We start from the raw sequence: 55,882 nt of genomic DNA, 5'->3' as shown, positions 1-55,882 counted from the left end.
AGCTCATCGCGGAGCCGGGTCAGGCGGGTACGACCCTCGGCGCTCAACCCGCGGCCGCTTCCCGAGATCCAGTCGCTCGGCGGAAGCTGGTCGACCGCCTCGACCAGGCTGCCCGCTTCCACTGTGTCGGGCAGGACCACCGTGTCGGGCAGGACCACCGTCTCGTTCGGCTCATTGACGGCCCCCGAGCCGGGCGCTGCCTCAGCGCCGGAACCCTGGCCGGTCGCCGATAAAAGTCTGCGTCTGGCCAGCTGCCTGGCCCAGTCCCCGAGGGCCATGATGTCTGCGGCACCGATCCGCCACCGCGCGCTGGAGAGCAACCGGAGCAGCGAGTCCGACCGGTCCGGATCGCCGAGTACCCTCAGGACAGCCAGCACCTCCACAATTTCGGGGGTGCGGAGCAGTCCGCCCAGCCCGATGATCTGGACGGGGATCCCGCGCTGAACAAGTTCGGCCCTGATGGGCTCAAACTGCCGACGCCCGCGACAGAGCACCGCCACGGTTGGTTTGAGCCGGCGGCCGTCCCCGCCGCGCTCGAACGTTCGACGCCGGTGCTGGACCACCTGGTCCGCAAGCATTGCTGCCTCACCGGGAAGCGGGCCACCCTGATGTGCCACTGTCGCTTCGCAGAGAAACCGGCCCAGATACACCTGGCCCACGCCTGCCCGAGGTTTGGGTTCGAGTGGGGGAACGAACAGCGTGGTGGATCGGAGCCAGCTGGGGGTCTGGTTGAGTTCCGCGGCGACGGTGTTCGCTGCAGCGAGGATACTGGTCCCGTTGCGCCAGGCGACCGAAAGATTGGCCACCGGTGACGGACGGAGTCCCTCACCGACACTCAGCGGGAACGTGTGGCGGAAGGTGCCGAGCTGGCCCGCCGACGCTCCCCGAAACCCGTAGATCGACTGGTGGGGGTCACCCACTGCGGTGACTGCCCGCCCGTCCCCGAAAAGCTTGGAGAACAACACCATCTGGGCAAACGAGGTGTCCTGGAACTCGTCCAACAGCACCACCTTGAACTTGCGGCGCTCCATCTCGACAGCCTCAGGAATGTCACTGACAATCCGGGCCGCAAGTGCCACCAGATCTCCAAAGTCGAGTTGCCTGCGGGAGTGCTTGGCGTCGGAGTAATGCTCGACCAGCTCCGTGACGGTAATCCGGGTCCGCAGCTTGTCCAACAGTTTCGATACCGCCTGGGCCGGGCGGCGGGACGTACCTGCCGCGTACTCCAGCTCGCCCACGGCCGCGATCTGTTCCCGAAGAATCCCCCGCACCTCCGCGGGGGTGACCAGGTGCTCAGCGCATTCCCCGGCCATCGACAGGACAGCCTTCACCAGGGTGGACTTCGCGGCGCTGAAGTGTTCCCACTCCCCTTCGTAGGCCTCCACCACAGCACTGGATAGTTGCCAGGCCTGTGCCGCCCCCAACAGCACCGAGTCCCGTTCCACACCGATCCGTAGCCCGTAGTCCTGCACGATGGCGTTCGCATAGGAGTGATAGGTGGAGACACTGGGATCCAGGCGGTCCTCGTCGGCGTTGTCGTAGCCGGCCGCGTGCAGCGCCGGGTAGAGGGCGGCGAGCTGCTGCCGAATCCGGGTGGACAGCTCCCCCGCCGCCTTCTTGGTGAAGGTCACCCCCAGGATCTGTTCGGGACGTACCTGAGCGTTCGCCACGAGCCAGACCACGCGGTCAGCCATTGTCTTCGTCTTGCCCGATCCGGCACCCGCGATCACGAGCAGCGGTTCGAGGGGTGCCTCAATGATCGTGACCTGGTCGGGCGTCGGGTACTGCACCGGGGAGTCCGGGTCCTGGTGCAGCAATTCGGCGAGCTCCCGGGCGGAGAACCGCGGCGTGGGGCGACTCTCCGGCGCTTTGTCGGCAGGGGTCGGGGTTGTGACACTCGTCGGGGCCACCGGGCTGGTCATTCGGTCACCTGCCGACCCTCTGGGCACAGCGGACAGATCTCGGGGAGCCTGCACCCCGATCCGCCGTGACCCGAGCGTTTCGGATCGTGGATCGTGTCGAACTGCGCTGCGGACATCAGACCCGCTGCCTCCTCAATCATTTCCCTCGCCCACCGGTCGTCGGTGGATAGTGCTGGCTGTTGTTGAACTCCCGCCTCCTTGCGGGTGGTGCCGAGCTGAACCAGTGCCGCACCGCCGGATCCGGCGGCCTGCCCACCCGCCAGCGCCCCCTCGTTCAAGGCCACCTGGTAGGCAGCAAGCTGGGGGTGCTGTTGAAGGTCCGTCTGGGACGGCGAGGATTTCCCCGTCTTGAGGTCCACAATGACCAGACGGCCCTCGGCATCTATTTCCAGGCGGTCGATCTGTCCCCGTAGCCGCGCGACACGCTGCTCGTCCCCGACAGCGACCTCAAGATCGACCTCGAAGTCCACCTCTGTCCCGACCAGCGACCGGCCCGACTTACGCATCATCAGGACGTAGCCGGCGAGCTTCCGGACCATCTGTTCGGCCCGTTCGAAATCGATCTTCCCTTCCCAATTCTCCTTCATTCCCAGGGATGGCCACCGCCGCTGCAGCTCCTCGACATACTGGTTTCCGGTCGCCTCGGGATAGTCCTGGGCGATCCCGTGGACCAGCGTCCCCAGCGATCGGGCGAAGTCCATCGTCGGTTCACCACCGGCGGCTGAGACGAACCAGTTCAGCGGTGACTTCAACACGGCGTCGACCTTGGAGGGAGACACCGGAATCGGTTGGTCCACCGGCGCGACGGGCAACGTGGTGGAGAGGTCCAACAGGCCCCACCACCCGTTCGGATGGGCACCGGGTACAGCAGGCGAATGATTGACCATGGATCCCAGATGGCGCGCCGCTTCGGCTGCAAGGTCGGGGTGGGTGGGAGCCTGCTGAGCATACTTTCTGAGTTCGGCCACCAGGGCCCGGAGCGTCAGGGGCCGCTGGACCTCGGTGCGGGAACGCTCCAGTTGCCCTGGCGGGAGCGGATCCACCAGGTCGAGGAACGGGGACGGCTGCGCGACATCTGAAGCGACAGCGCAACAGATGAGCTCCTCGGCGGCCCGTGACACGGCGACCGAGAAGCTTCGCAGTTCATCGAAGCGAATGTCCTGCATCAGGATCAACGGGTCGCGGTGCCGCCGGAAGTCGGCTCCATGGTCCATCAGCGCTGTGAGCTCCCCCGACCCCAGCAGCTCCCCCCGCAGCCGCAGGTTCGGCCAGATCCCCTCCTGGATACCCGCCACGATAACCACTGGCCACTGCCTGCCTGCAGCGCTGGCCGGAGTGAGTAAGGCGACCGACTCCTGCTTTTGGGCACGCGGCGCCAGCGTGTCCATGGGAAGCTCTTGGCTGGTCAGATATTCCAGGAATCGTGCCGGCGGAGCACCGGGGACCTGGTCGACGAACCGTTCAGCGGTCTGGAAAAGTGCGACGACGGCGTCGAGGTCACGGTCCGCCCGGACCGACGACGGCCCTTCCGCCACCGCAGCGTCGGCCCATTTGGTGGACCACCCGGAGGCCTCCCAGAGAGCCCACAACACCGTCTCGGGGTTGGCACCGGGTGCGTCGAGCGCAGCGGTTCCAGCGGCAATCATGCGACAGATCCGCCGCGCCGCCGTTCCGCCCTGCAGCCCGGTGCCGAGCAGCCGGGCATCGGTCAGGGCTTCCACGAGCAGTTCGTCGCTGGTACGTCCGCGGCCGGACGCCACTTCCTCCTGGCGGAGACTCTGGCGGAGCCGACGAAGTTCCAGGGTCCCTGCTCCCCCGATCCGCGAGCAGAGCAGTGAAACGGCCACCTCGGCGTCGAGGTGGAGCTGACCCAGCACCACGCCGAAAAGGTCCAGAAGCGGCTTCACCGCCGGCTCGTCACGGATGGCCCGCTCGGCGGCGGGGACATTCACGGGAATGCCCTGGCCCGTCAGGTAGCGCTGGAACTCGTTCACCTGTGCGCCGGTCCGCACGATCACGGCGATGTCGGCCAGGCTTCGCCCGCCGAACAGCTGTGCCTCAAGGATGCGTTGGGCAACGTACCGCAATTCGTGGAAGGAGGAATCGACCAGGTGCGCTGATACCTTTGCCGCTCCCGCGGCGAGGACAGATCCTGTGCCTGGGGTAGGAGGCTCGAGCGTCCGGTACACCGGGGCGCCGCCCACCACCGAGATACGGGAGGCGACGTTTTGCCAGGCACTGGCAAGTGAACCCGACAACCGGTGGGAGGCTGTGAGCGCAACGGTGTGGAGTTCGGTGGTGCCCGTCAGGTCTGCGGCAAGTCTCCCCGTCAGCTCCGGGCGGGCACCCCTGAATCCGTGGACCACCGTGTCCGGGCAGGACGCCACCAGCACGTCGCGGTCCCGGGCCAGCAGGGTCAGCAATGCGTGGACGGCTGCGTTGGACTCCTGGTAGTCATCCACCAGTATCAGCCGCAGGCGGGCACGCTCCTGATCGAGGAACTCCTCATCGAACTCCAGCAGGTGCCGGGCGGCGGTCAGCACTCCGGCCGGGTCGAAGGCCTCGGGCATCCGTAGGTCCACGACGTCGCGGTACTCGCGGTACAGCTGCGCGCCCGCCGTCCAGTCGGGCCGGTCGAACCGGCGTCCCAGATCGGCCAGCTCGGCCGGGTCCATTCCGTATTCGCTGATCCGGTCGAAGAGCTCCCTGACCTCTTGCCTGAAACCCCTGGTTCCCAGCGCCAGGGACAGCCCGTCCGGCCAGCCCAGCGCGGTGGCCCCGGGGCGATTGTGCCCGTCCAGAAGTTCCTTGATGATGAGGTCCTGCTCAGCGCCCGAGAGGAGCCGGGGGCTGCGGACCAGCTCCGGCATCCTGCCGGCGATCCGTGCCCTACGGATCAGATCAAAGGCGTAGGAAGTCCAGGTCCTCGCCGGCGCAGTGCTGAGACTCCGGTTCAGGCGGGCGGTCAATGCATCACGCAACCGGGCGGCGCCCAGGCGCGAGGGTGCCAGCACCAACACTGTCGACGGGTCGAGGCCCTCCTCGTTGATCCTGCGCACGGCCGACTCGATCAGGACAGTTGACTTGCCGGTTCCTGGACCGCCGAGGACCAGCACCGGGCCACTGCCAGCACCCAGCTCAACGACCCGGAGCTGCTCGGGGCTGAGTTGGGGTAGTGCTGATGCGGGCGCCGCGGCGTCCGGAGCCGTCACCAGCCGTGGTATCGAATTCATGGCACCAGCTCATCACGGGCCACTGACATTTTCGACGCCGTCTTCTCCGCTGCCATGACTTCCACTGACGTGACGTCCGCAGCCGGGTCAGAGTACGCCGCGAGGCGGTCGCGGATGCCGTCGAGGATGGCCCGCTCCTGGGCTGTCGGCTGCCAGCGCCCTGCCCGCATGTCGATCGAGTACCCGTCTGGGGACGGTGCCCGGTCCGACCCCCTGCTGCGCAGCGGGGTGCCTTCTGCTTCGTAGCAGGGCAGCGCCCGTGCGCTGAGGCCGCGGGGTGGTTGCCCGCCTGCGCGGATAACCCGCCACCATGGGGAGCCGTCCCCGGATCGGGACATCGCGGCCCCCACCTGGCGCGGGCCGGACATTTCCAGGAGTTCGGCAATGTCCCCGTAGGACAACACCAGGCCGGCGGGAATCAGCCCCGCCACCTCGTACACCGCCTCAGCAAAGTCCCCGCGCATGAATTCCAGCCTAGCCGGAGGAACCTCCCCGAAAATGTCATAGCCGACCGATAGCGTCTTGAGGTATGGACAGTTGGCACCACCACCCACGCGCAGCATTTGACCTCGAAACCACCGGACGCGATCCGCAGCAGGCACGGATCGTGACCGCCTCGATCCTGCTTGTCGACGGCGACGGGGCGGTGCTGGAACAGCACGAGTGGATGGCTGACCCCGGCGTCGAGATTCCCGCCGAAGCCGCAGCCATCCACGGGGTCAGTACCGAACGAGCCCGCCGGGACGGTCACCCGATACAGCAGGTTGTTGGCCAGATCTCGGCAGTCCTCGGGCGGCTGTTCGCGGCGGGCATCCCGGTGCTCGCCTTCAACGCCCGCTATGATTTCACTGTGCTGGCCCGCGAAGGCTCACGTCACGGCGTGGAAGTGCCCCTTCCGTTCCCCGTGCTGGATCCCTACATCATGGACAAACAGGCGGATCGCTTCCGTCGCGGCAAACGGACCCTGACGGCCATGTGCGAGCACTATGGGGTGCCGTTTCAGAACGCCCACACCTCGGCCGCCGATGTGCTGGCCACGCTGCAGGTGGCAGCGGTCCTGGCTGTTCGTTTCCCCCACCTGCAACACCCGGCTGATGCGCTGCACGCATCGCAGGTGGTGTGGGCGGCGCGACAGGCTGAAAGCTTCCAGGAGTACCTCCGCCGCGAGAACCCGTCGGCAGTCGTCGAAGGGCGCTGGCCGGCGATCGCCTCCTAGCCACCGGGCCCCGTCGTCCCCACTTCGCCGCACCACCACCCGAGGCCCATCGAAGATTCTTCGAGGATAGGGACCCAGATCCCCCATCGACGGCGTCAGCGTGATGCGTAGCACTAAAGTTCAGTCACATCTTTCATGCGTGTGAAGATGGCTTGGGCGCTGGCCAGCGCGCCCGCCACCGGGATCCCAACAGGTCCTGGGGCGCACCTGCAACCGTGAGGGCCAATGATCACCGTCTCCGACCTGCGCAAGACCTACCGGCAGGGCACCCGCACCATCACCGCCCTGGACGGCGTTTCCCTGACAGTGCCGCGAGGGTCGATCCACGGCATCATCGGGCACTCCGGTGCCGGAAAGTCCACGCTCGTCCGGTGTCTTACCCTCCTCGACCGTCCCACCTCCGGCTCGGTGACGATCGACGGCCGGGAACTCACCGCGGTCCACGATTCCCAGATTCGCACCGCCCGACGCCGGATCGGCATGGTGTTCCAGCATGCAAACCTGCTGGATTCGCGGACAGCCGCCCAGAATGTGGCCCATCCGCTGGAGCTGGTGAAGACTCCGAAGGCCGAAATCGCCAGCACCGTGGCACGGCTCCTGGATCTGGTGGGCCTGGCCGGTTTCGCCGATGCCTACCCCTCACAACTTTCCGGCGGCCAGAAACAGCGGGTCGGGATTGCGCGCGCCCTGGCCTCCGACCCGGATGTGCTGCTCTGCGACGAGCCCACCTCAGCCCTCGATCCGACGACCACCGATGACATCCTGGACCTGATCCACAATCTCACCGACACCCTCGGGCTGACTGTGCTGATCATCACCCACGAGATGAATGTCGTAAAGCGGATCTGCGATTCGGTCTCCCTGCTTGAGGATGGACGCGTCGTGGAGCACGGCCAACTGCGGGACGTCGCCGCCCAGCTTGATGGAAAGCTGTCGCAGGCCCTCCTGCCGTTACCGGCGCACCGGCCGGGTGACCGGCCAGTGCTTGAACTGCTGCTAGCCGGTGAGGTCGCCTCCGGGCCCGTACTGTCCGATCTTGGCCGCCAGTTCGATCAGAGGATCAATGTGCTGGCCGGGAGTGTGGAGACGCTTGCAGACAGCCGGTTTGGCCGGCTCCGCATTGAAGTCGGGGAACTGGCGCCCATCGACGAGATGCTCGAGTACCTGCAGTCCCAGGGCGTCTCGGCGAAGGTGGCGTAATGGAATTTTTTGATCAGCTGTTCACCAACCCGGGCATTACCCGCGCGTTGCCCGAGGAATTTGCAGCGACCCTGCAGATGGTCGGCATCTCAGGGTTCTTCACCCTGTTGATCGGGCTACCCCTGGGTGTCTTCCTTTCCGCCAGCGCCCCCGACGGGCTCCGGCCGATGCCCCTGACCAACAAGGTGATCAGCGGCGTCGTCGTCAACATCACCCGTTCCATTCCGTTCGCCATCCTGATGGTGTCCCTGATCCCGCTGGCCCGGCTCCTGACCGGCACCTCGATCGGGCCGGTCGCGGCGTCAGTGTCGCTGAGCATCGGCGCCATCCCGTTCTTCGCACGCCTGGTCGAGACGTCGCTGAGGGATGTGAGCAGCGGAAAGATCGATGCCGCGCTCGTAATGGGGTCTACCCGGATGCAGGTGGTGAGCAAGGTCCTGCTTCGTGAGGCGCTTCCTGGCCTGATTGCCGCGTTCGCTACCACGCTGGTCACCCTGGTCGGCTATTCAGCGATGGCAGGAATTATCGGTGGTGGCGGGCTGGGACGGCTGGCCTACAACTACGGCCTGCAACGGTTCGACACCACGGTCATGGTGGTGGTGATCGTCATCATCGTGCTCATTGTGCAGGCCATCCAGCTTGCCGGCGACGCAGCCGCGCGCCGCGTTGATCATCGCTCGGCCGCGACAGCGGGAAGCGGCAGGCGGCTCCGCCGTCGGGCCGCCGTCCAGGTGGTCGGCAGCTAGCCCACCCGGTCACGAATCTTTTTTGCACGTCATCTCGAAAGGAAACCAATTCTGTTGCGCAAGCTACTTACCCTCACCATTACCGGTGTCGCTGCTTCCCTGGCCCTGAGCGCCTGTGGAGGGTCAGCCGATACCGAGGTCGTCTCCTCGCTGGACCCGGCAAACCCTCAGACCATCACCGTCGGCGCGAGTCCGCAACCCCACGCCCGGATCCTCGAATTTGTCGACGAGAACCTCGCCGAGGACGCAGGGCTCGACCTTGAGATCACCGAGTTCGACGACTACACGACCCCCAATATCGCGCTCAGCGACGGGGATCTGGATGCCAACTATTTCCAGCACCTGCCCTACTTTGAGAGCCAGGTCGAGGGCCAGGGCTACGAGTTCGCCCATGGTGAGGGTGTCCACATCGAACCGTACGCCGCTTTTTCAGAGCAGCACGGGGACGTCGCTGAGATCCCCGAGGGTGGACGTATTGCGATCACCAACGATCCATCCAACCAGGCCCGCGCGCTGACCCTGCTGCAGGATGCCGGGCTGCTGCAGGACATTGCCGAGGACGCGTCAGTGCTCGCGCTTTCCGACGAGCAGAACCCGATGGGCCTGGAGTTTATCGAGAACCAGCCGGAGCTGCTGCTGAACGACCTGCAGGATCCCAGCGTTGACCTGGCAATCATCAACGGGAATTACATCCTCGACGCCGGGTTGAGCACCACTGATGCACTGGTGGTGGAGTCGCTGGACGGCAACCCGTACGCAAACTTCCTGGCGTGGAACACCGCGTCGGAGGGCGACGCGCGGATCGACAAGCTGGAGGAACTCCTGCACTCCCCCGAGGTCAAGGCCCACATTGAGGAACAGTGGCCGAGCGGCGACGTCGCACCGGCTTCCTAGACAGCGCCTTCACCAAAGAACCCCGCACCCAGAGCGCTCATCGTCTCGGTGCGGGGTTCTTTGGTGTCTGCGTCAGCTTCAGCTGTCCGGCGTCGCTCGCGCAGCGGCCGCCGCGGCGGCGGGCAGAGCCTCGTAGATCCGGTTCAGGGCGGCGTCGTCGTGCGCCGAGGACAGGAACCAGGCCTCGAACACCGACGGCGGCAGGTAGACACCGGAGTCCAGCATTGAGTGGAAGAACGGAGCGTACCGGTAGGCCTCCTGCGCCAGCGCGTCAGCGTAGTTGTGCACACCGCCCGACGACGTACCGAAGGCCACGCTGAACAGGTTGCCGGCGCGCTGGATGGAGTGGTCTACCCCGGCCCGGTCCAGTTCGGTGGACAGTGCCGTCGACAGGGCCAGCGACGCGGAGTCGATGTGCCGGTAGACCTCCGGCGTCGCGGCGGTCAGCTGGGCGACTCCGGCGGCCATCGCCAGCGGGTTGCCCGACAGCGTGCCAGCCTGGTAGACGGGGCCGAGCGGGGCAAGGTGATTCATCACCTCTTCGCGGCCGCCAAGGGCCGCAGCGGGGAGTCCGCCACCGATCACCTTTCCGAAGGTCAGCAGGTCGGGGGTCCAGGCCTCGGCGGTGTCGGCCGCGCCACCGGTGAGGCCCCAGTACCCACCCGGGCCCACCCGGAATCCGGTGAGAACCTCGTCGACAATGAGCAGCGCGCCATGCGCTGCGGTGATCCTGGCAAGGCCGGCATTGAAGCCGGGGCCGGGCGTGACGACACCCATGTTGGCCGGTGCTGCCTCGGTGATGACCGCGGCGATTGAATCCCCGTGGTCGGCGAACGCGGCCTCAACGGCGGCAAGGTCGTTGTAGGGCAGGACCAGTGTCTCGGCTGCGGTGGCCGCGGTGACCCCGGCCGAGCCGGGCAACGCCAGGGTGGCGACGCCGGACCCAGCGGCGGCCAGCAGCGAGTCCAGGTGACCGTGATAGCACCCGGCGAACTTCACAATCAGGTTGCGTCCGGTGTAGCCGCGGGCCAGCCGGACAGCGGTCATGGTGGCTTCGGTGCCGGTGGAGACCATCCGCAACCGTTCCACGGCGGGCACCCGATTCTGCACCAGCTGCGCGAGGTCAGCCTCGGCCGGGGTCGAAGCTCCAAAGGATAGACCGTTGTCGGCGGCGCGGTGCACCGCATCCAGCACCGCCGGGTGGCCGTGTCCGAGCAGCGCTGGCCCCCACGAGCAGACCAGGTCGACGTATTCCGTGCCGTCGGCGTCGATCACGTGGGGGCCCTTCGCGGAGACCAGGAAGCGGGGGGTGCCGCCGACGGACCCGAAGGCCCTGACCGGCGAGTTCACACCACCCGGCATGAGGGTCTGCGCGCGGGCGAAGAGATCTTCTGAAACGGTCATGAGTGTTGCTCCTTCAGCCAGCCGGCAAGTTCGGCGGCCCAGTAGGTCAAAATGATGTTTGCCCCGGCGCGTTTGATGCCGAGGACCGATTCTTCGATGGCCCGGCGGCGGTCGATCCACCCGTTGGCTGCGGCGGCTTCGATCATGGCGTACTCGCCGGAGATCTGGTAGGCCCCGACCGGCACCGGGGAGAGCGCAGCGACGTCGGCCAGGATGTCGAGGTAGCTCATGGCCGGTTTGACCATCACCATGTCAGCACCCTCTTCGAGGTCCAACTCGACCTCGAGGAGTGCCTCGCGGCGGTTGGCGGCATCCATCTGGTAGGTGCGCCGGTCGCCCTGTAGCTGGGAGTCCACGGCTTCCCGGAACGGGCCGTAGAACGCCGAAGCGTATTTGGCGGCGTAGGCCAGGACGGCCGTCTCCTGATGTCCCGCCTCCTCGAGGGCCTGCCGGATGACCGCGACCTGGCCGTCCATCATCCCCGACGGCCCCAAGACGTGGGCACCGGCGTCCGCCTGGGCGACGGCCATCTCGGCGTAGACGGCGAGCGTCGCGTCGTTGTCGACAGTGCCGTCAGCGGCCAGGACACCGCAGTGCCCGTGATCGGTGAATTCATCCAGGCACACGTCACTCATGATCACGAGACCATCGCCCACCTCGGCGCGGACATCGGCGATCGCACGGTTCAGCACGCCCTCCGGATCCAGGCCAGCGCTGCCGGTCGCATCGCGGTGCGCGGGAACACCGAACAGCATGATTCCGCCAACGCCCAACCCGACAGCTTCCGCTGCGGCGCGCTTCAGGGAGTCGGTGGTGTGCTGTACCACCCCGGGCATCGACGAAATAGGGTGGGGGCTGGTCAGGCCCTCCCTGATAAAGGCTGGCAGCACCAGCTCGGCGGGGCTGAGGCGGTGCTCGGCGGTCAGGCGGCGCAGCGCCGGCGTGGTCCGCAACCGACGGGGCCGGTGTTGGGGGAAACTCATGGTGCTCCTTCTCTCTTGCACTTAGCCTGTCACGATTGGAAGTGGTCCCGCGACGGCGACGGCGACGGCGTCGGCGATTCCCGCGGGGGTCGGCTCGGCGGCCACGGAAGCGACGGGGATGCCCCACCGCACCGCTTCCGCAGCTGTGCTGGCACCGATCATGACGGCGGCGAGCCCGGCCGGAAAATCCTTCCCGCTGGGTCCGGGACGTTGCTCGCTCAACCTGCGGACGGTGCTCGGTGAGGTGAACACCACCGCGTCGACTGCGCCGTCGGCCACGGCCGCCCAGAAACCCGCCGGATCCAACTCGGTCTCGGTCGACGCTGGTCGCGGCACACCCCGTTCGGAGGCCAGCGAAATCTCGGTGGTCAGCCGCTGCGCAGCCACCGCCGGGTAAGCGACCGTTCGGTAGGCAATGACCCGGAGCACATCCCAGCCCTGTTCCCTGAGTGAACGCTCCAGGGTGTCAGCCGCGAGGTCGGCCTGCGGGAGCAGGACACGGCCCATGGGTGGCAGCATGCCCAGGGCGGCTGCCAGCCCGGACGCCGAGCTTTCCTGGCCGGACCGCCCGGGCACCAGATCCACCCGGTAGCCTTCGGCTGCCAGGGCACTGGCGGTGGCCTCCCCGACTGCCGCAATGCGGGTGTGACGGGGAATCCCACCGGGGAGATCCAAACCGAGGTGGGCCGAGCGCTGTTTCAGGGCGCGGACCGTGGTGCTGCTCGTCACGATGAGCCAGTGATACCCGCCCTCGCGCAGGCTACCCAGGGCGGCATCAAGCGGTGCAGTGTCCTGGGGAATTTCGAAGTCAATAAGCGGCAGCAGCTTCACCGTCGCCCCCCGGGAGGTCAGTTCCCCAACAATCAGCCCTGCCTGGTCTGCCCCGCGCAGCAACACAGTGCTGACACCATCAAGCGGCAGCGCACCGGAGGCCGGGGCTGGAATCATTGAGCGGTCAACGGCGCGATGGTGGCGGCGCCCGCAGCGAGCAGGTCCTCGGCGAGCCCCACACCCAGCGCGTCGGCGCCGTCAACGGACAGGTCCCGTCCCGAGCGGGCCAGACGGAGCAGTTTCGTCCCGTCGAGGCTGCACACCACTGCCTGCAGGGCGAGGACCCCGTCGTTGACGGTGGCGAGCGCCCCGATGGGGGCACTGCACCCCGCCTCGAGCCGGCGCAGGACGGCCCGCTCTGCTGTGACCGCCAACCGGGTCCGGGTGTGGTCGTAGTCGTGCAGGGCCGCGGCGAACGGTGAATCCCCGGCGTCGCCGGTCCGGCATTCGACGGCCAGGGCACCCTGGCCGGGAGCCGGCAACATGACGGCCGGGTCGATGAGTTCGGTGATGTGGGAATCGCGGCCGAGTCGGAGCAGCCCGGCCGCTGCGAGTACCACGGCGTCCAGGTCCCCGGGTCCCGATTCGCTCAGCCCGGCCACCCGGGCCAGCCGGGTATCCACGTTGCCGCGGATGTCGATGACGTCCAGACCCGGCCGGGCGGCCCGCAACTGCGCAGCCCGGCGGGGCGACCCGGTTCCCACGGTGGCGCCGTCGGGCAGGGTGGCCAGGGTCAGTCCGTCGCGGGCGCACAGCGCGTCCCGGGTGTCGGAGCGTTCCGGAATGGCAGCTACCGTCAACCCGTCGGCAAGGGTGGTCGGCAGATCCTTCAGGGAGTGCACCGCAAGGTCACAGCGGTCAGCGAGCAGCGCGTCCCGGAGCGCGGCGACGAACACCCCGGTCCCGCCGATCTGGGTGAGGGATCCCTTGTGGACGTCCCCTTCGGTGCGGATCCGGACCAGTTCGTGCTGCGCCCCGCTCAGGTCACTGATCCGCTCGGCGACCGTGGTGGTCTGGGTGAGCGCCAGCGCGCTGGCGCGGGTGCCTACCCGGAGCGGCTGGGTCACGCGCCCGGCACCGTCCCCGGTACACCGACCGTCGAGTCGGCGGCGGCCACCGTGGGCTTGGGCCCCCGGCGGTTGGCGCAGCAGTTGGGCCGGCACACGTCGAACCAGGGTCCCAGGTTCGTTGCGGCGGGCCGTTCGGTGATGTTGTTGTCGACGGTCCGTTCGCAGATCAGGTCTACCAGACCGGCGACGAACTTCTCGTGGGTTCCCGGGGTCGGCACCCGCTCAGCGAGGACGCCCAGATCGGCGCAGGTCTCCAGGGCCTCCGTGTCGAGGTCCCACTTCACTTCCATGTGGTCGCTGACGAACCCGAGAGGAACGATCACGACGCCCTTGGTGCCGGCAGCGGCGAGGTCCTTGATGGCGTCGTTGATGTCCGGCTCAAGCCACGGCACATGGGGGGCTCCGGAGCGCGACTGGTACACCAGCGACCAGTCGACGTTGGCCGACGTCGGGATGCGGTCCAGGACCGCCTGCGCGGTGGCCAGGTGCTGGGCCACGTAGGCGCCCTCAGCATAGGCGGGGCCGCCGTCGGCTTCGCCGTTGACCCGGGGGCCGGCGGCGTCGGCGTCACCGGTGGGAATCGAATGGGTCGCGAACAGGATGTGGATTGGCGCATCAGCCTCCCCGCTGTCGGCGAGCTTCCGGCGCAGCGCGGCCAGGCCATCGGTCACCCCTTCAACGAAGGGCTCAACGAAGCCGGGGTGGTCGAAGTACTGCCGGACCTTGTCCACCTCGAGCTTCCCGTCGAGGCCGGTTTCCACCAGGGCCATCCCCAGGTCCTCGCGGTACTGGCGGCAGCTGGAGTAACAGGAGTAGGCGCTGGTGGTGACGGTCAGCACGCGGCGGTGGCCGGCGTCGTACGCCTCCTGCAGCGTGTCAGCAATGAACGGGGCCCAGTTGCGGTTGCCCCAGAACACCGGCAGGTCGATCCCGCGGCTGGCCAGTTCGGCCTCCATCGCCGCTTTCAGCGCACGGTTCTGCGCGTTGATCGGGCTGATGCCGCCGTTGGCACGGTAGTGGTGCGAGACCTCTTCGAGCCGTTCGTCGGGGATACCGCGGCCCCGGGTCACGTTCCGGAGGAACGGAATGACATCTTCCTGGCCTTCGGGTCCGCCGAAGGAGGCGAGCACAATAGCGTCGTAGTCCTTCGGCGCCATCCTGCCATTGTCGTCAACACCGTCGAGCGGGTGAAATGCCTGTGCGGTCATAGGAGCACCTCTGCAATCCCGGCGGTATCAATCCGCCGTCCGGTATAAAAGGGAATCTCGTCACGAACATGGCGTCTGGCCTCTGTCTCACGCAGGTGGCGCATGAGGTCAACGAGGTCAACCAGTTCGGGTGCTTCAAGGGCCAGGATCCACTCCCAGTCGCCGAGGGCGAACGAGGAGACGGTGTTGGACAGGACCTGCGGGTAGTCGCGGCCCTTCAAGCCGTGGTCGTACAGCATTTCCCGGCGTTCTTCCGATGGCAGGATGTACCAGTCATAGGAGCGGACAAACGGGTAGACGCAGACCCATTCGGCCGGCGCCACGCCTCGTGAAAAGGCCGGCGAGTGGCTCTTGGAGAATTCGGCGGCCCGGTGGACTCCCATTGCCGACCAGACGATCTCGGCGGCTGCGAACTCGGCGGTCCGACGGATCTTGCGGACCGCTGCCTGCAGCGCTTCGGGCTTGGATCCGTGGAGCCAGACCATGACGTCGGCATCCTCACGCATCGCTGACACGTCATAGAAGCCGCGCAGTGTCACACCGTCAGCGTCGAGGGAGGCGACTACCTCATCGAGAGATCCGGTGGCGGAGGGCTGCGTGACGGCGCTGCGTTTGAACACCGTCCACAGGGTGAAGTACTGCTCTACCGCGGCGTCGCCGTCGGTGGCTGTTGAGGAATTCTGCGTGTGCTCCGTGCGGGTTTGCTCACTCATGGTACTAGTCTGCCCCGCCGCAATGAGCAAACCGAAATTCAAAGGTTCTACTGCGCGTAGAAAGTCGCGAACATCACAATGCGGCCACGTTGCCGACCGCTAGGTGAGCCGGTCGGCGAGCGCTGTCGCCCGGACCCGTGCGTCGTCGATGACGGCGACCAGGCCGGTGCCCGCCAGCCAGGCACCCGTGATCTCCAGGTTCCGTTCGGCGGCGGCGGCGGCACGAACCCGTGCCACCAGGTCCCGGTGTCCCACCGACGCGTGCGGGAGGGCACCGTTCCAGCGGACCACCTTCCACCCCACCACGTCGTCATCGGCAATCGGGGTCTCGAGCAGGGCCGACGCGTCGGCGAGCGCCTGCCGGTACAGGCTGTCGTCGTCGGCGACTTCCTCCCCCACCTGCCCGGCCCTGCCATAGGACAGTCGCAACACGTGCGAGCCCGGCCCTGCCTGGTCGGCCAGCCACTGCCATTTGGCGGTGGCGTGGGTGAGGGCTTTGGCGCTGACGCCCTCGGCCCCGGCAGCCACCAGGACCCCCGTCCCCCGGGGATGCGCGTCGAGTTCCGGGACGTCGACCACGAGGGTCACCAGTGCAACGCCGGGAACGGCCCGGGGACGGTCGGCGAGGAGGCGCGGCAGCGCGTCGCCCAGCAGGTCGACGGCGCCGGGCCCATCCACTGCCATGACGACGGCGTCGGCCTTCACCGTGGACTCCGCGTCGGATTCCGTGCTGGAAACTTCTGCACTGGCGGGATTCGTGCTGGTGGATTCCGTGCTGGTGGAAACGCTCGTCGTGATTGTCCAGCCGATCCCGGAACGGGCGATGCTGCGCACCTCGCTCCCGGGGCGCAGGTGGACTCCGGCGGCCCGTAATTCGTCGGTCAGCACCCGGGTGAGCTGGGCCATTCCTCCGCTCAGTCCACCAACCGCTGATCCGGCTGGCGCAGCGGCACGCATGGCACCCACTGCCGCGCCGAGTGACCCGTGTTTCTTCATCATCTTGCGGAGGCCCGGCGCCACCGAATCGACGTCCAGGTCGTCGGGGTCCGCCGAAAATACTCCGCCGACCACTGGGGCAACGAGGCGGTCGAGGACGTCGACTCCCATGCGGGCGCGCACCACCTCACCGAGGCTGACGCCGTCGTCCTTGTACAGGCTCCCGAGGGGCAGCACCCGGTCAAGGGATGCCCGCAGCGCTCCTGCGCGGCCAATAGCGTTGACGATGTCCGGGTCGAGCACGTCTGCGGGAATACCCAGGATGCCGCTGCGGGGCAACGGCATTGCGCTGTGCTGCGGATCCTTCCCGGGGAACTGAATCCAGGCGCCCACCGGGTTGGGCGTGACCAGCAGATCTCCGAGTCCCAGCTCACGCGCCAGCGCCGGGACTGTCTCCGACCGGGTGGAGTAGGACTCGGCACCACTGTCCAGCCTCAGCCCGGCGACCTCATGGTCAGCGACGCAACCGCCGAAACCCGCCGAGCGCTCAAGGACAGTCACGTCCAGGCCCCGCTCCGCCAGCTCGCGGGCAGCGACCAGCCCGGCCATTCCGCCACCGACCACGACGACGGTCCTGGCCGCCGGCTGGCGGGAAACAGTGGTGCGGTGCGGCATGGTTACGGTTCCACCGAGTGGATAAGTTCGACGATGCGCGTCAGAACGGTGGGATCGGTGTCCGGTGGTACCCCGTGGCCGAGGTTCACCACGTGGCCCGGGGCAGCCGACCCTGCCTTGAGGACGTCGAGAACGTGTGCTTCGAGCACCTCCCACGGCGCCGTCAGGAGTGCAGGGTCGATGTTGCCCTGCAGGGGAACCGTGCCGCCGAGGCGCCGGTTGGCCTCGTCGAGCGGTAGCCGGTAGTCCACCCCCACCACGTCCACGCCGACGTCGCGCATGGCGACCAGCAGCTCCGAGGTACCGGTCCCGAAGTGGATGAGGGGTGCGCCGAGACCCCTCACGAACTCGAGGGCACGCCCGGAGGCCGGGGCGACGTGCGCCTGGTAGTCCGCCAGACCGAGGGACCCTGCCCACGAGTCGAACAGTTGCGCCGCGCTGGCGCCGGCTTCCAGCTGGGCCCGGAGGAACTTGCCCGACGCATCGGCAGCCCAGCGGGTGAGCGCACCCCAGGTCTCGGGATCGGAGTGCATCATGGTGCGCGGCCCCAGGTGGTCGCGGGAGGGTTTGCCCTCGACCATGTAGGCGGCGAGGGTGAACGGCGCACCGGCGAACCCGATCAGGGGGGTGCTGCCGAGTTCAGCGACGGTCAGTGCGACCGCCTGACGGATTGGTTCAAGTGCCTCGTCGGTAAGCTCCGGAAGCGCCGCGACGTCGGCGGCAGTGCGGATCGGGGCGCCGAGCACGGGACCGATCCCCGGGACGATGTCGACGTCGACACCGGCGAGCTTCAGCGGGATGACGATGTCGGAGAAAAAGATGGCCGCATCTGTGTCGTGCCGGCGGACCGGCTGGAGAGTGATCTCCGAGGCCATGGCCGGGTCGAGGCAGGAGTCGAGCATCGCTGTCCCCTCCCGCAGCTTGCGGTATTCCGGGAGGGACCGTCCGGCCTGGCGCATGAACCACACCGGACGACGACTGGGCCGCTGACCGCGGTAGGCCGAGATCAGAGGCGAGGAGGAAGTCCGGCCATCTACCAGGGGGTGTGCTGCACTCAAAGTCATATCTCGATTGTGCCCAAGTTCGGACGGTTTGGGTTAACCCACCGGTCGCCGACGTTGAGCGGTCCGCCTGCCTCCGCTGGCCACAGCCGATGGAGGGTGGTGAATCTCACCCGCCACGATCACCGAATTGGCGGGGAACTTAGGCATACCTATTGAAGCGCAGGAAGCAGATTTCGCTATGCTGATGGGGCTGTGGTTTTACTATCTTTGGTTGCAACCCATTCCGATGTGGATCTGGAAACCGTCGCCCGACTCAGTGTCGGCGCCGACCAGGTCGCATCCGCTGTGCTCGCTGACGGCCCGGCGGTCTCTGGCGCTGTCACCCTGGCCACGTGCAACCGCCTCGAAATCTATTGCGATGCCCCGTCCACCGATGATGTGGAGGCTGCACGCTCCACCGTCATCGCCCGCATCAGCGGACTGTCGGGCCTGCCCGAAAGCTGGGTCTCCTCGGCCTTCACTACCCGTACGGGCGAGGACGTTGCCCGCCACCTCTTCGCCGTCGGGGCGGGTCTTGACTCTGCTGTCGTCGGGGAACGGGAAATCGCCGGCCAGGTGCGACGGGCATTGATCGAATCCCAGGCTAACGGGACCACCAGCGGACCGCTGGTTCAGCTCTTCCAGGAAGCTTCCCGCACCGCGAAGGACGTCGGCGCGCAGACAGCGCTGGGTAGCCAGGGCCGCTCCATCGTGTCGGTAGCCCTCGAGCTGGCGGCGGACCTGTCACTGACCCGCGAGTTTACTGACAAGTCAGTGGTGGTGTTCGGCACCGGGGCCTACGCCGGTGCGACCATGGCACTGCTGAAGGAGAAAGGCTGCACCAGCGTCTCGGTCTACTCCTCCTCCGATCGCGCCGAAACCTTCGTCTCCACCCGGGGCGGGGTCGCGCTGACCTCCGAAACACTTCCGGCCGCGCTGGCCGACGCCGACATCGTGGTGGGCTGCAGCGGCAGCGACAACCGGGTTGGGGCCGACGACGTCGAACGGGTGCGGGCCGGCGTCGACAAGCCCCTGATCATCGTCGACCTCGCGCTGAGCCATGATTTCGACCCGGCCGTCGGGTCCCTGCACAACGTTGAACTGATCACACTCGAATCGGTCCGGGCTGCGGCACCCAGCGAGCAGGCAGCAGCCCTCGGCCAGGCAAGCACCCTCGTCATCGACGCCGCAAAGAACTTCCAGGACCGTCAGGACTCACGCGCAATGGACACCGCCATTGTCGCGCTCCGGAAGCACACGCAGCAGGTACTGGAATCCGAGATGCAGAAGGTCCGGGCCCAGCACGGGTGCACGGCGGCCGCTGAGGAAGTGGAGTTCGCTCTGCGCCGGATGGTCCGCCAACTGTTGCACGTGCCGACGGTCCGCGCCCGGGAACTGGCCGCTGACGGCCGCCAACAGGATTACGCCGCAGCGCTGGAAGCGTTGTACGGCATCAACCTGGATGCCCCGGCCGACCAGTCAGGCGACGCCGGTTGCCCGGTGCGGCAGGATCCACCCGCCACCGGCACTGGATAACCGCACCCCCCATCTAGTAGACCGGCTTCTCCGGCTCTATCTGTTTGACCCACTCCAGGATTCCGCCGTCCACGTTGTAGACCCGCGAGTGTCCCTCGGTCCGCAGGTGCCGGACTACGTCCGCCGATCGACCACCCGCCTTGCAGTGCACGTAGACGTCCCGGTCCGCGCTGACCGTGAGTTCGCCAGAGAGCACCGAGTTCTTGGGCATGAGGGTAGCGCCGTCGATACGGACAATGTGGTATTCGCCCGGTTCCCTGACGTCGATCAGGTCGAAGTCACGCTGCCCGCTCCCCCGCTCGCGCAACAGCTGCTCCAGCTCGGCGACGCTGACCGACGGTATGGGGTTCTCCGACGCCGCACTGCTGGCCGCCTCACCGTCGGCCGGCAGGCCACAGAACGCCTGGTAGTCCATCAACTCGGTGACCGGCACCGCGTCGGGATCGCGGCGGACCCGCACCTCACGCCAGCTCATCTCCAGTGCATCGAAGATCAGCACCCTGCCCAGCAGGGGAACCCCCGTGCCCGTGATGAGTTTGATTGCCTCATTGACCATGACCGAGCCGATCTGGGCGCACAGGACACCGAGCACCCCGCCCTCGGCGCAGGACGGAACGGATCCGGGCGGCGGCGCATCCGGGTACAGGTCACGGTAGCTGGGCCCGTGTTTGGCCCAGAACACACTCACCTGACCGTCGAACCGGAGAATGGAGCCCCAGACATAGGGCTTTCCCAGGATCTCTGCGGCGTCGTTCACCAGGTAGCGGGTGGCAAAGTTGTCGGTGCCATCCAGGATCAGGTCATAGCCGGAGAAGATGTCCACCGCGTTGCTGTTGTCCAGCCGCACCTCGTGCTTGACGACGGTGACCAACGGATTCAATTCGGCGATGCGCTGTGCGGCCGACTCCGCTTTCGACTGACCGACGTTCGAGACCCCGTGGATGATCTGGCGTTGCAGGTTGGAAAGGTCGACGACGTCGTCGTCGACAATCCCGAGGGTCCCCACCCCAGCGGCGGCGAGGTACAGCAGCGCTGGGGAGCCCAGGCCACCGGCGCCGATAACCAGCACCCGGGCGTTCTTCAGTCGCTGCTGCGCGGTCATCCCGAACTCGGGGATGATCAGGTGGCGGGAATAGCGCTCGGTCTCTTCCCTGGTCAGCATGGCATCCGGGTCGACCAGGGGGGCCAGAGCCTGGCCGTTTGTGCTCATGCCTTAAATGTATGCCCGGCAAACTCCCGGGGGCCAGTCGCGCGACCAACGAGGTTACCCGCGGGTAAACTGGAGGCTACCCTCCCCGGCCCCACCGCGGGACGCACCTCGACCGAAAGCCAGACGAACTGTGAGCGCAGAAGTACCGACAGGCGGCAAATCGACGCGCCTACCGCGGGATGAGCGACGACGCCAACTGCTGAGCGCCGCCCACGAAGTGTTCGTCGCCAACGGGTATCACGGTGCGGCGATGGACGAGATCGCAGAGGTGGCGAAGGTCAGCAAACCGGTGCTGTACCAGCACTTTCCGGGGAAGCGGGAGCTATACCTGGCGTTGCTGGAGAGCCACCTCGCCGAGCTGACCGCACTGCTGGTAGAAGCTCTGCAGTCCACCACCGACAACAAGCTCCGGGTCCACGCCACGATGCGGGCCTACTTCCAGTTCATCGCCCAGGACAGCCAGGCCCACCGGCTGGTCTTCGAATCCGATCTGTTCAACGACCCTGATGTCAGCGGCAGGCTCGAAGAGTTCAACGCCCGGTTTGCCGACGCGATCGCCGGCGTGATCGCCGAGGACACCCGCCTGTCCCACCTGGAAGCGACCCTGCTGGGGCACGGTCTGGCCGGGATGGCACAGGTCAGCGCGCGCTACTGGCTTGAGACAGACGGCAGCATGGACATCGATGCGGCAAGCGAGCTGATTTACCGTTTAGCTTGGCGCGGAATCAGTCGCTTCCCCAAGGAAATCTAGAGTAAGTTCCAGTGAGGGCAAGCAATAACCACCCACTTACCGCTACAGCAGGAGGAACCGCCATGGAAATCAAGATTGGTATCCAGAACGTCAACCGGGAAATTGTTCTCGAGTCCGAACAGACCGCCGACGAGGTTGCGGACATTGTGGCGAAGGCGATGAACGGCGGCGCTGAGCTCCGGCTGGCGGACAGCAAGGGCCGCCACGTCATCGTCCCGGCAAACGTTCTCGGCTACGTGGAAATCGGCGCCGAAGAGTCGCGTCGGGTAGGTTTCGGGGCCCTCTAGGGAACGGTCCACAGGGACCATAGGCGGGGTCGGGCATGGTAACGCTCCTGGCGGTCACCCTGGTGACGCTGGTGCTCGGCCTTGCCGTGCGGTTCGCCAACCGGCACCATCAGCACTACAACACGTTGCTGCTACCGGTCGTTGCCCTCGCCTCGGGACTGGCGGCCTGGGTGATCGTGCAGTTCACCGGGCTCGGCTACAACCCGGATCTGTTCTGGCTCAGCTGGCTGCTGCCGATCCTTTGCTCCGCCGTGATCACCATTGGCGTCGCGTGGTGGCTCGGCCAGCACCGGGAGGCAGCTGAGGCCGCAGCGCTCCGGAAAGTGTCCGATGACTAGAGCCCGGGTTGCCCCGCACGGCCGTCGGACCTTGCCCTGTAGGCTCACACCATGAGCGTTACACCCGAGCTGGCACTCTCACTCGACAACCGCTTCGTGCGGGAACTGCCCGAGTTGGCGGTTCCCTGGCAGGCCGAGACTACGCCTGAACCCCGGTTGCTCGTCCTGAACGAACCTCTCGCTACGCAGTTGGGGCTCGACGTCTCTGCACTGCGCGCACCCGGGGGCCTCGGGCTCCTGACGGGTAACGAGGTGCCCGAAGGTGCAACCCCGGTGGCCCAGGGCTACGCCGGGCACCAATTCGGGGGGTTCTCTCCTCGTCTCGGTGATGGTCGGGCGCTCCTGCTCGGAGAACTCACTGACCCCAGCGGCCACTGCTACGACCTCCACCTCAAGGGGTCGGGGCGCACGCCCTTCGCCCGCGGCGGCGACGGGCTGGCCGCTGTCGGACCGATGCTCCGTGAATACATCGTCAGCGAGGCCATGCACGCCCTCGGTATTCCAACGACCCGATCCCTTGCCGTGGTGGCGACCGGACAATCCGTCCGCAGGGAGACGCTCCTGCCCGGTGCCGTGCTGGCCCGGGTGGCGGCCAGCCATCTGCGGGTAGGCAGCTTCCAGTACGTCCAGACGATGGGCGACGTCGACCTCCTCCGTCGCCTCGCCGATCACGCGATCAGCCGTCACTATCCCGAGGCCGCGACCGCCGCCCATCCCTATCTCGCCCTGTTCGAGGCAGTCCAGGCCGCCCAGGCTTCCCTCGTGGCCCGATGGATGCTCGTCGGGTTTGTCCACGGGGTGATGAATACGGACAACATGACCATTTCCGGGGAATCGATTGACTACGGACCGTGCGCGTTTATGGACGGGTTTGATCCCGGAGCAGTGTTCAGCTCAATTGACGATGCCGGTCGCTACGCCTACGCCAACCAACCGGTGGTTGCCGAATGGAACCTGGCCAGGCTCGCCGAGGCGTTGCTGCCCCTGCTGGACGATGACCAAGAGCAGGCCGTCGCGCTGGCCACAGAATCCCTCGGCCGGTTCCGTGATCAGTACGGTGCAGCGTGGTCAGCCGGGATGAAGTCCAAGCTGGGGTTCGCCGCCGACCATGATGATTCGGTGGTCCTGCCGCTGGTGGATCAGCTCCTGGCCCTGCTGCAGGACACTCGCGCCGACTACACCTCCTTCTTCAGGTCCCTCGGGGCTGCGGCACGGGGCGACGCCGGGCCGGTTCACGCCCTGTTTGAGGGCGACCAGCAGGGTCTGGATGAGTGGCTTAACCGCTGGCTCGCTCTGGGTCCGGATTCCACAGCGATGGAGCGAACCAATCCCGCCTATATCCCCCGCAACCATCTGGTGGAGGAAGCTCTCGCGGCGGCGACGGACGGCGATTTGGAGCCACTCGGACGCCTCCTGGAAGCGGTCACCGCGCCTTTTGACAGCCGCCCCGGACTGGAACGCTACGCTACCGGCGCACCTGAGGACTTCGGAACCTACCGGACCTTCTGCGGCACGTAGGTTTCACAGTCCCCTCCCGCAATCCTGCGACCCAGTTTCACCCTATGGTCATCCCCATGCCGTTCGTTCACCGCTTTGATCGTGCCTTTGGGCGAGGCGATCTCGGCAAGCACTCTGTCAGTATCGGGGATGTTGGGCCGCACTGTGTTGGGACGCACCAGGTTCAAGCCGCTCCGGTTTGGGGCGCAGCGTGCTCAAGCCGCTCCGGGTTGAGGGCTTCCGCGTTTCCGTATCCGACGGCGCCGGATACCTAGTGTGACGGATTCGGGCCGAATAGCTGGTTTGGCTCTCCCCGGCTCGGCGCCGGCTCCAGCGCCAGCTCCAGCTCCAGCTCCAGTTCCGGGTAGGGGTGGTGCGGTGGAGTGGTAGGTGTGGCCGGTGGGGGTGGTGGTTTTGAGCTGATGTCTCGGTCCGGGTGCGGGGGCTACAGCCCAGCCGGGGTGTTCTTTGGTGTGGTTGCATGCTTCGCAGAGTCCTGCCCCGTTCGTGATCGATGTCGGCCCGCCCCGATGCCACGGGATGATGTGGTCGATGTGGCGGATCGGGGCGTCGCAGTACGGGGTCCGGCAGGTGTCATCCCGGGCAGTAATAAACCGGCGTTGCGCTTTGGTGAAGAGCCGGGCCGTGGAATCCATCGCCACCAAATCCCCGGTTTTCGGGGCCGTGTAGAGGCGACGTAACCAGACGTCGAAAGCCGAACCTCCTTCCCCCGACCGGCTTTGACCTTTCGGACCAGTGACAGTGCCGCCAGCTGGCCCTGACCCGGTCGAACTTTTCGTTCCGTCCTGGCTGTTTGCTGGGCTGGTTGCTGGGCTGGTCGTTGGTTTTGTGCTGAGGAGGTTGCGTGCCCAGCTGGAGGGGACGATGCCGTAGCCGGGGATCCTGGCTGGTTCGCTGTCGCCTTGGAAGAGGGCACGGTCGGTCATGATGAGCTGCAACTCGACCCGGCTGATACCCCCGGGGACCCCGGTGACGCGTTCGACGAGGGTATCGGCCATCACCTGACCCCGGGACCTGGGGTCACCGGCACCCCGGACCGTGTCAGCGTGACGAGTCAACACGGCGTAGGTGGCGACGGCTTCCTTCACCGGAAGCAACGCGGTCAGATAGGCCATGGTGTCCGGTGCCGGCCGGATACTCACACACCGCTCCGTCACAGCGTGGGCGGCCCGGTTCACCACCGACCGGGGATCCCGCCGGTACGCGGCTGCCTTCGCAGCGGCGACGACCGCCTTATCCCCACACCCGGTGAACCTACCCGTATCAGCTGATAGCTCTTCATCCACGGCAGCACGGTCAACACTACTGAGGCACGCGGTCTCTTTCACCAACAGGGTCGCCCGCCACTCATTGAGCTGACCCGTGTGAAGGGCCGCCAGTGTGTGGGGCATCTCCGTGACCAGCGCCCGCGCCAAGCCGAGGAGCCGGCTGCCGCGGGACGGGGATTCACGCCTGGCTAATGCGACCTGCGCCCCCACCCCTTTGCCCTGTTCGGCGGCGGGTACCCCGGCGAGGGTTTGGGTGTCGCGTTCAGCGACGTCGATCGCAACCGTGATCCGGGCTTGTACCCCAGCAATCGCCGACTTCAGATCCTCCAACTCCCGCAACTGATCAATCAACCCTGCCGCATCCACCGCCGGTTTCAGGGAGTTCAGCGCTTCGGCCAGGGCTAGGGTGGAACGCTCACGGCCAACCCCGGCAGACGCAGCGGAAGAAGCACCGTCAGCAGCACCAGAGGAGCGGCCGCCGCCAGGTTCACCAGAAGAACAAGCACCCGAGGCTCCCCGCGGAGCCACCACTCGGGAGGGGGTTCCCTTCCGTTTCGGTGATGGAGCTGCCCTGCCTTCCATACCTCTATTGTCCCAAACCCCACCGACATTCCTGCGGAACTAAGGGCTATGTGGACAAACCTCTCGAACGAATATTCGAACGATGAGAGTCTGCCTATCCGACGAGGTAGGGCCAGGCCAGAAGGAGAGGACGAACAAAATGTTGCTGAGAGACGCCCGGAGCCAGCGCAGAGAGTTTGTCAGGTTTAGTCGTTAGCTTCGGCGTCAAGGGCAGGACGGGCCGGATACGGAGCAGATCCTGGTCCAAGACCTGCGCCCCGCTGGCGGCGAGCATCAACGCCGGCGAAATCCCCAGCCTAGGTGTCCCAAGACAGCTAGGCGGTCAGCCCGAGAACACTCATCCGGCGGGAATGATTACGGGTCAGCTGAGAGAAGAGCAGGAGGGTCTCCTTTTCCTGGTCCTCCTCGGCGCCGGCGAACAGCAAGGCACCGAGAAAGGCCCGCTCGATCCCGATCCGTTGCGCCTGGGTAAGCGCCTCGCCCACCAGACGTCGCCCCCAGAGTGCCAGCCGAGACGCCAACCGTGGGTCGTTGGCGAGCGCGGCCTGCAGTCGCTCCTGCAGTAGCGGGCCCTGTTCATCGGCGGACTGGATCCTGCCGATCAGCTCCCGGGTGGGCGCATCCAGCCGTCCGGCGAGCGCTGTGTAGAAGTCGTCCGAGATCGCGTCGATCACATAGGCCTTCATCAGTGACTCATACCAGTCGCCCGGCCGGGTCCTTTCGTGGAAGGAGTCAATGGACGGCTGGAACGGGGTCATTGCGGTTTCCACGTCCACCCCCAGCGCGGCCAGGTGGGCGCTGACCATCTCGAAATGCTCAAACTCGATCACGGCGAGACGCCCCAGCGTGGCACGGTCATGCAGCGTGGGCGAGAACCGGGCATCCGATGACAGCCGCTCAAACCCTGACAATTCTCCGTAGGCCATCACCCCGAACAGGTCAACGATGAACCGTGCGTACCGGGGATCATCGGGAAGCCGCGGCGTCACTCCGGTGGCCGTATCTGTGACGGCGCCGGATTCCGCGGCGTAGGAGGTGGCTTGCTGAGGGGTGACTTGCCCGGATGGGGAGGACGGCGCTGAACTCATGGGGTTAAGGGTACCGGTGCCGAACCGTCGGGCCCGGTCATCTGTCCCACCACCAACCCTGCGTTCCCGGAGCCCGGTGTATTACGGTTGAGGTTGTGCCGTACTCGCATCTGGATTTGTCGAACCGGAACTCACAGCTTCAGCTGACCCGTTCCCTGCAGTTGCTCCGTGAAGAGTTGAGCCTTGAGGCTGACTTCCCGCCCGACGTTCTCGATGAGGCCAGGCGGGCAATCACCAGCCACTCTTCCCCAACGACCGATCTAACCGGCCTTGGTTTCATTACCATCGATCCACCCGGGTCCACCGATCTGGACCAGGCGGTTCATCTGGAACGCGACGGGTCCGGCTACCGCGTCTGGTACGCGATTGCGGACGTTCCAGCCTTCGTGGCACCCGGGGGTGCCATTGACCGTGAGGCCCGCCGCCGCGGTCAGACCGTCTACGCGCCGGACGGCAGGATCTCCCTGCATCCTGAGCTGATTTCCGAGGATGCCGCCAGCCTGCTGCCCGAAAAGGTACGGCCAGCCTATGTGTGGCAGTTCCTGCTGGATTCGGAAGGGGAGGTGCAGGACATGGATCTGCAGCGCGCCACGATTCGCAGCCGGGCCCAACTGACGTATGAGCAGGTGCAACGGGACCTCGACTCCGGCGGCGCACCCGAGAACCTGGTGCTGCTCAGGGAGGTGGGACTGTTGCGCATCGAACTGGAACGACTGCGCGGGGGTGCCAGCCTGAACCTTCCCGAGCAGGAAATCGCCAACGACGGTGACAGGTATTTCATCCTCACTTCACCGCCGTTGCCCGCCGAGGACTGGAATGCCCAGATTTCCCTGATGACCGGAATGGCCGCCGCACAGCTGATGATCGACGGAAAGATCGGTGTGCTGCGGACCATGCCATCACCCGATAAAGAGTCGGTGGCCCGTTTTCGCCATCAGGCACGGGTCCTCGGGAAACCCTGGCCGGAGGGCATGGCCTACGGCGAATTCCTGCGAAGCCTTGACACCACCGAACCGCGCCAGCTGTCCCTGATGCACGCGGCCGCCTCGCTGTTCCGTGGTGCTGGCTACACTGCGTTCGACGGCGACCTGCCTGCAACCATGACACAGGCGGCCATCGCCGCCCCCTATGCCCACACCACAGCCCCGCTGCGCCGGCTGGTCGACAGATTTGTGCTGGTGATCTGCGCGGCGCTGTGCGCCGGGACGGAGGTCCCCGGGTGGGCCCGGGACGCACTGCCGGAACTGCATTCGTTGATGAACTCATCCAACCAGCTGTCCTCCCGGCTGGAGCGGGGCGCCCTGGACGCCGTCGAGGCGGCGCTCCTGAGCAACCTGGTCGGCCAGGAGTTCGACGCCGTCGTCATTGCCGCTTCGAAGCCACCGAACGGGAACTCCCCCGACGACTATCGGCCAGTCGGAACCATCCAGCTGGCCAACCCCGCGGTGGAGGCCAGATGCGAGGGTGAACTGGTCGCGGGCGAGGAAGTCCGGGTACGGCTGGTAATCGCCGATATTCCAACACGGACTACCCGGTTCGAGTTGGTCAATGGTGCGCCCACGCCCGGCGTGTCGGGTACCGCCGCCGGGGCAGGGTAGAGTTTACTTCCGTAGTAATGGATGCCCGGTCGTACTCGTCATATCTTGATTAGTAACCCCTGACCCGCAAGTACCTACGCGATCTTGAGTTCTTCTTAGCCGGCAGGATTCCCTCGAATCCCCGGCCTGCAGTTGTAAGCCCGCGATCGGCTTCCACTGGACGCCATGCGCCTGTTCCTCCGGGCTGACCACACGTCAGCCACCCGTCGAGTTCAAGCAGCCGCACGGCCTAAATGAACGGTATTTAATTGAACATTGATGACACTCAGGTGCAAGACACCCACCACCTCCATGCTGACAACAGCGACGAGGAGATCTTCGTCGAGGAGACCCTCGTAACCACCGAGGAGCCTCATAAGGAGGCGGAGGAAACGTTCGCCGACTTCAACGTCCGCGCTGACATTGTGGAATCCCTGGCCGACGCCGGGATCATCCACCCCTTCCCTATCCAGGCCATGACCCTGTCCATCGCCCTCGGCGGCCATGACATCATCGGCCAGGCCAAGACTGGAACCGGCAAGACCCTCGGCTTTGGCATCCCCGCACTGCAGCGTGTGGTGGCCCCCAAGGACGACGGCTACGACCGCCTCCCTGTGCCCGGCGCTCCCCAGGCCCTCATTGTGGTGCCCACCCGCGAGCTCGCCGTCCAGGTTGCCGGCGACCTCACCACTGCCGCCAAGAAGCGGCACGCGCGGATTGTGACGATCTACGGCGGACGGGCCTACGAGCCACAGATCGAGGCGCTGAAGAACGGCACCGAGATTGTGGTCGGCACCCCCGGTCGTCTCATTGACCTGTACCGGCAGAAGCTGCTCTCCCTCGCCAATGTGAAGCTGGTGGTGTTGGACGAGGCCGACGAAATGCTCGACCTCGGGTTCCTTCCGGATGTCGAAACGCTCATCGCCGGTACTCCTGCGGTCCGTCAGACCATGTTGTTCTCCGCCACCATGCCCGGCCCCGTGGTCGCGATGGCTCGGCGCTACATGACGCAGCCCACCCATATCCGGGCTGCGGATCCCGAGGACGAGGGCATCACCAAGAAGGACATCCGCCAGGTCATCTACCGCGCGCACAACCTTGACAAGGCCGAGGTCGTGTCGAGGATCCTACAGTCCCGCGGCCGCGGCCGAACCATCATCTTCACCAAGACCAAGCGCACCGCCGCGAAGCTTTCGGAAGAATTGATCGACCGTGGGTTCGCCGCCGGAGCGATTCATGGCGACCTTGGCCAGGGCGCCCGCGAGCAGGCGCTGCGAGCCTTCCGCGGCGACAAGATCGATGTCCTGGTCGCCACCGAGGTGGCAGCCCGGGGTATAGACGTCGAGGACATCACCCACGTCATCAACTACCAGTGCCCCGAGGACGAAAAAGCGTACCTGCACCGGGTTGGCCGCACCGGCCGCGCGGGCAAGAAGGGCACCGCCGTCACCTTCGTGGACTGGGACGACATGCCCCGGTGGGGCCTGATCAACAAGGCCCTCGGCCTGGCTGCCGCCGAGCCGGTGGAAACCTACTCTTCTTCCCCGCACCTCTACGAAGAACTCGACATTCCCGAGGGCACCAAGGGCAGGCTCCCCCGCAACAAACGAACTCTGGCCGGCATCAACGCCGAAACGCTCGAAGATTTGGGCGAAACCGGCAAGAAGCACCGCACCGGTGCTGATTCGCAGGGCTCCGGCCGGGGACGCGGCTCGGAACGCTCGGGCAGCAACGACCGCTCACGCGGCGGGGACCGCTCGCGTTCCGCCGATCAGCGCGGCTCACAGAAGTCCGGGGACACCCCGGGCAGCCGACGTCGTCGGTCAGGCGGATCAGGCGGATCAGGCGGATCAGGCGGATCAGGCGGATCAGGCGGATCAGGCGAGGATTCAGCACAGGCACGGCAGCCAGCGGCGACCGCGCCCGCTGGCGACGGCGCTCCTGCAGCCGACCGTCCCCGCCGGAGCCGCTCACGGACCCGTAGCCGCAATGGCGAGGTAGTCAACAAGCCCGCCGCCGGAACCGACGGCTAAGCACTCAGTGGCCGTTCCCGGGCCGGCGCCCCTGTGGCGCCCGGACGGCAGCAACCTGGTGGTGCACGCGGACAACGCGACCTACCTTCCCACGCTGCCGGACAGGTCCTTCACCATGATCTACGTTGACCCGCCCTTCAATACGGGGCGGGCTCAGCGGCGCCAGCAAACCTCGATGGTGCGCAACCTTGATGGGACCGGGGACCGGATAGGTTTCAAGGGACACAGCTACTCGACCGTCAAGGGCATGCTTGCCAGCTATGACGATGCCTTCGAGGACTACTGGGAGTTCCTTGCGCCACGCCTCGCGGAGGCGTGGCGGCTCCTCACCGATGACGGAACCCTGTATGTGCACCTGGACTATCGGGAGGTGCACTACGTCAAGGTGATGCTTGATGCGCTCTTCGGCCGCGAAAGCTTCCTGAACGAGATCATTTGGGCCTACGACTACGGTGCACGGGCGAAGAGCCGGTGGCCCGCCAAGCACGACAACATCCTGGTCTATGTCAAGGACCCGGCGAATTACTACTTCGACAGCAGCGGGGTGGACCGGGAGCCGTACATGGCGCCCGGGCTGGTCACGCCGGAGAAGGCGGCGCTGGGCAAACTGCCCACCGATGTCTGGTGGCACACCATCGTCTCCCCCACAGGCCGGGAAAAGACCGGCTACCCCACGCAAAAACCCGAGGGTCTTCTCCGTCGGGCCGTCACGGCCAGCAGCCGCGAAGGCGACTGGGTTCTTGACTTCTTCGCGGGGTCCGGGACGTTGGGAGCGGTAGCAGCGAAACTGGGCCGCCGCTTTGTCTGCGTGGACCAGAACCCCCAGGCGATCGAGGTAATGAACTCCCGGCTCGGCCAGTACTGTGAGCCTTCCACTCCGGCAGGCCCGGACCGGACTCCGAAGATCTAGTTCTCCAGGGCCGGGTCAGCGGACGACGACGGACCCGGTGGCGAGTGCCTCAATCTGCTCAAGCACCGCCGGGGAGGTCAGGTTCTCCCCCAACCGGTTGGGTTTCCCCTCCCCGTGGTAGTCACTGGATCCGGTGGTAAGAAGCCCGTGCTGGGCGGCGATGCGCCGGAGCTCCTGGCGTCCCGGCTCCGGGTTGTCCCGGTGCTCAATCTCGAGGCCCTGCAGGCCGGCGTCGATCATCTGCCCGACGACGTCGTCGCCCACCACCCGTCCGCGCGCCGAGGCCACCGGATGGGCGAAGACCGCCACCCCTCCCGCCTGGCGGATCAGCTCAACGGCCCGCGCGGGGTGTGGCGCGTAGTGGCCCACCCAGTAGGGCGAGGCGGCGGTGAGGATGTGGCTGAAGGCCTCACTGCGGTCTGAGACGATTCCCAGCGTGACCAGCGAATCAGCGATGTGGGGGCGGCCGACCGTTGCACCCTCGGCAATGTGCTCCTGCACGTCGGCCCAGGTGATGGGATAGTCGGCGCCGAGGCGTTCGACCATGCGCTCCGCCCTCGACAGCCGTGCGTCCCTGGACCGCTGGATCTCCTCCATCAGGGGCGCGTTCAGCGGGTTGTGCAGGTAGGAGAGCACGTGGACGCTGATGCCTGTTTCGGTCCGGCAGGAGACCTCCATCCCGGGGATCAATGCCACTCCCTCCAGCTGCGCAGCCTCGGCAGCCGGCCCCCAACCAGCGGTCGAGTCGTGGTCGGTCAGCGCGACCACGTCGAGTCCGGCGTCCCGGGCCGTCCTGATCAGCACGGCTGGGCTTTCGGTGCCGTCCGAGACGGTCGAGTGGGTGTGTAGGTCGATTCTCACCCACCCAATCTACGCCCGCGCCGACGCTCGGATGAACAATTGTTTGGTTGCCTCCGGTACCGGTGGGATCATAGGGGGGTGAGTACTGCAGAGAACGACACCCTGTCCCAGACCGCCGCGACGCCTCTCACCCCAGAGGAGCAGCCCCTCGCCGCCCGGAACGAGAACCGTTCCCAGCGGCCGGATTCGGATGCATTCAAGGCCTTCATGGCCCAGCAGTGGGCAGCGAAGCCCACTGAGCTGCCCGCCGAGGCGGAGGTGGCGCCCTACGCAGCGAAGCGACGACGGGCCATCTCTGACAAGTTCCCCGGCGAGCGGATCGTGATCCCAGCCGGACCTTTCAAGGTGCGCTCCAATGACACCGACTACCGGTTCCGGCCACATTCAGGGTTCGCCCACCTGACCGGTCTCGGGCTTGACCACGAGCCGGACGCTGTCCTGATCATGGAGCCCACCGAGGCTGGCCAGGGCGACGACGGCGGCCAGCACCACGCCACCCTGTACTTCAAGGAACTCGCCGGGCACGACAACCCGGAGTTTTACGCCAACGCGCGGTACGGCGAGTTCTGGATCGGATCCCGCCTGTCCCACGCCCAGGTCCAGACACTGCTGTCGATCAAGACGGCAGACCTGTCCGAACTGGAGGTCGCGGTCACCAAGGATGCGGGAGTACCGGAGGTCGGCGGCATGCGGATCCGGTTGCTGCGTGAGGTGGACTTCAACGCCGACGCGCTGGTCGATACTTCCCGGATCAACACCGGCGTCGATCTGGAGAAGTCCGACGAGTTGGACAGCAAACTCGCTGAGGCCCTCTCCGAGCTCCGGCTTTTGAAGGATTCGTGGGAGGTCGAGCAGATGAAGGTTGCCGTCGCCGCGACCGTCAACGGGTTCCACGAAGTGGTCAAGGAAATTCCCCGAGCCATCACCCACCCCCGCGGTGAGCGTGTGGTTGAGGGCGCCTTCTTCTCCCGCGCCCGGGAGGAGGGCAACGATCTGGGATATGACACCATCGCCGCGTCCGGTAACAACGCGACGGTGCTGCACTGGATCCGGAACAACGGGCAGGTTCACGCCGGTGACCTGTTGCTCCTCGACGCGGGCGTCGAAGCCGACAGCCTGTACACCGCCGACATCACCCGCACCCTCCCCGTGAACGGCAAATACTCGGACGTCCAGCGGAAGATTTACCAGGCTGTGCTCGACGCGGCCGACGCCGGGTTTGCCGCCGCCCAGCCGGGCCGCAAGTTCCGGGACGTGCACCAGGCATCGATCACCGTCCTGGCCGAACGCCTCGACGCCTGGGGCCTGCTCCCGGTGTCCCTCGAGGTGGCCCTGTCCCAGGACGGCCAGCATCACCGCCGCTGGATGCCCCACGGCACCAGCCATCACCTCGGCATGGACGTGCACGACTGCGCTCAGGCCAAGCGTGAGCTCTACCTGGAGGGGATCCTCACCGAGGGCATGGTGTTCACCATTGAGCCGGGCCTGTATTTCAAAGACGAGGACCTGTCAGTGCCCGAGGAGTTCCGCGGCATCGGTGTACGCATCGAAGACGACATCCTGATGACTGCCGACGGTCCCGTGAACCTGAGCGCAGCGCTGCCCCGCGAGGCTGACGACGTCGAAGCCTGGATGGCGGGCATCTACAGCCCCACCGGAGAGTAATCCGATGACCGCCCAGCCGGCAGCGCCGTCACCGGCAGAGCTGACGGCGCTGGCGGCCGGTCACGGTCTCGAGCTGGATCCGGAGAGTCTGCGCTTCAACGAGGCGAGCCTCGACTACCGGGTGGTGTTCGCCACCGCCCTCGACGGCGAACAGTGGGTACTCCGGCGCCCCACCGGAGGCGTTCAGCAGGACAGTTGACGCCTACCGCGACGTCACCTGCACGGGCGGGAGCTTTACTGCTTCGGATCCTGCTGAGCGGTTTCCCTGGGTTCCTGCGGCCCGGTTGGCTCGGTCGCCGGCCCGTTGTCCGGCTGGGTCACGCGCACCCCGTACTGGGGACGGCCGTCTGGGAGATCGGCGAACTGTCCGCGTCGCACGCCTGACTCCGGGGTCGGTTCCCCGGCGGAACCCTGCGAACCGGTCGGCTGCTCGCCGGCAGGCTGCATGTTGCGGGGCGGCTGCGCCAGCGGATCCTGCCAGGCGGCCGGCGTCGTCGGCTGCTGCGGTTGTCCACCGGCTGCGGGGGGCTGCCAGCCCTGCGGGGCGCGGGCGGGGTGCTGGGACTGCCCATTCATGGGGAGTTGCTGCAGCATGCGACGGGCCTCGCCCGCCGAATCCGGTTCGACAATGACGTCGTAGCTGGTCGCGATGACCTGGCTTGTCGAGGTGAAGTCCCGCTTGCCACGCTGGAAGGCGTAGGTGATTACGCCGAAGAGCATCCAGAACACCGCACCGAGCGCCATCGAGGTGATGATCGGCAGGTACGTGCCGCCGTCGCCAAACAGGGTAAGGATCAGGCCCACGAAGAAGCCAAACCAGGCACCGGTAGCCGCGCTGGCAAGAGCCACCCGTGGGTAGCTAAGCCGCCCGGTGACCCGTTCGACCATTTTCAGGTCGCTGCCGATGATCGAGACCTTCTGGACCGGGAATTTACTGTCGGCAAGGAAATCCACTGCCTTCTGCGCATCCAGGTAGGCACTGTACCTCCCAACGGTCTCGCCTTTGGGCAGGGTGCGGCCTTCATCCCGTGACGCCGTTCGTCCAAGCACGTTTGACATGATCCTATTCTTGCCCACTTTGACTGTGCTGTGGGCCCGTATCGCTCGCAGTGAACTAGCCCCCACCGGCCCCCGACTCAATAACGCAGAACCAGCTGTTCCGAAGTAGCCTAGGCAGGTGAGTACTAACCCGACCCGCGTCTTTGTGGCGCGCCTGCTTGGCCTCGATGTGTTCGACCCCCTGGGTGACCGTCTGGGCAGGCTTCGCGACGCCGTCGTCCTGGATCTTGGACCGAATGCCGCCCCGCAGGCGGTGGGCCTGGTGGTTGAGGTTCCCGGCAAACGGCGCGTCTTCGTGCCGATGACCCGCGTCACCTCCATTGACTCCACCCAGATCATCTGCACCGGGCTGGTCAACCTGCGCCGCTTCGAGCAGCGGGGTGCCGAAATGCTGGTCGTCGGGGAACTGTTCGACCGCCGGGTCACCCTTCGTGACGACAGCGGTGAGGCGACGATCGAGGACATTGCCATCGAGATGGACCGTGCCGGCGACTGGCACGTGTCCCAGGTGTTCATCAGGCGCGGGACGGCATCGTCACCCCTGCGTGGTCTCAGGCGCGGCGAGCGCCTGATCGTTGACTGGCTGGACGCCTATCACGGCGACGCGGCCGAGCCCCAGGGTGCCTCCCAGTTCGTCGCCCAGCATGAGGACCTGAAACCGGCCGACTTCGCTGATGCTCTCCACGAAATGAGCGACAAGCGGCGCACCGAGATCGCTGGCGCACTGCAAGACGACCGTCTTGCGGACATCCTCCAGGAGTTGCCCGACGACGACCAGGTACAGATCATCTCGTCCCTCAACCGCGAGCGCGCCGCTGATGTCCTTGAGGAAATGGACCCGGACGACGCCGCCGACCTGCTCAATGAGCTCCCCGAGGCGCAGAAGGAAGATCTGCTGGCGCTGATGGAGCCCGAGGACGCCGAGGATGTCCGGCGGCTGCTTCAGTATGAGGAGGACACTGCGGGCTCCATGATGACGACGGTGCCGGTCATCCTCCCGCCCGAAGCGACGGTGGCGGAAGCACTGGCTCATGTCCGCCGCGAGGAGCTTACTCCCGCCCTGGCGTCGTCGATCTTCGTCTGCCGGCCACCCCTGGAGACCCCGACCGGACGGTACCTGGGCGTTGTCCACATCCAGCAGCTGTTGCGGTTCCCACCGCCCGAGCAGTTGGGCAACATCGTGGATACCGATCTGGAACCCGTTGGCGACCAGGCCAACATCAGTGAAGTGGCGCGCATCCTTGCCACCTACAACCTGAACTCCCTTCCCGTGGTCAACAAGGAGGGCCGGCTGGTCGGTGCGGTAACGGTCGACGACGTGCTGGACCACCTGCTGCCCGACGACTGGCGGGCCGCAAACGACTATCCCGGAGTGACAAAGGGAGCAACAAATGGCTGAGCGAATTAAAACCACTGCGACGGGGCTCGACACCCCCCGTGAGAGCAGGACCCGCTGGCTCCCCCGCCTGCGCCCCAACCCTGACCGGTTCGGCAGCGCCACCGAAAACTTTGCCCGGTTCATGGGGACCCCCCAGTTCCTGTTCTACATGACCGTTTTCGTTGCTCTCTGGCTTGCCTGGAACTCGTGGGCACCCGGCGGGCTGCGTTTCGACAGCGCCGCGATCGGTTTCACCCTGCTGACCCTGATGCTGTCCCTGCAGGCGTCCTACGCCGCTCCCCTGCTCCTGTTGGCCCAGAACAGGCAGGACGACCGCGACCGGGTGTCACTCCGCCAGGACCGTCAGCGTGCCGAACGCAACCTGTCCGACACCGAGTACCTGACCCGCGAGATCGCGGAACTCCGCATCGCCATCCGTGAGGTTGCCACCCGCGACTACGTCAGGTCGGAGCTCCGCTCAGTGCTCGAGGAGATCCTCGACACCGAGGACAAGGACACCGCACTGCATAAAAAGGCCCGGCGCCGGAGCGGCGAGCAAACAGCGTCCCTGCCAAAACTCCAACCCAACCGGACAGACCGGACGTGACGGAAACGTCAGCTACAACGCTGGAGGAAATTGACGCGGCCTTGGGGACCGTGATCGATCCTGAACTTCGCAAACCCATCACGGAGCTCGGCATGGTGGCTGGCACCGCGTTCGACGACGGCGTGGTCACCGTCGACATTCTGCTCACCATTGCGGGCTGTCCGCTTCGGGGCACGATTACCCGGGATGTTGAGGCAGCGGTTGGCGGCTTGCCGGGCGTTTCGGCAGTGGAGGTCCGGCTAGGGGTGATGACCCAGGAGCAGCGGGACCGGCTCAAGGAACAGCTCAAAGGGCCCGGCGACCGGTTGGGTATCCCCTTCAACGACCCCGGGTCCCTTACCCGGATCTATGCGGTGGCCAGCGGAAAAGGCGGCGTCGGTAAATCCAGTGTCACAGTGAACCTTGCGGTGGCGATGGCCGCGCAGGGGCTGCGCGTAGGGATTGTCGACGCCGATGTGTACGGCTTCTCCGTGCCGTCACTGATGGGGATCACCCAGGCGCCCACCCGGGTTGATGAGATGATCCTGCCCCCCGTGGCAATGGACGTCAAGGTCATCTCCATCGGCATGTTCATCACCGGCAACCAGCCGGTCGCATGGCGAGGACCGATGCTGCACCGGGCACTGGAACAGTTCCTTGGCGACGTGCATTTTGGTGACCTGGATGTCCTTTTCCTGGACCTGCCTCCCGGCACGGGAGACATCGCGATCTCGGTCGCACAGCTCCTCCCCTCATCCGAGCTGCTGGTGGTCACCACGCCGCAGACGGCCGCAGCTGACGTGGCCGAGCGGGCGGGCACCATCGCCGCCCAGACCGGGCAGAAAGTCTCGGGAGTCATCGAGAACATGTCCTGGCTTGAGCTTCCCGGCGGGGAACGGATGGAACTCTTCGGCCGGGGTGGAGGAGCGGCCCTCGCGGGGCGCCTCACCGATGCGATGGGATACCCGGTACCGTTGCTGGGCAGTGTCCCACTCGAGGTTGCGCTGCGGGAGGGCGGCGACAGCGGCCAACCCATCGTCGCCGGCGCCAGCGACTCGGCCGCCGCACGGGAACTCCGCGACATCGCGGGGGCCCTTGCGCGCCGTCCACGTGGGCTCGGCGACCTGCGGCTGAAGGTCACTCCCACCTAGGCGTATTGACCACCGAGGTCAATGACGAGCAGCGCGGTCAGAGCAGGTGGCCTAGGTCGCTTCCAGATCGAACGGTGCTCGCTCGCCGACCGAAAGATGTGGGGAGCTGGCTACCGACGGCATCGGGCGGGCACGTGGTCCCGACTCGACCGGAGGAACCGCCCCACCCGAGGCCAACCCGGCGGCGCCCGATGCTGCGCCACCTGACCCCTTGATGCTGCCGGGTGCGCCGCCGCTGACCGGCTTGAAAGCCTCCTGCACGTCGTCGAGCAGGGCTTCCTTGATGATCCGGCGAGGGTCGTACTGGCGGGGGTCGAGCTTCCGCCAGTCCACTTCGTCGAGTTCCGGACCCACCTCGTCCCGGAGCTGTTCACGGGCGCCGGTGGCCATCCGTCGAAGGTCCTTGACCAGCCGCCCCAGCTGACCGGCATACTCGGGGAGGCGTTCGGGTCCGAGCACCATGACGGCGATCACCGCCAGCAGCAGAAACTCGAGCCCGTTGATTCCAAACACTGATGAAGACTACCTTTCTGCGGCGGCAGGAGCTACTTGGCTCACTGCCCCGAGGATGGCTGCGCCAACTTATTGAGGCCGCGAAGGATCCGGCTGAGCGGATCGTGGGGGGTCGGCGTGGTGGGGGCGAGCTGCGAGTGTTCGGCCAGCACCAGCTGGTTGACGGCCGCGGGCATCTCGGCAGCTGGCAGGCTGGAAATCACCGTGTAGGTCACGGAGCGGGAGTCGAGCACCACCTGCCAGGAGTGGCCGGGGTGCACCCACAGCTGGCGCTGCATCCCGCCGATGCGTTCGAAGCCGTCCGCAGTCACCGAGTTCCCGGTGACGGCATTGATGGGCGGCGACGCCTCAGGCTGCCGACCACTACCCAGCTTCCGTTGCTCGTAGATGGTGACCGAATTGGCCCCGTCCTCGAGCACCATCATCAGCGCCGGGCGACCGGCGACGGTGATCGCTTCTGCGCTGGAGACCGTGAACCCCATCCGCTCCAGGTCCGGGCAATACCAACCGCCGCCCCTCAGCTCTTCGAGTTCGCTGGCATTCAGCACCGAAGGTGATTCGGCGGCCACCGACTCCCAGCCCGCCATCAGCGCGCCATTTCGGCCCGTGTCGGCGAGGATGTCGTCCTCCGATTCAGCACCCAGTACATAGGCACCCGTCAGGGTTGCCAATGCCACAACGACGAGGCCGCCCGCGACGGCCATCGGTGTGCGGTGACGCGACGCGAACCCGCTCATCCTGCGGGCCTGCTCACCGTGGTGCCCGACGTCGTCGGTCAGGTCCACGGGCGCGTTGGCCGGTTCGTGGTGGGCTGTGGCCATGATCCGGCCCACCAGGTCGGCGTCGGGTCGCGGGATCTCGGAATTCTGTAGCCGGTTCCGGACACCACGATGTCCCTGCACGATCTCCCGGCAGGAACCACAGCGAGCAAGGTGGTTCTCGACCGCCCGACGGCGGCCGGAGGGCAACTCCCCGTCGACGAAGTCAGCTAGATGTCGCTTCGGATGTCGCATAGCCGCTAACGGGCACCTGCAATCCGGGGCATCTGCATCCGCGGACCCTTCGCCGCGGTGAGCGACGGATCCCGGTGGGCGAGTTTCTCCCGCAGCATCGTGCGGCCGCGGTGAATCCGGGAGCGAACCGTTCCGAGCTTGACGCCGAGCGCCTCCGCAACCTCGTTGTATGCCAGTCCCTCAAGGTCGCAGAGGACCACCGCGGCGCGGAAATCGGGGGGAAGCTCCTCCAGGGCGGCCTGCACGTCAATGTCCAGGTTGTTGAACTCGAAGGTTCGTTCGGGGCCGGGGTGAGAGCTCGGAAGTCTGCTTTCGGCCTCTTCGGTGAGCCCGTCGAACCTGATCCTGCTCTTGCGTCGCGCCTGGTCGAGGAACAGGTTCGTGGTGATGCGGTGGAGCCAGCCGTCGAGCGTGCCCGGCTTGAAATTGGCGAGCGACCGGAAGACCCGGACAAACACTTCCTGCGTGAGATCCTCGGCGTCGAACTTGTTGCCCGTCAGCCGGTAGGCAAGACGGTAAACCTTTGGCGAATGGACAGTCACTACCTCTTCCCAGGACGGCGCCACCCAAACAGGTTCCGTCTCGGGGGTTCCATCGGCAGCAGTCGAATCGGCCACCGTTGTTTGCGAAGTGGACATCAACCTCTCCTCCCAGTGTGGGACGGCTGCTGCCGTCTCATCAGGGTATTCGCGGCCGATGAAGAACCGGATGCCCGGACTTGAATATTGCCCTATCAAGCTGGGAAATCGCTGAAAAATCAACCCGGCAGCCCCTTGGCCCTCGCGGTCATGAATCAGCACGCACTGCGCGGCCTGCGGCCAATAGGGCCACGGGCCGGCACCCAGTACGCTGGTAAGGAAAACTTTCGCCGACTGCAGGGACACCCAGCGGCTGGACGTCGAAGTGCACACAACCTGAGCGAGAAGACAGCGGTATACATATGAGCGCGGACAAACAGAGCAGCTGGTCCTACACCGAGGGACTCCCCGATGAGGACGACGTGCTCCTGCGGGCCCGCGACCGGTCCTACGAACTCGGGGTCACCCCGGTCAGCACCGGTGTTGCCGCGGCTCTGACCGTCCTGGCCGCAACGTCGAAGGCGCAGACTGTCGTTGAAATCGGCGCGGGAGCCGGCGTTTCGGGAGTTTGTATCCTCCGAGGACTGGGGCCACAGGCGGTCCTGACCACGATTGATTCCGACGTCGCCCATTTGAGGGCAGCCCGGGAAGCGTACGCCGAAGCAGGCGTGCCGGGCAACCGGACCCGTACCATCTCGGGCCGGGCAGCCGACGTGCTGCCACGCCTGACCGACGCCGCGTATGACCTGGTCTTCATCGACGCTGACAAGGCAGGTCTCCCGCTCTACGTGAACCAGGCCATTCGCCTGCTCAAGCCCGGCGGCATGCTGATGCTCAACGATGCGCTGGATCAGGACCGGGTAGCGGACCCCGCCATCAGGGACGAATCGACGAACGTCACGCGCCAGGTGGGCCGCACCATTCGCGATCACGACCAATTGGTCACAGCGCTGCTTCCGACCGGCCATGGGCTGTTGCTCGCCGTCAAGATGCCAACCAGCTGATTCACCGCGACAAGATTGGTCCGTCATCGTGATGACGGAGCGCTGACTACTCGGTGACGGTGAGGAGACAGTCCTTGAGCTTGCCCGCTTCTTCCGCGTTGAGCTCGACAACGAGCCGCCCGCCGCCGTCGATCGGGACCCGCATAATCAGGCTGCGTCCCTCTTTGGTGACTTCCATCGGCCCATCGCCGGTCCGCGGTTTCATCGCAGCCATAAGGAGTATCCCTTCACAAGTGCGCGCCCGGGATCCCCGGCCGCCCGTCAACGAAAATTAACTTCACGTACACAGCGGCATGCTGGCCCCCGCGCAATGATCCTTGTTCATTATCCAACACGTGGGCTGAGTGGGCGAATCGCGGTGCGTCGTGGGTCACATCGAACCCCGCACCCAGCAGTGGCGCAGATGGTCGTTCACGTACCCCGTGGCCTGAAGCATCGCATACCCGGTGGTGGGCCCGACAAACCGGAACCCGCGGGCCTTCAAGGCCTTGGCCAAAGCCACCGATTCCGGGACCACCGCAGGAACATCGGCCAGAGTGGCCGGTGCCGGCCGGGGCGCCGGACGGTGTTGTTCCAGCAGTATGCCCAGGGACTCCCCCGGCGGGAGTTGCTGGAGTGCGCGGGCGTTGGCGATGGTGGCGAGGATCTTGGCCCGGTTGCGGACGATCGCCTGGTCCTGCAGTAGGCGCTCGACGTCGTCGTCGTCGAAATCAGCCACCGCTGACGGCTGGAACGCGCTGAACGCGGCCCGGAAGGCGTCCCGTTTGCGCAGGATCGTGAGCCAGCTCAGACCCGACTGGAAAGCTTCAAGGCTGAGCCGTTCGAAAAGTGCCGCCTCACCGGCGACGGACCGGCCCCATTCCTCGTCGTGGTACCTGCGGTAGTCCGCGGTTGAATCCGCCCAGGCACAGCGAATCAGGCCGTCCTCGCCACGGACACCGGCGCTCACGGGTAGTCCTGGCGTGCCTGGCGAAGCTCGGCAATCGTCGCGTCGCGCTCCTCCAGCGCTGTCGCCAGCCGATCGAGGACCTCGTCGACCTGGTCCATCCGGTATCCGCGCAGGGCTGGCGCGAACCGGACCGCTCCCACGTCGGCGGCGTCCGGTTCGTCGGGCAACAGCACCGCAGGTAGTGATGGGGTGGGTTCAACCAGCCCTGCGAAGCTGGCGGCGGGCGTCGCCTCCTGTCCACCGGCGCGGCGCCCATCCAGCAACGCAAACGCCACCGCGCCGAGAACTGCTACCGCGACCAGGACAAGGAAAATGCTCACCGTTCTAAGATACCCACCCAGGATCAGCGACGGCGCCTCCGTCAGGGTGAGACATGGGAGGCGGTGTCCGCGCGCACCAACCGGACCGCTTCGGCCGGGTCGTCCACCAGGTGGACCAGGTCCAGATCCTTGGCGGAGATCATCCCGTTCGCCAACAGACTGCCGCGGACCCAGTCCCAGAGTGGTGTCCAGAATTCGGTGCCGATCAGGACGATCGGGAAGGAGGTCACCTTCTGGGTCTGGACCAGGGTCATCGCCTCGAAGAGTTCATCCAGTGTGCCGAACCCACCCGGCAGCACGATGAAGCCCTGGGCGTACTTCACGAACATCGTTTTGCGGGCAAAGAAGTACCTGAAGTTGACGCCCAGGTCCACCCACTCGTTCATCCCCTGCTCGAACGGCAGCTCAATACCCAGGCCCACCGACATGCCGCCCGCCTCGCACGCACCCTTGTTGGCTGCTTCCATGGCGCCCGGTCCGCCACCGGTGATCACCGCGTAGCCCGTTTCCACCAGCCGGCGACCCACCTCCTCACCTATCGCGTAGAACGGTGAATCCCGTGGGGTGCGGGCGGATCCGAACACGCTGATCGCCGGGCCCAACTCTGCAAGGGTGCCGAAACCTTCCACGAACTCGCTCTGGATGCGGAGTACCCGCCACGGGTCCGTCTTGGTGAAGTGGTTGCCGCCACCGGAATCGAGCAGGTACCGGTCTGATTGGGTTGCCTTGGTCTGGCCGCGGCGCAACTCGACCTGCCCTCGGCGACGGGTCGGCGTAGGGGTGGCAGTGGTCGGTACTGGATCCTGGGTGAACTCATTGGAAGGCATCTTTTGAGCCTATCGGTCCACCGCAACCCCTCTCCGTCTTGGTTGCTCTTGAGTCACGATTTCGACATTCGGCACCAAGGTGTCTTGCCAGAAGGCAATCCTTCGCTACATTCATCACTATGACCAGTGATTTCGAAGCAAACTCGTCCGCGTCCGCAGCACCATCACCGAAGACGCCGCTTGTATTGCTGAAGAACGTCAACAAGCACTTCGGCGACCTGCACGTGCTGCAGGACATCAACCTTGAGGTTGCCCGCGGGGAGGTGGTGGTGGTCATTGGTCCGTCCGGTTCCGGAAAGTCGACCCTGTGCCGTGCCATCAACCGGCTGGAAACCATCGACGACGGCGAAATCCGCATCGATGGTGTCGAACTGCCCGCCGAAGGCAAGGCACTGGCGAAGCTCCGTGCCGACGTCGGGATGGTGTTCCAGTCCTTCAACCTGTTTGCCCACAAATCCATCCTCGAGAACGTGACCCTCGGCCCGATCAAGGTCAAGGGCATGAAGAGCGGCGCGGCCAAAGAGCTGGCCATGTCCCTGCTGAAACGGGTTGGCGTTGACAACCAGGCCCAGAAACTGCCGGCCCAGCTCTCCGGCGGCCAGCAGCAGCGTGTCGCCATCGCCCGGGCGCTTGCCATGCAGCCCAAGGTGATGTTGTTCGACGAACCGACCTCCGCGCTCGACCCCGAGATGATCAACGAGGTGCTCGACGCCATGGTCACCCTGGCCAAGGAGGGCATGACCATGATCGTGGTCACCCACGAGATGGGCTTCGCCAGGAAGGCTGCCGACCGGGTGATCTTCATGGCCGACGGCCAGATCGTAGAGGAAGCCACTCCCGAAGAGTTCTTCACCAACCCCCAGAGCCCCCGGGCCAAGGATTTCCTCGGCAAGATCCTTGCGCACTAGCTGCCACCGCACCGAAAAAATTTCAATAAATAGACGAACGCAAGGAGAAATCATGCGCAAGCCCCGTTATGCAGTAGCCGCCATGGCTGCTGCAGCCGCACTCACCCTTTCCGCCTGTGGCGGAGGGGACGAGGCCAGCGACGACACCGGTTCGGAAGCAGCCTCCGACAGCATCCGCATCGGTATCAAGTTCGACCAGCCGGGACTCGGCTTCGATGAGGGCGGCGAGTACTCCGGCTTCGACGTCGACGTGGCCAAGTACGTAGCCGCTGAACTTGGCTACGAAGAGGATCAGATCGAATTCGTTGAGGCTCCCTCAGCCAACCGTGAAAACCTGCTCTCCACCGGCGAGGTGGACATGATCTTCGCGACCTACTCCATCACCGACGAGCGCAAAGAGACCGTCGATTTCGCCGGACCCTACTTCGTCGCTGGCCAGGACCTCCTCGTCCGCGCCGATGATGAAGAGATTACGGGCCCGGAGGCGCTGACCGGCAAGAACCTCTGCTCAGTTGCCGGTTCAACCTCGGCCGCACGCATCAACGAAGAGTTCGGCGCTGACGCGAACCTGGTGGAGCAGCCCGGCTACGCGGAGTGTGTCTCACTGATGGGCGGCGGCCAGATTGACGCCGTCACCACCGATGACATCATCCTGGCCGGCCTCGCCTCCCAGGAAGCCAACGCTGGCAACTTCAAGGTGGTCGGTAACCCGTTCTCCGAGGAGAACTACGGAGTTGGCCTCCCCAAGGGCAGCGACATGTGTGAAGACATCAACGCCGCGATCGTCCAGATGATCGACGACGGCGCCTGGGAAGATGCCATCATGGCCAACACCGAGGGTGCTGACTACTCATACAACGAAGAACTGAACCCACCAGAACCTGACGCCTGCGCCTAGGCTCCAACCGTTTAATGCCTTGGCGGGGTGACCCTGTGGTCGCCCCGTCAAGGCATTTCACCACCACGGAAGAGGTGAACCATGGATAATTTCCTATCGCTCTTTGAGACGTACGACGTCGCAGGAGCGTTCTGGGTCAATATCCAGCTGACGTTTTGGGCCGCTATCTGGTCATTTATCCTGGGAACCATTCTTGCGCTGATGCGCATCTCGCCGATCGCCAGCCTGCAGTGGTTCGGGGCAGCGTACGTGAACATCTTCCGGAACACACCGCTCACGGTGATTATTGCCTTCGGTGTTCTCGGGCTCTGGGGGCAGCTGAACGTTGTCCTGGCCGAAGACTTCCAGGTGAACTTTCTCCGCCTCGCCATCCTGGGGCTGAGTATCTACCACGCCGCTTTCGTCTGTGAAGCGATCCGCAGCGGCGTGAACACCGTCCCGCTCGGCCAGGCCGAGGCCGCCCGTGCCATCGGGCTCAGCTTCCTCCCGGCTGCACGCCTGGTCATCCTCCCCCAGGCGCTCCGCGGCGCCGTCGCACCGCTGGGTAACGTCCTGATCGCCCTCACCAAGAACTCGACTGTCGCATTTGCTGGGTCTGTCGTCGAGTCATCGAACCTGATGAAGGAAATGATCGAGTTCAGAGGCGACCTGGTGATCCCGATCTTCTTCGTCTTCGCCATGGGGTTCGTGATCATCGTGGTCCCCATTGGCCTGCTGACAACCTGGTTGTCGAAGAAACTGGCGGTGGCACGATGAGCGCTCAACAGGTTCTATTCGATGCCCCCGGGCCCAAGGGCAAGCGTCGCATTCTCCTCGGCAACATTGCCGGCGTCCTGCTGGTCGTCGGACTCCTGGCCTTCGTCGTCGTCGCACTGGCCGGGCAAGGGCAATTCGCCGCAGCAAAATGGACTCCCTTCCTTGAGTGGCGGACCTGGGAGTTCTTTATCCTCCCCGGCCTTCTCAGCACCCTCAAGGCAGCAGCGGTGGCGGTCGTAACGTCAATCGCCTTCGGTCTGCTATTCGGCGTCGGCCGGCTGTCCCACATTGCCCCGATCCGCTGGTTCGCCGGACTGGTGGTCGAATTCCTTCGCGCTGTGCCGGTCCTGCTGATGATGATCTTCCTGTGGCTGGCACTGTCGCAGGTGCCATTCATTGAGGACCCGATTTTCGTGTCCGTTGTCACGGCGCTGACTCTCTACAACGGTTCGGTAATTGCCGAGCTGGTCCGTTCGGGCGTCCATGGCCTCCCGAAGGGACAGCGTGAGGCAGCCATGGCGATCGGCATGACGCCCGGCAAGTCCCTGCGGAGCGTCGAGATTCCCCAGGCGCTGGTGGCAATGCTGCCGGCAATGGTCAGCCAGTTCGTGGTCATCCTCAAGGACTCCGCGTTGGGTTACATCATTGGCTACGCCGAGCTGCTGCAGTACTCACGTCGACTCGGGGTGGGTGAAGGAAACCTGCTGCAGTCCCTGTTGATTGCAGCGTTCATCTTTATCCTGATCAACTTCATCCTGTCATCGGTCGCCAACAGGCTCTCTACGCTCCTGAGCTTCAGGACCGGTCGAAAGGTGAAGAAGACCGAGGATCCGGAACTGGCGGCCGCTGCCCCAGTACCCTGATCGCCCGCGACGTTTACTTCGCGATACAAAAGAGTGCGGCTACACCCCAGGAGGGGGGTGTAGCCGCACTCTTTTCGTCAGGGAGCCTTGCGGAAGGGGGCTTTAGCCCAGCCAGGTCCGCAGGGCACCCAGACACTGCCTGATCTCGTCGGCGCTTACATGCTCATTGTCGGAATGGGCCAGCAAGGGGTCGCCGGGCCCAAAATTCACGGCGGGGATACCCAGTTCGCTGAACCTTGCGACGTCGGTCCAGCCGTACTTCGGCTTGGGCTCGGCTCCCACCGCCGCGACGAAGTCGGCAGCCGCCGGATGGTTCAGGCCCGGACGTGCGCCGGCTGCTGCATCGGTTCGTTCGATGTTGTAGCCCGCCAGCACTGCCCTGACGTACGCCTCCGCGTCGTCGGGCGTCTTGTCGGGCGCAAACCGGTAGTTGACCTCAATCACCGTCCGGTCCGGAATGACGTTCCCCGCCGTGCCACCCTTGATCATCACGGCATTGAGGCTTTCGCGGTAGGCCAGGCCATCGACGTCGACAGTCAACGGCTCGTGGTCCCGCAGCCGGGCGAGAATGTCGGCTGCGGCGTGGATGGCGTTCTCCCCCATCCAGGCCCGGGCGGAGTGCGCGGCCCGCCCGGTGGTGGTGACGTTGAAACGGGCGGTGCCGTTACACCCACCCTCCACGGTGCCGTCGGTGGGTTCCAGCAGCACAGCGAATTCGGCCGTCAGCCAGTCCGGGAACCGTTCGACCAGTCGGCCCAGCCCACTGAGCGAGGCTTCCACTTCCTCGTGGTCGTAAAACACATAGGTGATGTCGCGGGCGGGCGCGGTCAGCTCTGCGGCCAGGGCCAGCTGCACCGCCACGCCGCCCTTCATATCGGTCGCGCCACGGCCGTAGAGGACCTCCCCGTCCCAGGTGCTCGGCACGGTGCCGCGGGAGCCCGGCACCGTCGGCAGGGGGACAGTATCCAAATGGCCCGCGAGGATCACCCGTTCCGCCCGGCCCAGCGAGGTCCGGGCGATTATCGAGTCGCCGTCGCGCACCACCTCCAGGTGGGGGTACCCCCGCAGTGCGGTCTCAACGGCATCGGCAAGGGTGAGCTCGTTCCCTGAAACGCTCTCGATGTCCAGCAGCGAGGCGGTCAGGAGGGCAACATCGGCGGTCAGATCAAGGGCGGGGGGAAGGTGTGCGGTCATTGATCCAGCCTATCGCTCGGTAGACTTGAGGCCATGACTGAACGAGCCACAGCCCCCGCCCCAGCCCATTCTGGCCCCCGCTCAGCCCACGGACTTGGCCTGGCGACCCTCACCGCCGACCGCACAGTCCTCGACGTGTGGTTCCCCCGCCCGGAGCTTGGCGGTTCCACCCAGGAGGATCTCAGGGACTCCCTCACTGCCCTGGCCGGCCCCGATGACCTCCGCGGCACCAGCCAGGAGGTAGTCCAGGTGCAGAGCGATCTGGATGCCCCGCCAGCCGACGCTGCCGATTCCTACCTGCGTCTGCACCTGCTGTCCCATCGGCTCGCCGCTCCCAACTCGATCAACCTCGACGGACTGTTTGGCCTCCTGGCCAACGTGGTGTGGACCAACTTCGGCCCCTGCCCGGTGAAGGACTTTGACACCACCCGCCTGCGGTTGCGCTCCCGCGGCGCCGTGGTGGTCTACGGGGTGGACAAGTTCCCCCGGATGGTTGATTACGTGGTGCCCACCGGCGTCCGTATTGCTGACGCCGACCGGGTTCGCCTGGGCGCCCACCTCGCCGACGGAACCACGGTGATGCACGAGGGATTCGTCAACTTCAATGCCGGTACCCTCGGACACTCGATGGTTGAGGGCCGTATTTCCGCCGGAGTGGTGGTGGGCGACGGCTCGGACATCGGCGGCGGGGCCTCCATCATGGGCACCCTCTCCGGCGGGGGCAAGGAACGCGTCTCCATCGGCGAGAGGTGCCTCCTCGGTGCGCAGGCCGGCATCGGTATCTCCCTGGGCGACGACTGCGTCGTCGAAGCCGGGCTGTACATCACCGCCGGCACCAAGGTGACCCTGCCGGACGCGCGCGTGATCAAGGCGTCCGAGCTCTCCGGCGAATCGCACCTCCTGTTCCTCCGCAACTCGGCCACCGGCGTCGTCGAAGCCCGTCCCCGCAGCGGCCACGGCGTCGCCCTGAACTCAGTGCTGCACGCCAACTAGTTAGCCGATGGCGTACACGAAGGCCGAGGCACGTCGACGCCGCCGCCGGAAGACTGCGATTGTCCTCGTCATTCTGCTGGCGGTGTTGACGGGTGGGATCTACCTCGCCGTCAGCCAGGTGAATTCCTCGGAGGTCCTGGTGCGGGAACGGTGCACCGCCGTCGTCGGCAACGACACGTACGAGCTGGGCCTCGAACAGGCACAGAACGCCTCCCTGATCGTGGCGGTGGCGGTGGCGCGTGGCCTTCCCGCCCGCGCCGCATCGATTGCGCTGGCCACGGCCGTCCAGGAGTCGGGGCTGCGCAACCTCGACTACGGGGACGACGCCGGCCCAGACTCGCGGGGTCTTTTCCAGCAGCGCCCCTCCCAGGGGTGGGGTACCGACGATCAGGTGCAGGACCCGCTCTATGCTGCCGGCGCGTTTTACGACGCCCTGCTGGACATTCCGGGGTACGAGTCGCTGCCCATCACTGAGGCTGCGCAGGCGGTGCAGCGCAGCGCGCTGCCTGACGCCTACGCCGACCATGAGGCGGAGGGCCGGGCGTTCGCTTCGGCCCTCACCGGCAACTCCCCCGCGTCGCTCAACTGTGTGCTGCGCGGTGCCGACCAGGTGGGGGACCCTGAGTCAGTCCAGGTTGCGGCGGCGACTGCCTTCGGTTCACTCGGCTCGACGGTGGTGGATGACCGATCGCTCATCCTCGAAGCCACCGGCGCAACCGGCTGGGCGGCGGCGCAGTGGGCGGTCGCCAACGCGAAGGCGCTGCACATCGAGTCGGTAGCCTTCGGAGGCCTCGAATGGACCCGTGCCGGGCACGGATGGACCGCCGTCGACACGACCACCGGACAGATCCGCATCGAGCTCGCTGGCGACGACGGCGAACAGCCCTAGTCCTAGTTCTAGCTTTAAGCGAGCAGTTCGACCACCGGTCGCACGTAGCTGCTGAAGGTCGGCGGGTCGGTGGCGAGGTCCTGACTCATCAGGAGGGTACCGGGTTCGACGAACCATGCCCGCGCCTCGCTGAGCGGAAGTTCAACCACCCGCAACGTGAAAGGCCGTGCGTCCCTGCCCAGTTCCAGCTCCCGCTCATGAACCAACTGATCGAAAGGTTCCGGCTGCCGTAAGCTACCGCCGCGACGTTCGGCCATGGCAACGTACTCCGTCCGCCGTTCGCGGGCCCAGTCAAGGCCCGCCCCGTAGTGGGCACGAGCAAGAAGCTGCAACGCCGGGAGCGAATCGAGTTCAGGGAACCCCGGAGCGGTCGCCTTGGCGTCGAAGCAATCTCCCACCAGCTGATACCACCAGGTCTCCCATTCGATCCGCAGGACCGTCAGCCCACCCGCCGCGTGCACCAGCTGACATGGGTCTGCCCTGCGCACCGGAGGGATCACCGGCGGCAGCAGGGGGCTTCCCACCGCCTCCAGCCCGGCGCAGTCCCGCAGGTACAGAGCGAACAGCAGCACCCGCGATGAACCAGCAACGACCTGCCATCCGGGCCCACCGGTGGACATCATCAGCACAACCTTTCCCGGCAAGCCCTCCCGGTACCCGGTCCTGGGCTCGGCCCGCTGCCTTCAAGGGTAGACCTAACTCTCACACCCCTCCAGCGGTTGAGCAGGTCAATATGGCAGGAACAAACTAGGCTGGAAGCATGAAAATTTTGGTTACCGGCGGTAGCGGGTACATAGGCTCCCATACGACACTCGCCCTCCTCGACGCGGGACACGAGGTGGTGGTGGTCGACAACCTGATGAACTCCTCCGAGACAGCACTGGACCGGGTCCGGGAACTCAGCGGGAAGGACCTCACCTTCCACCGGGTGGACCTGCTGGACGAGACGGCGCTGACCGCGGTGTTTGACGCCGAGGCCATCGACGCCGTCATCCACTTCGCGGGCCTGAAGGCTGTCGGCGAGTCGGTAGCCCAACCGCTGCATTACTATCACAACAACGTGGGCGGCACCCTGAACCTGCTGCGCGTCATGGACTCCCGGCAGGTGCGGACCCTGGTCTTCAGCTCCTCGGCGACCGTGTACGGTGCTTCTGAAGAGGTCCCACTGATCGAGAAGATGCCCCTCGACGCTGTGAACCCTTACGGCCGCACCAAGGAACAGATCGAGGACATCCTCACCGACCTTGGCGCAGCGGACGACCGCTGGAACATTGCCCTCCTTCGGTACTTCAACCCCGTGGGCGCCCACGAGTCGGGCAAGATTGGCGAGGACCCGACCGGCATCCCGAACAACCTATTGCCCTTCGTCGCACAGGTGGCGGTGGGCCGCCGCGAGAAGGTAATGGTCTTCGGCAACGACTACCCCACCCCCGACGGCACCGGCGTCCGCGACTACATCCATGTGGTGGACCTCGCAGCCGGCCACCTGGCCGCCCTCGACTACCTGCGCACCCACGCCGGGGTGCACCGCTGGAACCTGGGCACCGGCAACGGTTCCTCGGTCCTGGAAGTCCTCGCCGCCTTCTCGTCCGCCGCCGGCCACGAAATCCCCTACGAATTCGCTGACCGCCGGCCCGGCGACGCGGCGGTCAGCTACGCCGACCCGTCAGCGGCCCTGGCCGACCTTGGCTGGTCCGCGCACCGTTCGCTGTCGCAGATGTGCGAGGATCACTGGCGCTGGCAGAAGCACAACCCCCAGGGCTACGCGAGCTAGGAGACGCCCGGATTCCCCCGGGTATGACGACGACGGCCGGCCACCTCAGGAGGTGACCGGCCGTCGTCGTCGTTAATCAGAAGACACCGATGCGGCGTTCGCTACCGCTACCGCGCGGGGTAGTTGCGCTCCGCCTCGCCCGTGTAGAGCTGCCGCGGGCGACCGATCTTGGTCTGCGGGTCCTGCATCATTTCGCGCCACTGGGCAATCCAGCCCGGGAGGCGGCCAATGGCGAACAACACGGTGAACATCTTCTCCGGGAAGCCCATCGCCTTGTAGATCAGGCCGGTGTAGAAGTCCACATTCGGGTACAGCTTCCGCTCGATGAAGTAGTCGTCGGCGAGGGCCTTCTCCTCAAGCCGCATCGCGATGTCCAACAGTTCGTCGTTTCCGCCGAGCTTGCTGAGGATGTCGTGGGCGGTGGCCTTGACGATGGTGGCGCGGGGGTCATAGTTCTTGTAAACGCGGTGTCCGAAGCCCATGAGCTTCACGCCGTCTTCCTTGTTCTTGACCTTTTCCATGAAGTCTTCGGGCTTCATGCCCTTGCCATGGATGTCGCGGAGCATGTTCAGGACTGCCTCGTTGGCGCCACCGTGCAGCGGGCCGAACAGCGCGTTGATGCCGGCCGAAACCGAGGCGAACATGTTGGCGTTCGAGCTGCCGACCAGGCGGACGGTCGACGTCGAGCAGTTCTGCTCGTGGTCGGCGTGCAGGATCAGCAGCAGGTCGAGCGCCTTGACCATCATCGGGTCCAGGTCGTACGGCTCGGCGGGGAGGCCGAAGGAGAGCCTGAGGAAGTTCTCGACCAGGTTCATCGAGTTGTCCGGGTAAAGCATCGGCTGTCCGATGGACTTCTTGTGCGCGTACGCCGCGATGACGGGGAGCTTCGCCATGAGGCGGAAGGTGGAGAGCTCCACCTGCTCATCGTCGAACGGGTCGAGGGAATCCTGGTAGAAGGTGGACAGCGCCGACACCGCCGACGAGAGCACCGGCATGGGGTGCGCATCACGGGGGAAGCCGCCAAAGAAGCCCTTAAGCTCCTCGTGCAGCAGGGTGTGGCGTCGGATCCGGTCGTCGAACGCGGCCAGCTCGGTGGGGGTGGGCAGATTCCCGTAGATCAGCAGATAGGAGACTTCGAGAAAACTCGAGTGCTGCGCCAACTGGTCGATCGGGTACCCCCGGTAGCGCAGGATGCCCTGGTCGCCGTCGATGTAGGTGATCGCCGAGGTGGTGGCTGCGGTGTTCATGAAGCCGGGGTCAAAGGTGACAGCGCCGGTCTGCTTGAGCAGCTTCGACACGTCGTAGCCATTGTTGCCTTCAGCGGCGTTGACCATCGGAAGGCTGAGTTCGCCTCCGTCATAGTGCAGGGACGCACCGTTTAGCTCGGTCATTGAACTCTCCTCTAGGAGTGGGGCATGCATTGGCTCTACGGCATCGAAAGCACATTCAACTAAAACGCTACCGTCAGGGGCACCCCCAGCGCTAATCCGCCAGCCCCGTCACACTCATTGCGCGGCGGTGAGCCTTGCTGCGGCCGCCGCAATGCCCTGGTCGGTCCCGGTCAGGGCCACCCTGATGAACCCTTTGCCGGCGTCGCCGTAGAAGGTGCCAGGCCCCACGATGATGCCGAGCCGGGCGAACCGTTCGACGGTGGTCCAGGTGTCCTCACCCGCGGTGGCCCACAGGTACAGTCCAGCGGCAGAGTCCTGGATCTTCAGACCAAAGTGCTGGAGTGCCGGCATCAGTTGTTCCCTACGCACCCGGTAAAGGTCCTTCTGGGCCTGCACATGGTCGTCGTCGCCGAGGGCGGCGCGCATGGCAGCCTGAACAGGGAAGGGCACAATCATTCCGGCGTGTTTGCGGGAGTTGACCATGTTCGCGATCAGATCCGGGTCGCCAGCGGTGAACGCCGCCCGGTAACCCGCCATGTTGGATTGTTTGCTCAACGAGTAGACGGCCAGCAGGTTGGTGTGGTCGCCACCGTTCACGCGGGGGTCGAGCACACTGGGTACGGCCTCGCCACCGCGCACGCTGTCCCAGTCGCCCCAGCCCAGCTCCGCGTAGCATTCGTCCGATGCGACGACGGCTCCGAGCGCCCGTGCATCCGTGACAATCCGCTCCAGCTCGGGGGCTGACAACACCTGGCCGGTCGGGTTCCCCGGCGAGTTGACCCACACCAGCCGCACCCGCGCACGGGTGTCGTCGTCAAGGGTGGAGAGGTCGTCGGCGGCCACTGCTGTGGCGCCGGTCAGGAGCGCGCCGATGTCGTAGGTGGGATACGCGACGGTGGGGCGGACGACGACGTCGCCCTCGCCCAGGCCAAGGAGAGTGGGCAGCCAGGCGACGAGTTCCTTGGAGCCGACGGTCGGCAGAATGTTCAGGGGGTCCAAGCCATCGACTCCCCGGCGGCGGGCAAACCAGTCACTGATCGCCACCCGGAGTTCGTGGGTGCCGTGGGTGGTCGGGTAGCCGGGCGCGTCAGCGGCTGCGGTCAGGGCGTCCTGGATGACGGCGGGTGTGGGATCCACCGGGGTGCCGATCGAGAGGTTGACCGCGCCGTCGGGGTGCTCTCCTGCCATCGCCACGTAGGGTGCCATGGCGTCCCACGGATAGTCCGGGAGGGCGATCCCGAACTGCCGGTTTCCGCCCTGGACGCTCATACGTCGTGGGTCTGGGGCGGGAGGGCAGCGATGATCGGGTGGTCCCTGCCGATGTTTCCCAGCTTCGCGGCACCGCCCGGGGAGCCGATGTCGTCGAAGAACTCGACGTTGGCTTTGTAGTACTCGGCCCACTGGTCGGGGGTGTCGTCCTCGTAGTAGATGGCTTCCACCGGGCACACCGGCTCGCAGGCGCCGCAGTCGACGCACTCATCCGGATGGATGTAGAGGGACCGTTCGCCTTCGTAGATGCAATCTACGGGGCATTCCTCGATGCAGGCCTTGTCCTTCAAATCCACGCACGGCTGTGCGATTACGTAGGTCACTTCCCACGCCTTTCCAGTTGGGGCTTTGATTCCGTTTCCAGCTTAACGCAAGGGCCGGTTGCAGCCGCATCGCCTCCACGACCCGCGCTATGACGCTGCCCACTACGATAAACAGAATGGACTCCCCCGGACAGCAGCTGACGCACCTTCCCGTGGGTACCCGCGTGGTGGTGCGGTATCGCATCGATGGTGGACTGACGGATGCGCTGGGCGATCTGGTGCACGTCGACAGCGTCAGCTGCACGATACGGACCCGGCGGCAGGGCGACGTCGTCGTCAATCTGGACCTCGTCACCGCAGCGAAGCCCGTCCCTCCCCCGCCACCCCGCCGTCCCCGGCGGTTCTAGGCCGGTGTGCTCACCCTGGCACCGAATATCCCATCGAACCCACCCGATCAGTGGGACTGTCTAGATATTCCCACCGGTGGGTGCTGTTCATTGGGAACGTACGCATCGATCGCCTGTCTGACCAGCTGAAGGAACACCTCCGGGTGGTCGACCAGCAGTGCGTATGAAGCCCGCAGCACTGGAATTCGCTTGATCACAAGCAGGTTTCCCCGCCGACGATCTTCCTCGAAGTCTGATGCCCCGCTGTGAAACTGACGGCCATCTGCTTCGATCCCCAGCACCTTTTCGACAATCAGGTCCAGCCGTCCCACCCCTTTGACGTAGACCTGGGACTGGAAGCTGTATCCGGCCCGACGCAGGTAATATTTTGACACCGTTTCGATGATCGACTGCGAGAATGGGTCAATCATGTCGATGACTGTTCGAAGCGATGCATCCCGACGGCCGGACGCCCTGCGCCGAAGGGCGTCAATGGTGACTTCGCCCAGGACTACCGCGGACTCGACGATGCACAGCGCATCCAGCTCAGGCAGACACCTCATGCACTGAACGCAGATATCAAGAATGGTCAGGGGTTTTGACGATCGGTGGACCTTGAACGCCTGATCCAGCGAGCGGCCATGGTCAATGCTGACATGAATCTGCGTCGGTGGACGCAGGACCCATAGTCCGTGCCGCGTGGCCGCGCTGATGCAGGCGAGGTCAGCACCCGCGCAGGCAGCGGCTAGGGCGGAGCGGTTGGCGTTGGGAAGGCAATAGACTCCGCGGCAAGGTTTGGATAGCTGGCCTGCAGAGAGCGCTGCGGCGAGTTGGTGACTACTGATTCCGTTGGCGACCAGATCCTTGCGCCGGGCAACTCCACCACCTGCGGCCATCAGATTGAGAAGATCCATGAATGAATACTGCTCCCGGACAGCTCTCCTTGTGGGGGCGGGAGGCTGGATGTGGACAATCCTCAGCCGCAATGGCGAACTGTCCCACCGAAGCCCACGAGTCAGTGGGACTGTCTAGACAATCCCACTGAATAACCCTCGTCACTGGGACACACTGCGGCTTCCAGAGCTGGAGCGGGCAGTGATTGGAAATTGTCAACCACTCGGCCGGTCTGACGTATCATTTAAGCCATGGATACTGATGAGGACGTACAGGCGCGCGGCCGTGCGCTCAGCTCCCCCGTTAGACTGCGAATCCTCCGGTTATG

The 55,882-nt window shown here is 65.7% G+C and carries 56 protein-coding genes (2 of these 56 cut by a window edge); 27 read left to right on the top strand and 29 right to left on the bottom strand.

Going from position 1 to position 55,882, the window contains the following annotated elements; all coding sequences use genetic code 11:
- The 3 genes in view from H4V95_RS05240 to H4V95_RS05230 are tightly spaced (each overlapping or abutting the next) and all read right to left on the bottom strand, a layout consistent with a single transcriptional unit that may run on beyond the window.
- Positions 1-1,922: the 5' portion of an ATP-dependent DNA helicase gene (locus tag H4V95_RS05240; protein ID WP_209729125.1), read on the bottom strand. The gene continues 1,600 nt to the left of window position 1, outside the view; only the first 1,922 of its 3,522 coding nucleotides appear in the window; the start codon lies at positions 1,920-1,922; the stop codon falls past the left edge of the window.
- Entirely contained in the window at positions 1,919-5,155 is a 3,237-nt protein-coding gene (locus H4V95_RS05235) for an ATP-dependent DNA helicase (protein WP_209729123.1), read from the bottom strand. Before H4V95_RS05235 ends, H4V95_RS05240 begins: the two co-directional genes overlap by 4 nt.
- Entirely contained in the window at positions 5,152-5,619 is a 468-nt protein-coding gene (locus tag H4V95_RS05230) for an MGMT family protein (protein ID WP_196865644.1), read from the bottom strand. The genes H4V95_RS05235 and H4V95_RS05230 overlap by 4 nt, the downstream gene beginning before the upstream one ends.
- Positions 5,620-5,684: 65 nt before the next feature.
- Here H4V95_RS05230 and H4V95_RS05225 point away from each other — a divergent pair, with 65 nt between their 5' ends.
- The 4 genes from H4V95_RS05225 to H4V95_RS05210 all read left to right on the top strand — a co-directional run bounded on the left by H4V95_RS05225 (position 5,685) and on the right by H4V95_RS05210 (position 9,211).
- Positions 5,685-6,371 (top strand): 3'-5' exonuclease, encoded by a 687-nt coding sequence (locus H4V95_RS05225; RefSeq protein WP_196865643.1) that lies wholly within the window; start codon positions 5,685-5,687, stop codon positions 6,369-6,371.
- A gap of 225 nt (positions 6,372-6,596) precedes the next feature.
- Entirely contained in the window at positions 6,597-7,571 is a 975-nt protein-coding gene (locus tag H4V95_RS05220; RefSeq protein WP_196865642.1) for a methionine ABC transporter ATP-binding protein, read from the top strand.
- The gene (locus H4V95_RS05215) at positions 7,571-8,317 is read left to right on the top strand and encodes a methionine ABC transporter permease (protein ID WP_209729120.1); all 747 of its coding nucleotides are present in this window, start codon (positions 7,571-7,573) and stop codon (positions 8,315-8,317) included. The genes H4V95_RS05220 and H4V95_RS05215 overlap by 1 nt, the downstream gene beginning before the upstream one ends.
- 54 nt (positions 8,318-8,371) lie before the next feature.
- Positions 8,372-9,211, top strand: a complete 840-nt coding sequence (locus tag H4V95_RS05210; RefSeq protein ID WP_209729118.1) for a MetQ/NlpA family ABC transporter substrate-binding protein — start codon at positions 8,372-8,374, stop codon at positions 9,209-9,211.
- A gap of 78 nt (positions 9,212-9,289) precedes the next feature.
- Here the strand turns inward: H4V95_RS05210 and hemL are convergent, their stop codons facing one another.
- The 8 genes from hemL to hemE all read right to left on the bottom strand — a co-directional run bounded on the left by hemL (position 9,290) and on the right by hemE (position 18,095).
- Positions 9,290-10,615, bottom strand: coding sequence for a glutamate-1-semialdehyde 2,1-aminomutase (hemL, locus tag H4V95_RS05205; RefSeq protein ID WP_209729116.1), 1,326 nt, complete (start codon positions 10,613-10,615; stop codon positions 9,290-9,292).
- Positions 10,612-11,598 (bottom strand): porphobilinogen synthase, encoded by a 987-nt coding sequence (gene hemB, locus H4V95_RS05200; RefSeq protein WP_209729114.1) that lies wholly within the window; start codon positions 11,596-11,598, stop codon positions 10,612-10,614. Before hemB ends, hemL begins: the two co-directional genes overlap by 4 nt.
- Before the next feature lie 21 nt (positions 11,599-11,619).
- Complete coding sequence (locus H4V95_RS05195; RefSeq protein ID WP_209729112.1) at positions 11,620-12,546, bottom strand: uroporphyrinogen-III synthase; 927 nt, start codon at positions 12,544-12,546, stop codon at positions 11,620-11,622.
- Positions 12,543-13,496 (bottom strand): hydroxymethylbilane synthase, encoded by a 954-nt coding sequence (hemC, locus tag H4V95_RS05190; protein ID WP_196865636.1) that lies wholly within the window; start codon positions 13,494-13,496, stop codon positions 12,543-12,545. Before hemC ends, H4V95_RS05195 begins: the two co-directional genes overlap by 4 nt.
- On the bottom strand, positions 13,493-14,707 hold the full coding sequence (locus H4V95_RS05185; protein WP_209729110.1) for a ferrochelatase: 1,215 nt from the start codon (positions 14,705-14,707) through the stop codon (positions 13,493-13,495). Before H4V95_RS05185 ends, hemC begins: the two co-directional genes overlap by 4 nt.
- Positions 14,704-15,420 carry a hydrogen peroxide-dependent heme synthase gene (gene hemQ / locus H4V95_RS05180; protein WP_209729108.1) on the bottom strand — a complete coding sequence of 239 codons (717 nt, stop codon included), beginning with the start codon at positions 15,418-15,420 and terminating at the stop codon, positions 14,704-14,706. The genes H4V95_RS05185 and hemQ overlap by 4 nt, the downstream gene beginning before the upstream one ends.
- Positions 15,421-15,519: 99 nt before the next feature.
- The gene (gene hemG, locus H4V95_RS05175; protein WP_209729107.1) at positions 15,520-17,031 is read right to left on the bottom strand and encodes a protoporphyrinogen oxidase; all 1,512 of its coding nucleotides are present in this window, start codon (positions 17,029-17,031) and stop codon (positions 15,520-15,522) included.
- 2 nt (positions 17,032-17,033) lie between these two features.
- Entirely contained in the window at positions 17,034-18,095 is a 1,062-nt protein-coding gene (gene hemE, locus H4V95_RS05170) for a uroporphyrinogen decarboxylase (RefSeq protein WP_196865632.1), read from the bottom strand.
- 192 nt (positions 18,096-18,287) lie between these two features.
- On the opposite strand from hemE, the gene H4V95_RS05165 reads away from it, so the two are divergent.
- Entirely contained in the window at positions 18,288-19,610 is a 1,323-nt protein-coding gene (locus H4V95_RS05165) for a glutamyl-tRNA reductase (RefSeq protein WP_196865631.1), read from the top strand.
- A 13-nt stretch (positions 19,611-19,623) separates the two neighbouring features.
- Here H4V95_RS05165 and moeB read toward each other — a convergent pair whose 3' ends face one another.
- The gene (moeB, locus tag H4V95_RS05160) at positions 19,624-20,820 is read right to left on the bottom strand and encodes a molybdopterin-synthase adenylyltransferase MoeB (protein ID WP_209729105.1); all 1,197 of its coding nucleotides are present in this window, start codon (positions 20,818-20,820) and stop codon (positions 19,624-19,626) included.
- Positions 20,821-20,950: 130 nt separating this feature from the next.
- Between moeB and H4V95_RS05155 the strand changes: the two genes are divergently transcribed.
- The 4 genes from H4V95_RS05155 (at position 20,951) to H4V95_RS05140 (ending at position 23,714) form a co-directional block, all read left to right on the top strand.
- Positions 20,951-21,571, top strand: a complete 621-nt coding sequence (locus tag H4V95_RS05155) for a TetR/AcrR family transcriptional regulator (protein ID WP_312883952.1) — start codon at positions 20,951-20,953, stop codon at positions 21,569-21,571.
- Positions 21,572-21,633: 62 nt separating this feature from the next.
- Positions 21,634-21,858 carry a DUF3107 domain-containing protein gene (locus tag H4V95_RS05150; RefSeq protein ID WP_196865629.1) on the top strand — a complete coding sequence of 75 codons (225 nt, stop codon included), beginning with the start codon at positions 21,634-21,636 and terminating at the stop codon, positions 21,856-21,858.
- Positions 21,859-21,893: 35 nt separating this feature from the next.
- The gene (locus H4V95_RS05145; protein ID WP_196865628.1) at positions 21,894-22,196 is read left to right on the top strand and encodes a hypothetical protein; all 303 of its coding nucleotides are present in this window, start codon (positions 21,894-21,896) and stop codon (positions 22,194-22,196) included.
- Between the two features lie 51 nt (positions 22,197-22,247).
- Positions 22,248-23,714: a YdiU family protein gene (locus tag H4V95_RS05140; RefSeq protein WP_209729103.1), complete on the top strand. Its 1,467-nt coding sequence runs from the start codon at positions 22,248-22,250 to the stop codon at positions 23,712-23,714.
- Between the two features lie 194 nt (positions 23,715-23,908).
- Here H4V95_RS05140 and H4V95_RS05135 read toward each other — a convergent pair whose 3' ends face one another.
- A complete protein-coding gene (locus H4V95_RS05135) occupies positions 23,909-25,564 on the bottom strand; it encodes an HNH endonuclease signature motif containing protein (RefSeq protein WP_209729101.1) in 1,656 nt (551 codons plus the stop codon).
- 314 nt (positions 25,565-25,878) lie between these two features.
- Positions 25,879-26,652, bottom strand: a complete 774-nt coding sequence (locus tag H4V95_RS05130; RefSeq protein ID WP_209729099.1) for a ferritin-like fold-containing protein — start codon at positions 26,650-26,652, stop codon at positions 25,879-25,881.
- A gap of 95 nt (positions 26,653-26,747) precedes the next feature.
- Between H4V95_RS05130 and H4V95_RS05125 the strand changes: the two genes are divergently transcribed.
- The 3 genes from H4V95_RS05125 to H4V95_RS05115 all read left to right on the top strand — a co-directional run bounded on the left by H4V95_RS05125 (position 26,748) and on the right by H4V95_RS05115 (position 31,172).
- On the top strand, positions 26,748-28,250 hold the full coding sequence (locus H4V95_RS05125; protein ID WP_209729097.1) for an RNB domain-containing ribonuclease: 1,503 nt from the start codon (positions 26,748-26,750) through the stop codon (positions 28,248-28,250).
- Positions 28,251-28,504: 254 nt separating this feature from the next.
- The gene (locus H4V95_RS05120; RefSeq protein ID WP_395939864.1) at positions 28,505-30,262 is read left to right on the top strand and encodes a DEAD/DEAH box helicase; all 1,758 of its coding nucleotides are present in this window, start codon (positions 28,505-28,507) and stop codon (positions 30,260-30,262) included.
- Between the two features lie 7 nt (positions 30,263-30,269).
- The gene (locus H4V95_RS05115) at positions 30,270-31,172 is read left to right on the top strand and encodes a site-specific DNA-methyltransferase (protein ID WP_209729095.1); all 903 of its coding nucleotides are present in this window, start codon (positions 30,270-30,272) and stop codon (positions 31,170-31,172) included.
- 15 nt (positions 31,173-31,187) lie between these two features.
- Here the strand turns inward: H4V95_RS05115 and H4V95_RS05110 are convergent, their stop codons facing one another.
- Positions 31,188-32,033: a PHP domain-containing protein gene (locus tag H4V95_RS05110; RefSeq protein WP_209729093.1), complete on the bottom strand. Its 846-nt coding sequence runs from the start codon at positions 32,031-32,033 to the stop codon at positions 31,188-31,190.
- 102 nt (positions 32,034-32,135) lie between these two features.
- On the opposite strand from H4V95_RS05110, the gene H4V95_RS05105 reads away from it, so the two are divergent.
- Both H4V95_RS05105 and H4V95_RS05100 read left to right on the top strand, forming a co-directional pair.
- The gene (locus H4V95_RS05105) at positions 32,136-33,698 is read left to right on the top strand and encodes an aminopeptidase P family protein (RefSeq protein ID WP_395939863.1); all 1,563 of its coding nucleotides are present in this window, start codon (positions 32,136-32,138) and stop codon (positions 33,696-33,698) included.
- Between the two features lie 4 nt (positions 33,699-33,702).
- On the top strand, positions 33,703-33,897 hold the full coding sequence (locus H4V95_RS05100; protein ID WP_209729089.1) for a hypothetical protein: 195 nt from the start codon (positions 33,703-33,705) through the stop codon (positions 33,895-33,897).
- Between the two features lie 35 nt (positions 33,898-33,932).
- On the opposite strand, the gene H4V95_RS05095 is transcribed toward H4V95_RS05100, so the two are convergent.
- Entirely contained in the window at positions 33,933-34,757 is an 825-nt protein-coding gene (locus H4V95_RS05095) for a general stress protein (RefSeq protein ID WP_209729088.1), read from the bottom strand.
- A 118-nt stretch (positions 34,758-34,875) separates the two neighbouring features.
- Between H4V95_RS05095 and H4V95_RS05090 the strand changes: the two genes are divergently transcribed.
- Genes H4V95_RS05090 through H4V95_RS05080 form a run of 3 tightly spaced genes read left to right on the top strand, consistent with a single transcriptional unit; the run spans position 34,876 to position 37,872 of the window.
- Entirely contained in the window at positions 34,876-36,156 is a 1,281-nt protein-coding gene (locus tag H4V95_RS05090) for a magnesium transporter MgtE N-terminal domain-containing protein (protein ID WP_209729086.1), read from the top strand.
- The gene (locus tag H4V95_RS05085; protein WP_196867867.1) at positions 36,149-36,742 is read left to right on the top strand and encodes a DUF1003 domain-containing protein; all 594 of its coding nucleotides are present in this window, start codon (positions 36,149-36,151) and stop codon (positions 36,740-36,742) included. The genes H4V95_RS05090 and H4V95_RS05085 overlap by 8 nt, the downstream gene beginning before the upstream one ends.
- Positions 36,739-37,872, top strand: coding sequence for an Mrp/NBP35 family ATP-binding protein (locus H4V95_RS05080; RefSeq protein WP_312883951.1), 1,134 nt, complete (start codon positions 36,739-36,741; stop codon positions 37,870-37,872). The genes H4V95_RS05085 and H4V95_RS05080 overlap by 4 nt, the downstream gene beginning before the upstream one ends.
- Before the next feature lie 51 nt (positions 37,873-37,923).
- On the opposite strand, the gene H4V95_RS05075 is transcribed toward H4V95_RS05080, so the two are convergent.
- The 3 genes from H4V95_RS05075 to sigE are packed head-to-tail and all read right to left on the bottom strand — an operon-like array spanning position 37,924 to position 40,036.
- On the bottom strand, positions 37,924-38,385 hold the full coding sequence (locus tag H4V95_RS05075) for a twin-arginine translocase TatA/TatE family subunit (protein ID WP_209729084.1): 462 nt from the start codon (positions 38,383-38,385) through the stop codon (positions 37,924-37,926).
- Between the two features lie 41 nt (positions 38,386-38,426).
- Positions 38,427-39,398, bottom strand: coding sequence for an anti-sigma factor (locus H4V95_RS05070; RefSeq protein WP_209729082.1), 972 nt, complete (start codon positions 39,396-39,398; stop codon positions 38,427-38,429).
- Positions 39,399-39,403: 5 nt separating this feature from the next.
- On the bottom strand, positions 39,404-40,036 hold the full coding sequence (gene sigE / locus H4V95_RS05065; protein WP_209729080.1) for an RNA polymerase sigma factor SigE: 633 nt from the start codon (positions 40,034-40,036) through the stop codon (positions 39,404-39,406).
- Positions 40,037-40,338: 302 nt separating this feature from the next.
- On the opposite strand from sigE, the gene H4V95_RS05060 reads away from it, so the two are divergent.
- On the top strand, positions 40,339-40,980 hold the full coding sequence (locus H4V95_RS05060; RefSeq protein WP_209729078.1) for an O-methyltransferase: 642 nt from the start codon (positions 40,339-40,341) through the stop codon (positions 40,978-40,980).
- 46 nt (positions 40,981-41,026) lie between these two features.
- On the opposite strand, the gene H4V95_RS05055 is transcribed toward H4V95_RS05060, so the two are convergent.
- The 4 genes from H4V95_RS05055 to H4V95_RS05040 all read right to left on the bottom strand — a co-directional run bounded on the left by H4V95_RS05055 (position 41,027) and on the right by H4V95_RS05040 (position 43,076).
- Positions 41,027-41,194, bottom strand: coding sequence for a DUF3117 domain-containing protein (locus H4V95_RS05055; RefSeq protein WP_167993928.1), 168 nt, complete (start codon positions 41,192-41,194; stop codon positions 41,027-41,029).
- Positions 41,195-41,350: 156 nt separating this feature from the next.
- The gene (locus H4V95_RS05050; RefSeq protein WP_209729076.1) at positions 41,351-41,929 is read right to left on the bottom strand and encodes a DNA-3-methyladenine glycosylase I; all 579 of its coding nucleotides are present in this window, start codon (positions 41,927-41,929) and stop codon (positions 41,351-41,353) included.
- The gene (locus H4V95_RS05045; protein WP_209729074.1) at positions 41,926-42,249 is read right to left on the bottom strand and encodes a DivIVA domain-containing protein; all 324 of its coding nucleotides are present in this window, start codon (positions 42,247-42,249) and stop codon (positions 41,926-41,928) included. The genes H4V95_RS05050 and H4V95_RS05045 overlap by 4 nt, the downstream gene beginning before the upstream one ends.
- Positions 42,250-42,290: 41 nt before the next feature.
- The gene (locus tag H4V95_RS05040; protein WP_196867861.1) at positions 42,291-43,076 is read right to left on the bottom strand and encodes a TIGR00730 family Rossman fold protein; all 786 of its coding nucleotides are present in this window, start codon (positions 43,074-43,076) and stop codon (positions 42,291-42,293) included.
- Positions 43,077-43,195: 119 nt separating this feature from the next.
- Here H4V95_RS05040 and H4V95_RS05035 point away from each other — a divergent pair, with 119 nt between their 5' ends.
- The 4 genes from H4V95_RS05035 to H4V95_RS05020 all read left to right on the top strand — a co-directional run bounded on the left by H4V95_RS05035 (position 43,196) and on the right by H4V95_RS05020 (position 46,501).
- Positions 43,196-43,984 (top strand): amino acid ABC transporter ATP-binding protein, encoded by a 789-nt coding sequence (locus H4V95_RS05035; protein ID WP_209729072.1) that lies wholly within the window; start codon positions 43,196-43,198, stop codon positions 43,982-43,984.
- 52 nt (positions 43,985-44,036) lie between these two features.
- Entirely contained in the window at positions 44,037-44,882 is an 846-nt protein-coding gene (locus H4V95_RS05030) for a glutamate ABC transporter substrate-binding protein (RefSeq protein WP_209729070.1), read from the top strand.
- Between the two features lie 81 nt (positions 44,883-44,963).
- On the top strand, positions 44,964-45,638 hold the full coding sequence (locus tag H4V95_RS05025) for an amino acid ABC transporter permease (protein WP_196867858.1): 675 nt from the start codon (positions 44,964-44,966) through the stop codon (positions 45,636-45,638).
- Positions 45,635-46,501 (top strand): amino acid ABC transporter permease, encoded by an 867-nt coding sequence (locus tag H4V95_RS05020; RefSeq protein WP_209729068.1) that lies wholly within the window; start codon positions 45,635-45,637, stop codon positions 46,499-46,501. Before H4V95_RS05025 ends, H4V95_RS05020 begins: the two co-directional genes overlap by 4 nt.
- A 102-nt stretch (positions 46,502-46,603) precedes the next feature.
- Here H4V95_RS05020 and dapE read toward each other — a convergent pair whose 3' ends face one another.
- Positions 46,604-47,695 carry a succinyl-diaminopimelate desuccinylase gene (gene dapE / locus H4V95_RS05015; protein WP_209729066.1) on the bottom strand — a complete coding sequence of 364 codons (1,092 nt, stop codon included), beginning with the start codon at positions 47,693-47,695 and terminating at the stop codon, positions 46,604-46,606.
- 33 nt (positions 47,696-47,728) lie between these two features.
- Between dapE and dapD the strand changes: the two genes are divergently transcribed.
- Entirely contained in the window at positions 47,729-48,688 is a 960-nt protein-coding gene (gene dapD, locus H4V95_RS05010) for a 2,3,4,5-tetrahydropyridine-2,6-dicarboxylate N-succinyltransferase (protein ID WP_196867855.1), read from the top strand.
- Positions 48,689-48,695: 7 nt separating this feature from the next.
- Entirely contained in the window at positions 48,696-49,577 is an 882-nt protein-coding gene (locus H4V95_RS05005; RefSeq protein WP_196867854.1) for a hypothetical protein, read from the top strand.
- Between the two features lie 14 nt (positions 49,578-49,591).
- Here H4V95_RS05005 and H4V95_RS05000 read toward each other — a convergent pair whose 3' ends face one another.
- Positions 49,592-50,200 (bottom strand): hypothetical protein, encoded by a 609-nt coding sequence (locus tag H4V95_RS05000; protein WP_196867853.1) that lies wholly within the window; start codon positions 50,198-50,200, stop codon positions 49,592-49,594.
- A gap of 137 nt (positions 50,201-50,337) precedes the next feature.
- Here H4V95_RS05000 and galE point away from each other — a divergent pair, with 137 nt between their 5' ends.
- Positions 50,338-51,351 carry a UDP-glucose 4-epimerase GalE gene (gene galE, locus H4V95_RS04995; protein WP_209729064.1) on the top strand — a complete coding sequence of 338 codons (1,014 nt, stop codon included), beginning with the start codon at positions 50,338-50,340 and terminating at the stop codon, positions 51,349-51,351.
- A 107-nt stretch (positions 51,352-51,458) separates the two neighbouring features.
- Here the strand turns inward: galE and H4V95_RS04990 are convergent, their stop codons facing one another.
- The 3 genes from H4V95_RS04990 to fdxA form a co-directional block, all read right to left on the bottom strand.
- Positions 51,459-52,742: a citrate synthase gene (locus tag H4V95_RS04990; RefSeq protein WP_209729062.1), complete on the bottom strand. Its 1,284-nt coding sequence runs from the start codon at positions 52,740-52,742 to the stop codon at positions 51,459-51,461.
- A gap of 114 nt (positions 52,743-52,856) precedes the next feature.
- A complete protein-coding gene (gene dapC / locus H4V95_RS04985; RefSeq protein WP_209729060.1) occupies positions 52,857-54,011 on the bottom strand; it encodes a succinyldiaminopimelate transaminase in 1,155 nt (384 codons plus the stop codon).
- Positions 54,008-54,334, bottom strand: a complete 327-nt coding sequence (gene fdxA, locus H4V95_RS04980) for a ferredoxin (protein ID WP_196867849.1) — start codon at positions 54,332-54,334, stop codon at positions 54,008-54,010. The genes dapC and fdxA overlap by 4 nt, the downstream gene beginning before the upstream one ends.
- Positions 54,335-54,450: 116 nt before the next feature.
- Here fdxA and H4V95_RS04975 point away from each other — a divergent pair, with 116 nt between their 5' ends.
- On the top strand, positions 54,451-54,681 hold the full coding sequence (locus H4V95_RS04975; RefSeq protein ID WP_209729058.1) for a hypothetical protein: 231 nt from the start codon (positions 54,451-54,453) through the stop codon (positions 54,679-54,681).
- Positions 54,682-54,728: 47 nt separating this feature from the next.
- On the opposite strand, the gene H4V95_RS04970 is transcribed toward H4V95_RS04975, so the two are convergent.
- On the bottom strand, positions 54,729-55,574 hold the full coding sequence (locus H4V95_RS04970; RefSeq protein ID WP_209729056.1) for a type IV toxin-antitoxin system AbiEi family antitoxin domain-containing protein: 846 nt from the start codon (positions 55,572-55,574) through the stop codon (positions 54,729-54,731).
- Positions 55,575-55,805: 231 nt separating this feature from the next.
- On the opposite strand from H4V95_RS04970, the gene H4V95_RS04965 reads away from it, so the two are divergent.
- A protein-coding gene (locus tag H4V95_RS04965) for a transcriptional regulator (RefSeq protein ID WP_196867846.1) crosses the window boundary here: on the top strand, positions 55,806-55,882 show its beginning. 418 nt of this gene lie beyond the right edge of the window; the window shows 77 of its 495 coding nt (coding positions 1-77); it begins with the start codon at positions 55,806-55,808; the stop codon falls past the right edge of the window.

Origin of the sequence: Arthrobacter sp. CAN_C5, from assembly GCF_017875735.1 — a bacterium.
Lineage (GTDB): Bacteria > Actinomycetota > Actinomycetes > Actinomycetales > Micrococcaceae > Arthrobacter_D.
The sequence above is the reverse complement of the archived record's forward strand: the minus strand, read 5'-3'. Positions and strand labels throughout refer to the sequence as shown.

What these genes read in the sequence shown, in the direction of transcription:
- H4V95_RS05070 (WP_209729082.1), bottom strand. Translation starts at nt 39,398, where the DNA reads ATGCGACATCCGAAGCGACATCTAGCTGACTTCGTCGACGGGGAGTTG.
- H4V95_RS05230 (WP_196865644.1), bottom strand. Translation starts at nt 5,619, where the DNA reads ATGCGCGGGGACTTTGCTGAGGCGGTGTACGAGGTGGCGGGGCTGATT.
- H4V95_RS05035 (WP_209729072.1), top strand. Translation starts at nt 43,196, where the DNA reads ATGACCAGTGATTTCGAAGCAAACTCGTCCGCGTCCGCAGCACCATCA.
- dapD (WP_196867855.1), top strand. Translation starts at nt 47,729, where the DNA reads ATGACTGAACGAGCCACAGCCCCCGCCCCAGCCCATTCTGGCCCCCGC.
- dapC (WP_209729060.1), bottom strand. Translation starts at nt 54,011, where the DNA reads ATGAGCGTCCAGGGCGGAAACCGGCAGTTCGGGATCGCCCTCCCGGAC.
- H4V95_RS05100 (WP_209729089.1), top strand. Translation starts at nt 33,703, where the DNA reads ATGACCGCCCAGCCGGCAGCGCCGTCACCGGCAGAGCTGACGGCGCTG.
- H4V95_RS04970 (WP_209729056.1), bottom strand. Translation starts at nt 55,574, where the DNA reads ATGGATCTTCTCAATCTGATGGCCGCAGGTGGTGGAGTTGCCCGGCGC.
- H4V95_RS05030 (WP_209729070.1), top strand. Translation starts at nt 44,037, where the DNA reads ATGCGCAAGCCCCGTTATGCAGTAGCCGCCATGGCTGCTGCAGCCGCA.
- H4V95_RS05095 (WP_209729088.1), bottom strand. Translation starts at nt 34,757, where the DNA reads ATGTCAAACGTGCTTGGACGAACGGCGTCACGGGATGAAGGCCGCACC.
- H4V95_RS05225 (WP_196865643.1), top strand. Translation starts at nt 5,685, where the DNA reads ATGGACAGTTGGCACCACCACCCACGCGCAGCATTTGACCTCGAAACC.
- H4V95_RS05220 (WP_196865642.1), top strand. Translation starts at nt 6,597, where the DNA reads ATGATCACCGTCTCCGACCTGCGCAAGACCTACCGGCAGGGCACCCGC.
- H4V95_RS05150 (WP_196865629.1), top strand. Translation starts at nt 21,634, where the DNA reads ATGGAAATCAAGATTGGTATCCAGAACGTCAACCGGGAAATTGTTCTC.
- moeB (WP_209729105.1), bottom strand. Translation starts at nt 20,820, where the DNA reads ATGAGCACAAACGGCCAGGCTCTGGCCCCCCTGGTCGACCCGGATGCC.
- H4V95_RS05025 (WP_196867858.1), top strand. Translation starts at nt 44,964, where the DNA reads ATGGATAATTTCCTATCGCTCTTTGAGACGTACGACGTCGCAGGAGCG.
- H4V95_RS05140 (WP_209729103.1), top strand. Translation starts at nt 22,248, where the DNA reads ATGAGCGTTACACCCGAGCTGGCACTCTCACTCGACAACCGCTTCGTG.
- H4V95_RS05000 (WP_196867853.1), bottom strand. Translation starts at nt 50,200, where the DNA reads ATGATGTCCACCGGTGGGCCCGGATGGCAGGTCGTTGCTGGTTCATCG.
- hemG (WP_209729107.1), bottom strand. Translation starts at nt 17,031, where the DNA reads ATGCCGCACCGCACCACTGTTTCCCGCCAGCCGGCGGCCAGGACCGTC.
- H4V95_RS05195 (WP_209729112.1), bottom strand. Translation starts at nt 12,546, where the DNA reads ATGATTCCAGCCCCGGCCTCCGGTGCGCTGCCGCTTGATGGTGTCAGC.
- H4V95_RS05040 (WP_196867861.1), bottom strand. Translation starts at nt 43,076, where the DNA reads ATGCCTTCCAATGAGTTCACCCAGGATCCAGTACCGACCACTGCCACC.
- hemB (WP_209729114.1), bottom strand. Translation starts at nt 11,598, where the DNA reads ATGAGTTTCCCCCAACACCGGCCCCGTCGGTTGCGGACCACGCCGGCG.
- H4V95_RS05145 (WP_196865628.1), top strand. Translation starts at nt 21,894, where the DNA reads ATGGTAACGCTCCTGGCGGTCACCCTGGTGACGCTGGTGCTCGGCCTT.
- H4V95_RS04975 (WP_209729058.1), top strand. Translation starts at nt 54,451, where the DNA reads ATGGACTCCCCCGGACAGCAGCTGACGCACCTTCCCGTGGGTACCCGC.
- sigE (WP_209729080.1), bottom strand. Translation starts at nt 40,036, where the DNA reads ATGTCCACTTCGCAAACAACGGTGGCCGATTCGACTGCTGCCGATGGA.
- H4V95_RS05060 (WP_209729078.1), top strand. Translation starts at nt 40,339, where the DNA reads ATGAGCGCGGACAAACAGAGCAGCTGGTCCTACACCGAGGGACTCCCC.
- H4V95_RS05005 (WP_196867854.1), top strand. Translation starts at nt 48,696, where the DNA reads ATGGCGTACACGAAGGCCGAGGCACGTCGACGCCGCCGCCGGAAGACT.
- H4V95_RS05130 (WP_209729099.1), bottom strand. Translation starts at nt 26,652, where the DNA reads ATGAGTTCAGCGCCGTCCTCCCCATCCGGGCAAGTCACCCCTCAGCAA.
- hemQ (WP_209729108.1), bottom strand. Translation starts at nt 15,420, where the DNA reads ATGAGTGAGCAAACCCGCACGGAGCACACGCAGAATTCCTCAACAGCC.
- H4V95_RS05055 (WP_167993928.1), bottom strand. Translation starts at nt 41,194, where the DNA reads ATGGCTGCGATGAAACCGCGGACCGGCGATGGGCCGATGGAAGTCACC.
- H4V95_RS05020 (WP_209729068.1), top strand. Translation starts at nt 45,635, where the DNA reads ATGAGCGCTCAACAGGTTCTATTCGATGCCCCCGGGCCCAAGGGCAAG.
- galE (WP_209729064.1), top strand. Translation starts at nt 50,338, where the DNA reads ATGAAAATTTTGGTTACCGGCGGTAGCGGGTACATAGGCTCCCATACG.
- H4V95_RS05085 (WP_196867867.1), top strand. Translation starts at nt 36,149, where the DNA reads ATGGCTGAGCGAATTAAAACCACTGCGACGGGGCTCGACACCCCCCGT.
- H4V95_RS05235 (WP_209729123.1), bottom strand. Translation starts at nt 5,155, where the DNA reads ATGAATTCGATACCACGGCTGGTGACGGCTCCGGACGCCGCGGCGCCC.
- hemL (WP_209729116.1), bottom strand. Translation starts at nt 10,615, where the DNA reads ATGACCGTTTCAGAAGATCTCTTCGCCCGCGCGCAGACCCTCATGCCG.
- H4V95_RS05215 (WP_209729120.1), top strand. Translation starts at nt 7,571, where the DNA reads ATGGAATTTTTTGATCAGCTGTTCACCAACCCGGGCATTACCCGCGCG.
- H4V95_RS05135 (WP_209729101.1), bottom strand. Translation starts at nt 25,564, where the DNA reads ATGGAAGGCAGGGCAGCTCCATCACCGAAACGGAAGGGAACCCCCTCC.
- H4V95_RS05185 (WP_209729110.1), bottom strand. Translation starts at nt 14,707, where the DNA reads ATGACCGCACAGGCATTTCACCCGCTCGACGGTGTTGACGACAATGGC.
- dapE (WP_209729066.1), bottom strand. Translation starts at nt 47,695, where the DNA reads ATGACCGCACACCTTCCCCCCGCCCTTGATCTGACCGCCGATGTTGCC.
- H4V95_RS04990 (WP_209729062.1), bottom strand. Translation starts at nt 52,742, where the DNA reads ATGACCGAGCTAAACGGTGCGTCCCTGCACTATGACGGAGGCGAACTC.
- hemE (WP_196865632.1), bottom strand. Translation starts at nt 18,095, where the DNA reads ATGACTTTGAGTGCAGCACACCCCCTGGTAGATGGCCGGACTTCCTCC.